This is a genomic window from Nocardia sp. NBC_00511, from assembly GCF_045161165.1.
Classification (GTDB): Bacteria; Actinomycetota; Actinomycetes; order Mycobacteriales; family Mycobacteriaceae; genus Nocardia.
This window is the reverse complement of record NZ_CP107849.1, coordinates 515,291-572,331: the sequence shown is the minus strand read 5'-3', so window position 1 is coordinate 572,331 and position 57,041 is coordinate 515,291. Positions and strand designations below refer to the sequence as shown.

Here is a 57,041-nt window from a genome sequence, read left to right as displayed (position 1 = left end):
CGGTGCGGAACTGGTGGCCGCCTGGTCGGCCGGGCGGCGCATGGTGAACCTGTACGGGCCCACCGAATTCAGTGTGTGGGCCACCGGGCCCGGCGAACTGCGCGCGGGCGAACCCATCACCATCGGCGCGCCCATTCGCGGGGCCGCGGCCATGGTGCTGGACGGATGGCTGCGGCCGGTGCCGGTCGGGATCGGGGGCGAGCTGTATCTGGCCGGACCCGCGCTGGCCCGGGGGTATTTCAACCGGCTCGGGCTGACCGCGACGCGATTCGTCGCCAACCCGTACGCGCCCGGCGGGGCCCGCATGTACCGGACCGGGGACATGGTGCGGTGGGTCGAGGTGAAGACCGGGGACGGGGCCCAGCTGGAGCTGGAATATTTGGGGCGCAGCGACTTCCAGGTCAAGATCCGCGGGCTGCGCATCGAGCTCGGGGAGATCGACGCGGTGCTCGGCGCGGACGAACAGATCGACTACGCGGCCACCATCGGCTGCCCGGGACCCGGCGGGCAGACCGTGCTGGTGTCCTATGTGGTGGCGGCGGCCGGGCAGCGGCTCGACACCGAACTGCTGCGCACCCGCATCGCGGCGGCGCTGCCGGGGTACATGGTGCCGAGCTATCTCATCGAGCTCGACGACGTGCCGCTCACGCCGGTCGGGAAACTCGACCGGAATGCCTTGCCCGCACCGGATTTCGACAGCCTCGACCAGCGGTACCTGGCTCCCCGGACCGCCGTCGAACGGGCCGTGGCCGATGTGTTCGCCGAGGTGCTCGGCAACGAGAAGATCAGCATCGACCGGTCGTTCTTCGAACTCGGCGGCAACTCGCTCAGCGCCACCAAGGTGGTGGCGCGGGTGAACGCGGCCATGGGCGCCACCGTGGCACTGCGCGATCTGTTCGACGCGCCCAGTGTGGCGCAGCTGGCCGCGCGGATCGTGCCCGGCGGGTACGGGGTCGCGGGACCGACGCTCGCGCCGCGCATTCGGCCCGACCGGATTCCGCTTTCGCCTGCGCAGCAACGGATGTGGGTGCTCAATCGGCTCGATCCGAGCTCGGCCGCCTACAACATCACGGCGGCGCTGCGGTTCACCGGGGAACTGGATGTCGACGCGTTGCGGGCGGCGATCGGGGATGTGGTCGCTCGGCACGAGACGCTGCGCACCATCTATCCCGCTGATGCCGAGGGGCCCCGGCAGGTGGTGCTCGGCGTGGAGGACGGTGCGCCCGGGATCGTCACGGCCGAGGTCGAGGAGGGGGTGCCGCTGCGGACTGCCATCGCGGAGTTCACCGGGAGCGGGTTCGATCTGACGCGCGAATCACCTTTGCGCGCAGCTATATTCACGGTGCCACCGGAGAGTGTGCAGGTGGTGACGCTCGTGGTGCACCACATCAGCGCGGACGGCGCGTCCATGGCCCCGCTCGCGGGTGATCTCATGGCCGCATACCTGGCGCGCACCGCCGGGGAGACGCCGCAGCAGCCCGCGCCGCGGGTGCAATACGCCGACTACTCGCTGTGGCAGCGGGAGCTGCTCGGTGAGGAGCAGGACGAGTATTCCGTTGCGGCCGAACAGCTCCGGTACTGGAGCGAGCGGCTCGCCCACACCCCCGACGTGCTCGAACTCCCCGTCGATCGGCCCCGGCCCGCCGTGCAGAGCATGCGCAGTCGCGATCTGGAATTCCGGCTCGACGACGAACTGCACTCCGCCCTGACAGATTTGGCGTCTGCGACCGACACCAGTCTGTTCATGGTGCTGCACGCGGCGCTGGCGGTACTGCTGTCCCGGTTGGCGGGCACACCCGACGTGCTCATCGGCACGGCCGTCGCGGGACGCGGTGAGGCGGCGCTGGACGAGCTCGTCGGCATGTTCGTCAACACCCTGGCCCTGCGCACCACCGTCGATCCGGCCGCGAGTTTCCGCGACCTGCTCGCCGCCGTGCGCTCCGACGACCTGGACGCCCTCGGACACGCCGAAGTGCCCTTCGAACGCCTGGTGCAGGTGCTCGATCCGCCGCGCTCGACCGCACAGCACCCGCTGTTCCAGGTGTCGCTGTCGCTACAGAACTTCACGCCGCCCGCCGTCGAACTGCCCGGACTGCGGGTGGAGGTGGAACCGCTCGACCGCGACAGCTCGCAGTTCGACCTCACCTTCGACCTGCGGCCACCGCTGCCCCGGGACGAATCCGGCTCGGACACTGGAGCATCCGAGCCCGGTGGGCTCGATGGGACGCTGACGTTCGCGACCGATCTGTTCGACGAGGCGACGGTTCGGCTGCTGCTGACGCGGTGGCGGCGGGTGCTGACCGCGGTCACCGGGGATCCGGGTGTGCGGGTTTCGGATATCGATCTGCTCGACGATGCCGAGCGGCGGGCGCTGGTGCCGGTGCGCGGAGCGCGGCCTGCCGGGACCGTGACACTCGATCGGATCTTCCGGGCCGTGGCCACCGAGCATCGGATGTGCCCGGCGGTCATCGCCGACGGGCGGGTGCTGTCGTATCGGGATCTGGATACCGCGTCGCAGCGGCTGGCCAGTCAGCTCTCGGGGGCGGGTGCGGGGCCGGAAACCATTGTGGCGCTGGCGCTTCCCCGCGGGGCGGAGCTGCTGACCGCGATTTGGGCGTGCGCCAAGGCGGGGGCGGCGTTCCTGCCGATCGATCCGAGGCATCCGCTCGATCGCATCGATCACATGGTGACGGATTCGCGGGCGGTGCTGGGGCTCACCACCACCGCGCACCGGGGTGTGCTGCCCGACAGCATCGGGTGGCTGGTGCTCGACGATCCGCAGGCCTCGACGGTGCGGGGAACGCTGGGGCGCGGGCCGTTCCGGCGCGGTGGGCCACACCCGGATCAGCCCGCCTGGCTGATCTACACCTCCGGGTCCACGGGGACGCCCAAGGGTGTGACGGTGTCGCATCGCGGGCTCGCCGATCTGGTGCAGGCGCAGCGTGAACTGCTGTCGCTGGGCGAGCACTGCCGGGTATTGCAGGTCGCGTCACCGAGTTTCGACGCCTCGGCGTTCGAGGCGCTGATGGCGTTCGGGTCCGCCGGGACCGCGATCGTCGCGCCGCCGGACGTCTTCGGTGGGGAGCCGCTCGCGGAACTCATTGCGACGCAGGGGGTCACGCATCTGGTGATCACGCCGTCGGCGCTGGCCACCATGGATCCGGCGGCGGTGTCGAGCGTGCGGGTGCTGGCGGTGGCCGGTGAGGCCATCAGCCCGGATCTGGTGGCTCGGTGGTCACCGGGGCGGACGCTGATCAACCTGTACGGGCCGACCGAATTCACCATCTGGGCAACGGCTTCCGAGGCGCTGGTGCCAGATCAGACAGTCACCATCGGCGGGCCGATTCGAGGGGCCGCCACGCTGGTCCTCGATGATCGGATGCGACCGGTGCCACTCGGGGTCGCCGGTGAGCTGTATCTCGCCGGACCGGCGCTGGCGCGCGGGTATCACGCGCGGCCGGGACTGAGTGCGGCCCGCTTCGTCGCCGACCCGTACGGGCGGCCCGGCGAACGCATGTACCGGACCGGCGATCTGGTGCGCTGGATCGGGGAGCTGGGCGCGCCACGGCTGGAATACCTGGGGCGCACCGACTTCCAGGTGAAGGTGCGCGGGCAGCGCATCGAACTCGGTGAGATCGATGCCGCGCTGACCGCTGCCGACGGCGTCGAATTCGCGGTCACCCTGGGCGTTTCCGGGCCCGGCGGGGCCACCGCGCTGGCCGCCTATCTGCTGCCGGAACCCGGTCGCGTCATCGATCTGCCCGCGGTGCGGGCGCACGCCGCCGACCGACTGCCCGGGTATATGGTGCCCGCGGCGTTCGTCGTGCTCGACGCCATTCCACTCAACGCCGTCGGCAAACTGGATCGGAAGGCGTTGCCGGAGCCGGTGTTCGAGGCCGAGACCGAGTACCGCGCGCCGTCCACCGGGACCGAGACCGCGCTGGCCGAGATCGTCGCCGAACTGCTCGGGCGCGACCTGGTGGGTGTGCACGACTCGTTCTTCGCGCTCGGCGGCGACAGTATTCTCGCGATTCAGCTGGTGTCGCGAGCGCGTAGCCACGGCATCGAGCTCACGCCGTTGCAGGTTTTCGAGCATCGGACGGTGGCGGCGCTCGCCGAGATCGCCGATGCGGGCGGTGCGGCCGTGGTGCTCGACGAGCTGCCCGGTGGCGGGGTCGGTGAGCTGCCGATCACGCCGATCGTGGGCTGGCTGCTCGAACGCGGTGGGGATCACCGGCGTTTCGCGCAGACCGCGGTGCTGGATCTGCCCGCCGGTATCACCCGCGAGCAGCTGGTCGCCACCGTCACCGCGGTGGTCGATCGGCACGCCATGCTGCGCGCACGGCTCGAAAACACCGGTGACGGTTGGGAATTGAGTACGCGGCCGCCCGGAAGCGTGGATGTGGACGCACTGCTGCACGGGATCGAATTCGATGCCGCCGATGCGGTGGAGTTGCGTGAATACGCTGTCACCGAACTGGATTCGGCGCTCGACCGGCTCGACCCTGCGACCGGGATCGTGCTGCAACTGGTGTGGCTGGCACCGGCACCCGACGGACCCGGCGACCGGCGCGGACGACTGATCCTGGTCGCGCACCACCTGGTGATCGACGGGGTGTCGTGGCGCATCCTGATCCCGGACCTGATCGCGGCGTGGGCGCAGATCAGCGGTGGGGCCGAACCCGTACTGCCCGATACCGGTACGTCGATGCGCACCTGGGCGCACGCCCTGCGCGCCGCCGCTCCAGCTCGCACGGGCGAGCTCGCGCACTGGCGTGAGGTGTGCGCGACAGCCGATCCGCTGCTGGGCGGGCGCGAACTCGATCCCGCCGTCGACCGGGCGCCCGCCGTGCGCGCGGTCGACATCGAACTCGATGCCGATACCACCGACGCGCTGCTCACCACGCTGCCCGCACTGTTCGACGGCACCGTCGAGGACGCGCTGCTGGCCGCGCTCGCACTGGCCGTGCTGCGGTGGCGTGAACAACCCGGCGACTCGGTGCTGCTGCGCATGGAAGGCCATGGGCGCCAACAGGAAGTCGTGCCCGGGGCGGACCTCTCGCGCACCATCGGCTGGTTCACCACGCTGTATCCGCTGCGCATCGACCTGCCCGGGATCGCGACCCGCGAGGCCGTCGCGGGCGGGCCAGCCATGGGGGCGGCCATCCGCGCGGTCAAACACCAGCTGCTGGCCGTGCCCGGCAAGGGCATCGGGTACGGCATGCTGCGCTACCTCGACGACGACACCGCGCGCGAACTTCCCGAACGGGTGCCCGGACGCATCGGATTCAACTACCTGGGGCGCTACGCCACCGCCGACATTCCGGCCGGGCTCGAAGGACTCGGCTGGCTGCCCACCGACGAATTCGGCGACCTGCGCACCAGCGAACACCCCGACGTGCCGGTCACCGCCGAGATCGAGATCAATGCCGTGGTGGTCGGGGATCGGTTGCAGGCCACCTTCACCTTCCCCGAAACCCTGCTGCCCCGCCACGAAGTCGCCATGCTCGCCCATCAGTGGGCCGACGTGCTCAGTGCCGCAGCGTATTTCGCCACCACCCCGGCAGCGCAGGACGCGGCGGCGGCCGAACGCGATTACCTGATCGAACTGCGGGCGCAGCGGGACGCGGCCGAAGTCGCTGCCGCCCAGAGTGACTCGACACCCGGACTCGGGCTCGACGTGGTGCTGCCGATCCGGCCCGACGGGGACGGCGCTCCCCTGTTCTGCATCCACCCGTCCTCCGGCATCGCCTGGACCTACCTCGGACTGGCCGACGCGCTGCGGCCCGGCCGCCCCATCTACGGGCTGCAGGCACCCGATCTGTCGGGCGAACCACATGCTCGCGGCATCGCCGACTTCGCCGCCCGCTACGTGACCGAAATCCGCCGACTCCAGCCGCGCGGCCCCTATCATCTGCTCGGATGGTCCTTCGGCGGCCTGATCGCACACGCCGTCGCCGCCCAGCTCGAGGCAACCGGAGACGAGGTCGGCACCCTGGCCCTGCTCGACGCGGACAGCACCGATATCGACGGTGACAGCATCGAAACGCTCACCGCCGGATCCTTCGTCGCCACCTTCGGCTCGGTCTTCGGCATCAGCGACATCCCCGCCGACGCCAGCGCCGAACAGGCCGCGGCGCTCATCCGCGACCGAATGGGCGGCGTCTCGATCATCGACGCCACCACCCTGGAACGCCTCGCCGCCTCCTACAACGCGTCGGCCCGCACCCGCACCGGCTATCAGCGACCCGTATTCCACGGCGACGCACAGTATTTCAGCGCCACCGTGCACACCTCCGACATCTTCGGGCCCACCGGCTGGCGGCCCTGGATCACCGGCGCCATCACCAACCACGACATCGACGTCAGCCACGACGACATGACCGCGCCGCACGCACTCGCGGCCATCGCCCGCATTCTCGACGAACACCTGGGAGGGACGCCGTGAACACTCGCAGTGGCACGACCGATACACCGATCATGAACCACAGCACCGGCACCGACGGCGTCGTCGTCGAAAACGTCGAGAAGTCCTTCGGGGCCGTGCAAGCCCTGCGCGGCGTCACCTTCAAGGCCGCGCCCGGCGAAGTCCTCGGCATCCTCGGACCCAACGGCGCGGGCAAGACCACCATGGTCAACATCCTGTCCACCCTCATCGCCCCCGACCACGGCCACGCCTGGGTCGCCGGGCACAACGTCGTCACCGACGCCGCCGCCGTCCGCCGCGGCATCATGCTCACCGGACAGTTCGCCGCCCTCGACGACGCGTTGAGCGGCTACGAGAACCTCGTCATGTTCGGGCGGCTGATGGGACTGCGCAAACGCGCCGCCCGCGCCCGCGCCACCGAACTCATCGCCGAATTCGACCTCGACGATGCCGCCGGACGCCGCGTCGGCACCTACTCCGGCGGCATGCGGCGACGCATCGACATCGCCTGCGGACTCGTGGTGCGACCCGAGGTGGTGTTCCTCGACGAACCCACCACCGGACTGGATCCGCGCAGCCGCCAAGGCGTCTGGGACCTCGTCGGCGGCTTTCGCAAACACGGCATCACCACCCTGCTCACCACGCAGTACCTCGAAGAAGCCGACGCGCTGTGCGACCGCATCATCGTCATCGACCACGGCGTCGTCATCGCCAGCGGCACCGCCGACGAACTCAAGGCCCGCACCGGCGGCAGCTACTGCGAGATCATGGCGCTGCGTGAAGAAGATCTGCCCGCCATCATCACCGCCCTCGGTGATCTGGTGCCCGCCGCCAATCTCGAAGCGCTGAAAGAAGATTCGGATCGGCTGGCCATCCCCGCGCCCGCCGGGGCCAAGACCCTGGCCGAAGCGCTGCGCCGCCTCGACGCCGCCGGACTCGAACTCGTCGACATCGCACTGCGACGGCCCTCGCTCGACGACGTGTTCCTGCAACTCACCGGACACCGCGCGGAACCCGAAGCGGAAGTCCAGGATTCGACGTCGTTCCGGCTGCGGACCGCCGACGGGCGCTTCACCACCGACGAACGGACCCGGGCATGACCGCCGTCGACGCGCCCGCGGGCTGGCTCACCAACGTCCGCGCCACCCCCGCCACCTTCGCGCAGTGGTGGGTGCTCACCATCCGGCTCATCGTGCCCTCGGTCAAGACCGGCGAGATCATCACCGCGATCCTCGCGCCGATCACCTTCACGGCCAGCTTCTACATCCCGCTCAACCGCGTAATGTCCTTCGCCGGACTGGGATTCAGCAGCTACGCGCAGTTCATGGCGCCCATCGTCATTTTGCAGGCGGCCGCGTTCACCGCGGTGTCGGCGGCCTTCCGCGCCGCCACCGACGCGGTGTCCGGACTCGACCGGCGCTTCGATGCCATGCCCATGCATCCGCTCATCCCGGCCGCGGCTCGTCTGGCCTCCAACATCTTCCGGCTCGCCATCGGCATGGTGTCCGCGGTGATCAGCGTGCACGTGATCGGCTTCCGATTCGTCGACGGCACCGCACACACCATCGGATTTCTGGCTCTGGGCATGCTGATCGGGATCGCGTTCTGCCTCGGCGCCGACGCCATCGGCACCTTCACCCGCAGCCCGGAGGCCACCACCCAGATGCTGGTGCTGCCACCGCTGATCCTCGGCATGCTCTCCACCGGACTCGCACCCGCACACCAATTCCCGCACTGGGTCCAGCTTTTCGTGCGCAACCAGCCCGTCTCGCAGTTCGCCGAAGGGCTGCGGGCACTCGGCGGCGACACCCTCGGACGCGCGCATCCGGTGACCTGGGGGCTGATGACACCGCCGCTGCTGTGGATCGCGGCCATCGTCGTGGTGTCCTGCTACTTCATCGCCCGGCAGAACCTGAAGAGGTCGTGACATGACCACACTCGAACGCACCGACCCCATCCCCGACCAGAGTCCGGCCGACATCATCACCGCCGCCGAAGCCTCGGTCCCGGCACTGTTGCGCCACACCTGGATTCAGACCCAGCGACTGCTGCTGCGCTGGGTGCGCGACCCGGTCACACTGCTGGAAACGCTGATCGTGCCCTGCCTGCTGCTGCTCATGCTCGACATCGTGGTCGGCAGCCAGATCCAGAAGTTCTCCGGGCACAGCGCCCTCTACGGATCGACGCCGATGGTGACGCTGGTCGGGGCGCTGTCGGGAACCGTGGCCAGCGGCATCATGCTCGGTCGCGAACGCGAGGCGGGGATCCTCGCCCGGTTCTGGGTGCTGCCCGTGCACCGCGCCTCCGGGCTCGCCGCCCGCATCCTCGCCGAGGGCTGCCGGATCTTCTGCGGAACCGTCGTGATCATCCTGTTCGGAATGGCGCTCGGCTTCCGCTTCCGCGAAGGACCACTGGCCGCGTTCGCGTTCCTGTGGATTCCGGTGCTGTTCGGGCTGGCCTTCGCGACCATGGTCACCGCCATCGCCGTCTTCACCGCCAAAGCCACCCTGGTCGAGGGGGTGGCACTGCTGTCGTCACTGCTCATGTTCTTCAGCACCGGGTTCGTGCCGATCGGGGCCTACCCCAACTGGATTCAGCCCGTCGTGCGCGGGCAGCCCATGTCGGTGGCGGTCGACACCATGCGCGCCCTCGCCGAGGGCGGGCCGCTGGCGGCTCCGCTGGTCAAGACGGTCGCCTGGTGCGTCGGGCTGATCGTGGTGTTCGCCCTCCCCGCCGGGTACGGCTACCGCCGCGCCAGCCGCCGCTGAATTCAGACCCCTTGCGACAAATACCGGACCGTCCGCGCGTCGACCGCCTGCCCAGCGGCGGCGCGCGCACTATGCTGGCCGCCGTGCTCGAACCCGAAACCCCCGTCGCGCCCCACCCGGACATCGCCCACCTCGCCCCGCTGCTGGGCACCTGGCGCGGCCGCGGCCAGGGCGAATATCCGACCATCGACACCTTCGAGTACCTCGAGGAAGTGCACTTCGGCCATGTCGGCCGTCCCTTCCTCACCTACCGGCAGCGCACCCGCGCCGCCGACGGCAGCCGGCCCATGCACAGCGAGACCGGATACCTGCGGGCCATCGCGCCCGATCGCATCGAACTGATCCTGGCGCACCCGACCGGCATCACCGAGATCTGCGAGGGCAGCCTGGTCGCCGACGACGGCGGGTTGCGGATGGAACTGGACTCCACCGCCATCGGCCTGAGCACCAGTGCCAAATCGGTGACCGCACTGGGCCGTACGATCACCCTCGCGGGCGACACCCTCAGCTACTCGCTGCGGATGGCCGCGGTGGAACGGCCGCTGCAGCATCATCTGGCCTCGACCATGCAGCGCGCGAACTGATCAGCAGCCCGAACCCGAGATGAACTTCCGGGTCCGACCCGTGCTGTGACCTGCGGCATATTGAAGCCCCAAGTGTGCTGGATCACATTTACGGGTTGCCTACCGATAAGTGACCGATTACCGTTTCTGGCATTGGCAAATAGTCAGCCAACCCTAATGAGCAGCGGACCCCCGTAACAGACCGTTCGGTTGTCCTCGCTCATCCCCAAACAAGGGAGAGGGATATGAAGCGCTCGGCCTTATTGCTGCTCACCACCGCCGGAATGATCCTCGCCGGCGCGGGCGTCACCGAAATGATCGGAGACGCCTCCGTCGCCGGACCACCGGGCAAAACCCTCGCCCAGCAACGCTATGTCACCGATTCCCTCGGCGGCCTGCACGCCGCCAGCTGCCTCAAACTCGACAGCGGCTACGACGGCAACTGAGCCGCGGACTCAATATCCCGACGGCAACGCGGTCAGCATGTCCCGCGTCACCGCCACCGCATTGTCCGAACTGCCACCGCGCACCAGCAGCGTCGCCCAGGCCAGATCGCCGCGGTAACCGATGAACCACGAGTGCGAACCACCGTCCACCTCGGCCTCACCGGTCTTGCCGTACACCTCGCCCTGATCGACGATCCGCTCGGCCGTACCCCCGAGCACCACCTTGCGCATCATCAGCCGCAGACCGTCGACCACCGGCTGTGACAACTGCGGTCGATCCCCGGACACCTGGGTGGGATGACCCGCGATCAGAAACGGCACCGGAGTCGACCCGTGCGCGACCGTGGCCGCCACCATGGCCATCCCGAACGGACTCGCCACCACCTTGCCCTGACCGATCCCGTCCTCGGCCCGCTGCACCTGATCATCGTCGCGCGGCACCGAACCCGACGCGGTCGGCAGACCGGCCACCGTGTAGTCCACGCCCAGACCCAGCGCGGCCGCCGCCTTCGGCAGCTCCTCGCCGCCCAGCTCCGAGGCGATCTTGGCGAACGCGGTATTGCAGGACCGCTCGTAGGCGGTGGCCATCGAGACGTCACCGAGGGAGAACAGGTCGTAGTTCGGAATCGTGCGCTCCCCCACCGTGATCCGGCTCGGGCACGGCACCGTGGTGTCCGGGTTGGCCTGTCCGTCGGTCATGGCCGCGGCCGCCGTCACCGTCTTGAAGGTCGAACCCGGCGGATACAGGCCGGAGGCGGCGACCGGGCCGTCCGCGTCGGCGGCCTCGTTCTGCGCGATCGCCAGGATCGCACCCGACGACGGCTGCAACACCACCATCATGGTCTGCTCGGTGCGCGCGTCCACCGCGCGCTGCGCGGCATTCTGCACATTGCGGTCCACGCTCAGCGAGAACGACGGGGAGCCTTCGGGATCGACCTCTTTGAGCACATCGGTGTCGCCGCCGTTGGAGTTGACGGTCACCACACTCCAGCCCGCTTTGCCGTCGACCTCGTCGATCACCGTCTTGCGCACCTGGGTCATCAGGTCCGGCGCGAAACGGCGGTCGGTGGGCACCAGGTCGAACTCCTTGCCGAAGGTCACCCCCGGCAGACCCAGCACCTGCGAATTCACCTCGCCGAACTCCCATTCCGAGAGCATCGCGGCGGTGTACGCGCCATCGGCCTTGCGGGCCGCGCTCAGCAACGAGGCGGGCGTGATGTGCTCGTCGAAACGGCTGAGCGCGTTCGCCAAACTGGTTGCGGCAGCGGTCGGATCGGTGCCCGCGACCGGTTTGAACAACACCCGGTACAGCGCGCCCGGCACCATCACATCGGTGCCCGAGCGCTCGTTCACCCGGGCGCGCGGCGCGGGATTCGAACGCAGCTGCAGGGTTTGGGTGTCGCCGAGCTGCGGGTGGATGTCGGCGGAGGACCAGCGCACCTGCCAGCGGCCCTCACTGCGACCCATCTGCAACTGACCCTTGTAGGTCCAGACGCGATCCTTGGGCATGTGCCACTCGTAGGTGTAGTCGACGATGGCGGTGTCACCGGTGACGCGGGCGTCGCCGGTGCTGGCGACCAGCTTCTCGGCCTGTAGGTGCTCCCACGCCGAAGCCAGTGCGGCACCGGCCTTTTCGGGCTGACTGGTGAACCCGGCGGCAGCCTGCGCGTCATGATCGGCGAAGGCGCTGACGAACGCCTCGGCGGCCTGCGCGGGACCCTGCGGACCCGAGGAGCAACCGGCCGCGGCAACCGCTACGACAGCCGCGATCAACATGGTGAAGACCCGTGTGGACATCGGGACAGATGCTAGAGCCAACTACCGGCAAACCAGCGCGACACACAGCACCGGAACGGTTTTCACGAGCAGATCACAGAATCGTGGTCGCGGCGCGGGGAATTCAGTCCAGGAGGATTGTCGCGAATGTCGCGATCTGCCGGAATCCGACCTTCGCGTAGGCGCTGCGTGCGACCTCGTTGTAGCAGTTCACGTACAGGCTCGCGGTCCGACCCGACGCCACGATCACGTTCGCCACCGCCGCGGTACCCGTGGTCCCGAAACCGCGACCCCGCCGATCCGGATGCACCCAGACACCCTGAATCTGACCGGTCCGCCGCGACAACGCGCCCACCTCGGCCTTGAAAACCACTTCGCCGTCCTCGAAACGCGCCCAGGCCCGGCCGGATTCGATCAGACCCGACACCCGGCGGCGATAACTGCGGCCACCGTCCCCGGCGCGCGGATCGACCCCGATCTCCTCGGTGAACATGGCGACCGCGGCCACCATGTAGCGGTCGATCTCCTCGGGACGCACCCGGCGCACCCGTAGATCAGGGGCGATCCCGGCGGTGCGCTCCAGGGCCAGCAGCGGCTGATCCTCACGTAGCTCGCGCGGCGGACCCCAGTGGTCGATCAGGTATTCCCAGAGCGGCAGCGCCAATTCGCGACGGCCCACCACCGAGGAACACACCCGCGCGCCCTTGACCGCACGTTCGGCGAAGGCGCGCATATCGTCACGGCCACCGCGCAGCGGCACCAGATTCGCGCCGGAGAAGCACAGCGACTCGCTCGGACCGCCGCGAGTCCACAACTCGCCGTACACACCTCGCGAGTCCAGACCGAACTCCTGCAGCCGCGCGGCCACCATGCAGCTCGCCACCGGGTCGGTGTCGAGCACTCGAAGAACTCGGGCCAGGTCGCGGTTCGCGAGCTGACGGGCCCCGGACGTCCGGGACCGGAGACTCGGCTCCAGCACACTCCGCACGTTCACAGCCTGCCAGAACTTGTGAGACCGTGCCGCACTATTGACCGGTGCCGCCCACCGACCTGGGAAAACAGGCGGTGGGCGGACACGGTTTCAGCCCGCGGTGACGACGGGGGCACCGCTACCGGCGTCCTCGCCCATCTCCTCGGCCAAGCGCATGGCCTCCTCGATGAGGGTTTCCACGATCAGATGCTCGGGCACGGTCTTGATGACCTCACCCTTGACGAAGATCTGACCCTTGCCGTTGCCGGACGCCACACCCAGGTCGGCCTCACGGGCCTCACCGGGACCGTTGACGACACAGCCCATGACGGCGACGCGCAGCGGCACCTCCATGCCCTCGAGACCGGCGGTGACCTCGTTGGCCAGGGTGTAGACGTCGACCTGAGCACGACCGCACGACGGGCAGGACACGATCTCCAGCTTGCGCGGACGTAGGTTGAGCGACTGCAGGATCTGCGAACCCACCTTGATCTCCTCGGCCGGCGGGGCCGAGAGCGAGACGCGGATGGTGTCGCCGATGCCCTCGCTGAGCAGCGCGCCGAAGGCGACCGCCGACTTGATGGTGCCCTGGAAGGCCGGACCGGCCTCCGTGACACCGAGGTGCAGCGGGTAATCGGACTTGGCGGCGAGCTGGCGGTACGCCTCCACCATGACCACCGGATCGTTGTGCTTGACCGAGATCTTGATGTCGCCGAACCCGTGCTCCTCGAACAGGCCCGCCTCCCACAGCGCCGACTCCACGAGGGCCTCGGGGGTGGCCTTGCCGTACTTCTCGAGCATCCGCTTGTCGAGCGAACCGGCGTTGACGCCGATGCGGATCGGGATGCCCGCCGCGGCGGCCGCCTTCGCGACCTCCTTCACGCGGCCGTCGAACTCCTTGATATTGCCCGGGTTCACCCGCACCGCGGCGCACCCGGCGTCGATGGCGGCGAAGATGTAGCGCGGCTGGAAGTGGATGTCGGCGATCACCGGAATGCCGGACTTCTTGGCGATGGTCGAAAGGGCGTCCGCGTCTTCCTGACGCGGGCAGGCCACGCGCACGATGTCGCAGCCGGACGCGGTCAGTTCCGCGATCTGCTGCAGCGTGGCGTTGATGTCATGGGTCTTGGTGGTGGTCATGGACTGGACCGAGACTGGGAATTCGCTGCCCACTCCGACATTGCCCACCATCAACTGGCGGGTCTTCCGCCGCGGCGCGAGAACCGCCGCTGGCGCGGCCGGCATCCCCAAAGCGATGGCACTGCTCACGATCGGCTGCCTACTTTCGATTAAGTCCTCACCCTTACCGGCTCCGAGCTTACCGAGACTCGGGAACCGGTCGCCCTGTGACGGCGGCGACAAGGGTACCCGCGCCGGGTGCAGGACGCGGAACCGGGCCGGGCCCTACAGTTCTTATTCGTTGCAGGTGTCGCGAAGGTTTACGGTTCGAAATGTGAAGGTAGCGAATCCCGATCGATGGCCGCGAACATCCGAAGAGGCAGCAGCCGAACAAGATCGACTGCGATCGGCGGTGATCGCGGAAAACCCCCGGCCACCTCGATTCCGGACGATAGCGGGGCTTGACTCGGCCTACGACGACGACGGCAATGTGGTGGCCGCGGTCGTGGTGCTGGACGCGGAGACCCTCGAGACCGTCGAAACCGTGACCGCGCGCGGCACCACCGATTTCCCCTACGTACCGGGCCTGCTCGCCTTCCGCGAGCTGCCCACCACCCTGACCGCGCTCGAAAAGCTCTCCGTCACACCGGATCTGCTGATCTGCGACAGCCAGGGCCTGGCCCATCCGCGCCGCTTCGGCCTGGCCTGCCACGTCGGACTGCTGACCGGGATCCCGACCTTCGGCGTCGCCAAGAACGTCTGGGGCGACTACGAGCAGCCGGATCCGCGGCGCGGTTCCTCGAGCGTCGTCACCATCGACGGCGACCCGGTGGGCTGCGCCCTGCGCACCCGCACCGAGGTCAAACCCGTCTTCGTCTCCGTCGGCCACCTCATCGACCTGGAAACGGCCTGCGCCCAGGTGCTTACGTTGACTCCCGAATTCCGCCAGCCCGAAACCACCCGCCGCGCCGATCGCCTGTGCCGCGACATGCTGCACGAAATCGCCGCTACGGGAACAACTTCACCGGATTGACGATGTCGGCGACCAGGGTGAGGATCATGTACGCGCCACCCAGCACCACGACCACGTAGGTCGCTGGCAACAGCTTCAGATAGTCGACGGGGGCGCCGTCGGGCAGGCCCTTGCGGTTGCGGAACATGTTGCGCAGCTTCTCGTAGAGCACGACGGCCATGTGGCCGCCGTCCAGGGGCAGCAGCGGCAGAATGTTGAACGCGCCCAGGAAGAAGTTCAGGCTGGCGAGGGTCAGCACGAAGATGGGCCAGGCGCCGTGCTCGGCGGTCTCACCACCGATCTTGCTGGCGCCGTACACACTGACCGGGGTCTCCGGGTCACGGGTGCCGCCGGTGACCGCGTGCCACAGGTCGACCACCTTGGCGGGCATCTGCGCCAGCGACTGCACGGTACGCACCGCGATCTGACCGGTGAACGCGCCGGACGCGGGGATCGCCGAGAGGATGTTGTGCTGGACCGGGCCGTAATAGTCCTGTCCCACACCGACCTTCGCGACGGTCTTGGGAGTGCCGTTCTTGTCGGTGTAGACCGTGGCCAGCTGCGGGGTGACCGGAACCGTGAGGGTCTGGCCGTCACGGTCGACGGTGTAGGTGAAGGTGCCGGTCTGCTTCTCGGTCTCGGCGCGGAACTGCTTCCACGTCGTGATCTTGGTGCCGTTCACCGCGGTCACCTTGTCACCGCGCTGCAGGCCCGCCAGCTGCGCGGGTCCCTGGCCGGTGCACGGCGCGGCCGTCAGATCCGGCTTCATGTCGGCGACACAGCTCATCGAACCCAGCTGGGTCTCCGGCGGCTGATCGAAACGCGGCAGCCCCCAGGCCACCGCGAGCAGCACGATCAGCAGGTAGCCGATCAGGAAGTTCATCAGGATGCCACCGGACATGACGAGCATGCGCTTCCAGGTGGCCTGCCGGTACATGGCTCGGTCGAGGTCCTCGGGTTCCAGCTCGTCGAGGGCCGTCATGCCCGCGATATCGCAGAAACCGCCCAGCGGCAACGCTTTCAGACCGTATTCGGTCTCACCACGGCGCCACGAGAAGATCTTCGGGCCGAAGCCGATGAAATAGCGGCGCACCTTCATGCCCGTCGCCTGCGCTGTCCACATGTGACCGCATTCGTGCAGGGCTACCGAGGCCGTGATCCCGAGGGCGAACAGTGCGAAGCCGATCGCATAGACCATGCGGTTACGAACCCTCCTGCTGTCAGCTGCGCACGAGCGCGCGTGCGGTGTCTCGCGCCCACGTGTCCGCCGCGAGCACCTCGTCCAAGCTACCGGGTTCGGCGGCCCACCGGTCGGCGGACTCCACGACTCGGGCCACCGTGCGCACGATGTCGGGGAATCGGATGTGCCCGTCGAGGAACGCCTGCACCGCGATTTCGTTGGCGGCGTTGTAGACCGCGGTCACGCAACCGCCCGCCTCGCCCGCACGCCGGGCCAGCTCCACCGCCGGGAACACGGTGTTGTCGACGGGTTCGAAGGTCCAGGTGGAGGCGGTCGACCAGTCACAGGCCGCGGCCGCGCCGGGCACCCGATCCGGCCAGCCCAGGGCCAGCGCGATGGGCAGCTTCATATCGGGCGGGCTGGCCTGCGCGAGGGTGGAGCCGTCGGTGAAGGTGACCATGGAGTGCACGATCGACTGCGGGTGCACCGTCACGTCGATGCGGTCGTAGGGGACGCCGAACAGCAGATGCGTCTCGATCAGCTCCAGGCCCTTGTTGACCAGCGACGCCGAGTTCAGGGTGTTCATCGGACCCATCGACCAGGTCGGATGAGTCTTGGCCTCGGCCGGATTCACCGATTCCAGCATCTCGGTGGTCCAGCCGCGGAACGGTCCACCCGAGGCGGTCAGCACCAGTCGCGCCACCTCCTCGGCGCGCCCGCCGCGCAGGCACTGCGCCAGCGCCGAGTGCTCGGAGTCCACCGGCACGATCTGCCCGGGCTTGGCCGCGCGGGTCACCAGCGAGCCGCCCGCGACCAGAGATTCCTTGTTGGCCAGCGCGAGTCGCCGACCCGATTCCAGGGTGGCCAGGGTGGGTCCCAGTCCGAGCGAACCGACCAGCGCGTTGAGCACCACATCGGCGTCGGTGCGGCGCACCAGTTCGGTGGCGGCGTCCGGACCCGCCAGTGCGACACCGAGTTTCGCGGCCGCGGCCGCGTCGGCGACGGCCACGTTGCGGGTTCCGGTCGCCGCGATCTGCGCGGCCAGCAGCTCGGTGTTGCCGCCGCGCGCCGCGAGCCCGACCACTTCGAAGCGCTCGGGGTTGGCGGCGATCACCTCCAACGCCTGCGTACCAATGGAACCCGTGCTGCCCAGCAGCAGAACCTTCACGACGTCGGACACGCGCCTATTGTCTCCTGTCCGAATCTCCCGGCCGCCGCGCCCCGGCGACAGCCCCTGCTGGCTACGACACATGGTCGTATGTCACGATATTGGCCAGCAATCGATTCGAGCCGTAAAGGAGCCAAAGTGGCCGCCACGGAACTGGAGAACCTGCACCCCGCAGACGTCGTCACCAAGGTCGACACCGCCGAGGTTCCGTCCGCCGCGTGGGGCTGGAGCGGCGAGTCGCGCCGGACCGCCCGCATCGCCGGCTGGGTCGTCGTGGTGATCCTGCTGGGCATGCTGTTCGAGAACCAGCAGGGCAGCTCCGCGGGATCGGGCAACACCGGTTACATCTTCCTGATCGTCTTCGCGGTCGGCCTCGCGGGCATCCTGATCCGCGACTCCCTCTTGCAGCGCAAGCCGCGCTAGTACGCGATACACCTGGAAATGCCCCGCGGACGCGTTCCGCGGGGCATTTCCGTATTCCGTTGGGGCTTCGGTGGTCTCAGCCCCGCCGGTCCGCGATCAGGAGGCCGGGGTGGTGTCCGGCGCGTTGATGCGGTTGAACAGGCCGATGCCGACGGCCACGGCCGCGATGCCACCGGTCAGCACCAGACCGGCCGCGGCGCCCAGCGGGATGCCGATGCCGGCGCCCATGATGCAGCCGCCGACCCAGCCCGGCAGCAGCACCGGGGTGCCCAGGAAGGCGCCCAGGGCGCAGCCGCCGATACCGCCGACCAGGGTGCCGATCAGGGTGCCCAGGCCGGTCGCGATGCCGAACTGCGAGGACGCCGAGGACCACGCGGCGTCCTGATCGGCCTGGCTGGAGACGTCGTGCAGCACCAGCGCGGGGGCCGGAGCGGCGGCGGCCGGATCCATGTTCGGGGTGAGAGTGGCGCTGTTGCCGTCGATCTGGGCGGCGATCGGGTGAGCGAGGCCGTCCATCTGGAAGGACAGCGGCACCGAGGTGACCAGGCCGCCGGTGCTGTCACGCACCTCGAACTTGCCGTCCTGGGTGTCGAGCGAGCCCAGGTCGGTCTTCAGGACGACCGACGCGCCTTCGATCTTGGCGTCCCAGTGGATGGCGGACGCGGTCGGCGCCGGGGACGCGGCGGCCGGGTCGGCGTAGGCGGTGCCGGCGCTGATGCCGAGGGCCGCGATGGCCAGGGCCGAGGTGGCGGCGAACTTCTTGAAACGCATTGGATCGATCGCTTTCTTCATCGGGCGCTTCCCTCCAGGGAGCGAGGTCCTCATCGAGCACCCGAGACAACTTAAGCCAGCAAATGTTGCCTTATTGTTGCCAAAACGTAGCGAAATCAGTATTCAGCGTATGTTCCGCGTAAAGATCGTGTTCCTCGAGTCTGTTTGGTCGCTGCGAAGCAATCTTCTGGTGCACGAAAATGGCCCGCTTTCACCGGTTCGGTGAAGCGGGCCACATTCTCGCGAATACCCGGCTACTGGTTGGCGGGGTCGTTGATCCGGTTCACGAATCCGATGCCGATGATGATGGCCGCGGGGATGCCGGTCAGGATCAGACCGGCGGCCGCGCCCAGCGGGATGCCGATCCCGGCACCGGCCAGGCAGCCGAGCACGGGGCCGAATCCGGCCGCCTCCAGGATCGGCAGGCTCAGCGTCGCGCCGCCGATGATGCCGATCACACAGCCGAGGCCCGCACCGATGATGGTGCCGACCAGGGTGCCGACCGCGGTGGCCAGCCCGAACTGGGTGGCGGCGGCCGACAGCGCGTCGTCGAACGCCTTCTGGTTGGTGGCCTGGTGCAGCAGCGGCGACGGATGTGCCACCGCCGCAGCGGTATTCGGGGTCAGGACCGCGCGCAACCCTTCGACGCTGGCGTCGATCGGGTACTCGAGGTCGTTGAGGGTGTAGGCCAGCGGGACACCGGCGACCACGGTGCCGTGGTCGTCGCGGACCTGCAGCTGCCCGTCGTCGGTGGTCATGGATCCGGCGTCGGTGGTGACGACCACGGAGTCGCCGTCGCGAGCCACATTCCAGTGGATTCCGGGCAGTACCTGGTCGACGCCCTGATTGATGCCGTCGAGCAGCGAGGGCAGCACGGGCGACGGTGCCGGTGCGGGAGCGGGGTCGGCGTGGGCGGTTCCGGCGGCGATGCCGAGGGCCGCGGTGATCATGACCGCGGTGGCGGCGAATTTGCTGAACTGCATGACGGAGTACTTTCCTGCGATCCGGACTTCCAGCAGTGACTGCTCGGGGATAGGAAGTGAGCGCCCGTTTTCAAGCGTTCGGGTCAAGTGTCCAGAAATAGGAAGCTGAGCGGTAGCTAAGAATCCGTATTGATAGCCGGAATCACTAACCGGCCACCGCAGTGAGCCTGGTCATGATCGCCGGAGGATCGCGCGGTCAGCGCCGGAAACGTTCCCGCAGCTGAGGGTCGTTCTCCCACCACAGGCCCGAGGACACCGGCTCGTCGTCGACGACCGCGGCCGCGGTTCGCGTCGCACCGGCCTCGGTCCGGGCGGTCTTGCGCCGCACCCGGCGGGTCTCGGCGGCATCGAGTTCGGCGTCCACCTCGGCGGCCTTGCGGCGCTCGTCGGCGGCGAAGGACCGCATCACGACCAGCGAGTAGATCAGGCCGAGCAGGTCGCCCAGCAGCCACAGGATGCCCGCGCCGACGGTCTGATCCATCCGCGCGCTCGGTCCCCAGGCGCGGCCGACCCCGGCGTAGTAGCCGGTGGCGACCAGCGGACCCAGCCACAGCACGATGCCGAGGATGCCGTCGGCCATCGACTCCACGATGGTGATCAGCAGCGAGAGTCCCTGCGTGAAGTGCTTGGGCACCGGGTCGATCTGCAGGCGCGAATAGAAGTACAGGAAACCGATGGCCACCACCAGGATCCGGGTCAGCGCGTCGACGGTGCCGTTGCGCAGCACCGACTCGTACCAGGGTGAGAAGAACAGCACCCAGGGCAGCAGCAGGATCAGCGCGGCCGCGGTGGCCGGATGGGTGAGCACCCGGGCCGCACCACCGGAGAGCATGGCGTCCAAGCGTTTCCGGCCCGCCGGGCCCAGCGCGGCCCGCAGCACGGTGAACGGCGCGCCCGCGGCCAGCGCGAACGGGACCAGGTACAGCAGCACCAGGATCTGCAGGGCGCGCACCCAGAACAAGGTTCCGGAGTAGACCCCGACCATGCCGATGCCCGACAACAGCCAGATGCCCAGTCCGGCGACCACGAAAGTGACCGCGCGTCCGGTGGAGAGCTGCTCGCCGTTGCGGCGACCGCGGAACCAGCAGTACAGGTACGCGCCGCCCAGCAGTGCGGTGACCAGCACTGTCGAGGTGTCCCACCGCCATGAGCTCACCAAACTGCTCATCTGCAAGGGTGTTTCGATCCCAACCACGCGCCCCAGTATGCGCCGCGCCGTCGCGGCGGCCGACGCGCCTACCGCGAAACCGTCCGACGGTAGGTGACCTTGTCGAATTCGCGCCCGAATTCATCGACGGCGGTCACGTCCGTCTCACTGGCGGTTGTGGCTGGTCAGCCGGTCGGGCGGCGACGCCACAGCAGCCACAGGGCGAAGGCGCTGGCGCAGGCCGTCGCGGTGGCCATCCAGCCCGGGGCGTAGGAGGTGAAATCGGTGTAGTCGCAGGGTTTTCCGTGTTCGGCGAGCAGGCAGTGGCCGCGGTTGACGTAGTCGCGCAGCGCCAGCACCGGGGACGGCACGTAGATCAGGGAGATGCCGAGCACCCGGGTCGATCCGTAGCGCGGGGTGACCGAGGCGAAGCTGTATCCGGCCACCAGCGACAGTCCGGCGTGCCCGGCCCCCGCCGACCAGGTGCTGTGCCCGGCCGCGACCTCGAGCACCGCGTACGCCGACAGTCCGATCACGGCGACGACCGCGACCCGGGGCGAGGGCCAGCGACTGCCCGCCAGCAGGCCGACCAGGACCAGGCCGATCATGAGCGGAATCGTCCAGGAGGGAACCTGATTGGTGAGGACCGCGCTGCCCGCGCCCGCCAGGCCGACCGCGAGCAGCACCATGGTGCCCTCCCGGTCGGGCAGCAGCAGGGCGGCCAGCAGCGCCGCGGCCACGGTGACCACCACGGTCGCCGCGACGGCCGGCAGGCTGTCGCCGTGGCGGGCCAGCCATTCCGAGCCGAACAGGCTCATGCCGATCACCAGGGTGCCCGCGATGATCGGAAGGATCGGCAGGCTCAGGGAACTCGTCTCGGCGGGTTGTTCGGCGGGTTCGCGGTAGGCGCCGATGGCGATGAACACCAGGGCCAGCACGATCAGCCACATGGGTGGCGCGTCGATGGCGGGCCAGTTCTGCGGGAAGTGCTGTTCGACGGTGCGCGGGTGGGTTTCGGGCAGGATGGCCTCGATGACGACGCCGCAGATGGCGCCGAGCAGCCAGGCTATCGCCGATCGCCCGCGGGCGAGTACGGCCGCGCCGGAGCCGCCCAGAATGAGGCCGCCCGCAATGGAATCCAGGAAGTTCAGGGTTGCCAGCGAGGTGCCGAGGACGGCATTGCGGCCGAGCAGATGGTTGACGAACAGCAGCGTCACCCCGCCCAGCGCCCACCCCCAGCGCATGAGCTGACCGCCCAGCGCGTTGGACAGGACGGCCGCGACGACGGCGACCAGCGCGCCGGCGGCAATGGCCCGGGGCAGGCTGACGACCAGCAGGTCGACCCGTACGGCCGAGGTGGTCGAGGTCCAGGCGAAGTCGATCGGCACCATGAGCGAGAGCCCGGCGACGAGTGCGGCGAGGAAGGCGGTGGCCGTGTCGAGGGCCCCGCGGTGCCACCGGATCGTCATCGGGCCTCGGGGGACCGTAGCCCGGTTAGCCGGTGACCAGCGCACATGACCTCACACTAGCAACTATTCAGCTATCTTCCGGGAGGTGGCGGCCACCCCGAGAATCGTTGCGGTGGTTGACCACTGCCGCACCCTCGGTGGCGGTCGTCACCAGCCGAAAGAGGGTCGCGCGATCCTGCGCGCCCAGCACCCCGAGCGTCTCGGCGCCGTTCACGAGTGAGGCGCATCGCGGTCGATCAGGTCGGGTGCGCGGCGATCATGACGATCGTCGCGACACCGACCACCGCCACCGCAGTCGTCACCGCGATCAACAGCGGGGCGACGCCGCGATGAGAACCGTTGCGCAACTTACGACTTCGCAGTAGAGCGGTCGCCGCGACGACCACCATGACCGCGGCGGCGCACAGCGGCAGCACCACGACCGGCCGCCAGCCGAACCCGCCCTCGATCGCCGCCTTCCCGAACAGCACGGCGGTGGCCATGGCGGCGATGGCCGTGCGCCGCCAGGCCAGCGCGGTCCGCTCGGTGGCCAGGCCGGTGTCGGATACCGCGGCGGTCACAGACTCAGGACGCCGATGACGGCCAGGGCGGACACGAGGGTGACGCCGAGGGCGAGGACCGGGATGAGGATATTGCCGGGCAGCCGCTCCCCCGCCCGCATGGCGCGTTCGACCTTGCGCCACTGCAGGTACGCGCCGATCGCGAGGATCACCGCCAGCGCGATCGCGACCGTGGCGATGGCGGATCGGACGCCGGGCAACCGGAAGTGCGCGACAAGGGTGTGCACGGCGACGCCGCCCGCGAGGAGTCCGAGGGAGGTGCGGATCCAGGCGAGGAAGGTGCGTTCGTTGGCCAGGGTGAATCGGTAGTCGAGGTCGGGGGGCGGATCGGACTTCACCCCTCCACATTATTGCGTTGAAACTGCAATAACATCGGGGTGTGAGCAAGTCGAGCCGTTCAGGGCTCGCCGTGCACCAGGCGGCCGCCGATCACCGTGTGGGTCGGTTCGAGGTCGCGCAGCCGCGACAGGTCCGCGGTGAGCGGGTCGAGGTCCCAGACGGTGAGGTCGGCCAGGCGGCCGGGGGTGAGCATGCCCCGGGTCTCGGATTCCCCCAGTAGCGCAACGGCATTCGTGGAGTGCAGGGCGATCGCCTCGGCCACCGTGATGGCGTGTTCGGGGCCGCGCACCCCGGTCACGGTGTCGCGGGTCGCCATGCCCCACACCGAGCGCATCGCGCCGTACGCGCCCACCGGATAGTCCGAGCCGCCGGTCACCAGTGCGCCCGCGTCGATCCAGCCGCGCGCCGGGAAGAGCCGGTCCACCCGTTCGGGACCCCAGTAGGTGTCCTCGATGCGGGCGACATCGTGCAGCAGCGGCTGCTGGATGGTGACCGGAATGCCCATGCGGACGGCGCGGGCGCGCAGGTCGGCGTCGGCGAGGCCGCCGTGCTCCATGACCAGTCGCCCGGCGGGCAGGCCGGGGTGGCGGGCCTGTAGTTCGGCGTAGACGTCGAGGAGTTTCTCCACGGCCCGGTCACCATAGGCGTGGGTGCCGATGCGCCAGCCGCGGCGCAGCACCCGGTCCATGGCCTCGATCAGGACCTCGGGGTCCCAGGTGAGGTAGCCGTGGAAGGCGTGGTCGCAGGCGTAGGGTTCCCGGGTCGCGCCCGCTTCGATGCCGCCGTCGAGCCCGAACTTCACACCCCACACGGTCAGCTGCGGTCCCGGCAGATAGCGCCATTCCTCGAGCCGGTCGAGCAGTTCTTCGACGGCGGCGACGGTGGTGAAACCCAAGGCGGAGGCCATGACTCGCACGCGCACCCGCAGGGCATCGGCGTCGAGGGCGGCGCGCAGCACCGGCAGGTCGGCGACGGGGACCATGGCGTCGCGTACGGTGCCGATGCCCTTGGCCGCGTAATCGATTGTGGCCGTGCGGAATCCGTCGATGCGCTGCGCCAGGGTGGCCGGTGGCAGCAGCCGGGTCACCAGGGGGATGGCATTGTCCTGGAGCAGTCCGGTGAGCCCGTCACCATCCCGGCCGAGGTGCCCGCCCGCCGGATCGGCGGTCTCGGCGGTGATCGCGGCCAATTCCAGTGCGAGGCTGTTGACCACGATGTTGTGGCCGCCGCGCATTACCAGCACGGGATGCTTGTCGGTGGCCGAATCCAGTTCTCGCGCGGTCGGGAACCGGCGTTCGGGCAGGTTGATCTCCTGCCAGTTGGCGGTGGTGCGGATCCATTCGCCGGGCGGGGTGCGCTGGGCGCGTTCGCGAATCAGCTCCACTAGTTGAGGTAGGTCGCGCGCGGTGTGCACCGGGACGTCGTGGGCGCTGTTGGCCGCGATCATCAGATGGGTGTGGGTGTCGTCGAACGCGGGCAGGACGGTGCCGTCGGGCCGGTCGAGCACCGTGGTGGCCGGGCCGATCCAACCGTCCAGTCCCCCAGCGTCCGGGGACAGCGCCACGATGCGATCACCGCGAATCGCGATCGCACGCTGGCAATCCCACCCCGGTGCCAGCGTGCGGATCGCGCCCGCCCGCACCAGCAGATCCGCCGTACCGTCGGTCATGTCACCACTCCTCGTCCGCATCCGCACCCACGGTAATCACGGAATCCGGTGCGCGGCAGCGATGGTTCGGTCAGCGGAACCGCGGCCTATTCGTCGGAGATGCGGTCGAGCCACTCCCGCAGCAGCGATCGTTCGCTGGCGCTGAGGGATTCGATGCCGGGCAGGGCGGCGCGCAGCGTGATCGCCGCTCCGGCGGGCCCGGGCACGCTGCTCACCGGTTCCTCGGTGCTGATCGCGGTGATCACCGCCTCGCGGGTGGTGTGCGAGAGGGTGAGGTCGCGGCGTTCGGGTGCGGTGGCGATCAGACTCAGGGTGACGCCGCTGCCGGCCGCGTGCAGCATGGCGGCGGCCCGGGATTCGGGGACCCGCAGTCGCCCGACCTCCGCGATCCGGCGCACGTGCGCGGCGAGCACCTCGAAGGAGGCGACGGCGGCCGGGGAGGGCGCGCCGGGCCGCGGATGCCCGTACATGAGCGTGTAGAGGGCCGGATTGCTCAGTCCGAATTCGACATTGAGATCCCAGCTGGCGCGCAGGTTCTCGACCGGGTCGCGGCTGGAGCGCAACTGGGTCTTGCGTAGCAGGTGGGTGGTGAAGCCGTGGGCGGCAACCTCTTCCAGCAGGCCCTGCTTGTCTCCGAAGAGCCGGTAGATGGTCGGCGGCTGCACTCCGGCCGCGGCACTGACCGCACGGGTCGAGACGCCGTCGGTTCCACCCTCGGTGAGCAGGCGGGTGGCGGCGGCCACGATGCGTTCACGATTGCCATCTCCGGCGACATCACTGTCTTCCACAGGTTCCGACGATAACAGCAGTCCGTTATCGTCGTTAGTTACCGCTGCTAGCAGGACCGGGTTAGCACCGAAAACACCGGGTGGGCATGGGTTTTCCGCGACCGAAGATCAACGGACGTCCGGATCAGCACCGTCGTTCCCGGATTCCTCTACGGGAAAGAGGATGGGGCTCAGCAGGTATCGGCCCCGATCGGATGCCGGTCGATTGTTCAGGACGGGTGCGATGACGTCGCGCAGGCCGGTGATGAGCCCCTCGAGCTCGTCGCGGCTGAGCCAGACGGCGTGCTGCCGGAACCCGACGAGATCGCCTGCGGGGTCGGCATTGTCGCGTTCGAGATAGGCGTCGAATTCCGCGATGAGCACGGCCATGGCCACCGAGAAGACCGACCGGTAGGCGTCCGATCCCACCGCGGCCACCTCCGCCCCGGCGACAACCGCCCGGTCCGCCCGCAGCCGATATCCCCGTTCCACCGCGCCCCGCACCCGACGCTCCTGGGCCACCTCGAGAATTCCGGCGGCGGTGAGCGCCTCCACGTGCCGGTACACCGTCGCCTTCGAGGCGTCGGGCAGGCGCGCGCACAGCTCCGCGGTGGTGAGCACCCGGTCGCCGCGCAGGGCGTGCACGATGCGCAGCCGCGCCGGGTGCGACAGCAGTTCGAAGGTTTCCACTTCCGTACTTTCTCATATCCTGCTACCTTTCTCAATCATGAGAACGTTTGCAGCTTGCGAGAAAGGTTGGAGCGCATGGCTGTCGAAATCGAAGCGGTGACCGTGGCGGCAACCGTCGTCGAGATGATGCGGGCCGGGCAGTTCGAGGCGCTCGCGGACCTGTTCGCGCCCCCGATGGCAGCCGTGGTCTCGGCGGCGACGGTCCGGGACGGGTGGAACGGTGAGATCGCCAAGATCGGTGAGATCCGGGAAGTCGGCTCTCCCGCACTCGAACCCGTCGATGCCGACCGCACCCGCGTCGTGGTGCCGGTGACGGGCACGGCGGGCGCGATGACCGTGCGGATCGTGGTGGACACGGCGGGCAGGCTGCACGGCTTGCGGCTCGCCGCACCGGCCGAATCCGACTGGACGCCACCGGGTTACGCCGGGCGGCGGCGATTCACCGAGCAGGAGGTCACCCTCGGTTCCGGACCGCTGGCGGTGCCCGGCACCCTGACCCTGCCGCGCGGCGGGCATCGGCATCCGGCGGTGGTGCTGGTCGCCTCCGGTCCGGCCGACCGGGACGCTACCGTCGGGCCGAACCGGCCGTTCAAGGATCTCGCCTGGGGACTGGCCGCGCGCGGGATCGCGGTGCTGCGCTTCGACAAGATCGGGTTCACGCACGGCGGGGCCGAGAGCGCCGACGGCTTCACCATGGTCGACGAGTATGTGCCGCATGCGGTTTCGGCGGTGCGGCTGCTGCTCGCGCGCTCCGATATCGACCCGTACCGGGTGTTCCTGGCCGGGCACAGCGGCGGCGGGAAGGCGGTGCCGCGCATCGCGGCCGCCGAACCCCGGGTCGCCGGGATCGCCATCCTGGCCGGGGACACGGTGCCGCTGCCGCGCGCTGCGCTACGGGTTTTCGATCATGTGGCGGCGGTGACGCCCGACCAGGACATGGGTGCGACGCTGGCACAGACCACCCGCCGGGCCGCCGCCACCGTCGCGGTGACACCCGAAACGCCCACGGCCGACCTGCTTTTCGGCTGGCCCGCCTCTTATTGGCTGGATCTGCGCGACTACGACCAGGTCGCCACGGCGGCCGCGCTCGACAAGCCGATTCTGCTCGTGCAGGGTGGGCGCGATTACCAGGTGACGGCCGAAGACGATCTCCCGCAGTGGGAGTCGGGGCTGGGCGGGCGGGCGACGATCCGCGTCCACGAGTCGCTCGATCACATGCTCTTCGCGGGCGCGGGGCCCTCGACACCCGCGGACTATCTGCGTCCCGGCCTGCACGTCGATGCCGCGGTGATCGATGATCTCGCGACCTGGATCGCGCCCGACACGCAGCGGGGCCCGTTGCGCCGATTGTTCGCACGCTTCGCAGGATGAGCGATCGGGTCGCGGAATTGGTTGCGCGCGAGCGGCGCTCGAGCAAGCATCAGCGGATGAAATTAGCACAGGTTGCAGTTTTGTCGGTGGCGCTGGCGGCGGCCGCCGACCTCGGGACCGGGATCGCCGCGGCGACACCGAATCCCGGCGATTCCCCCAAGGTGGCGATCGCGCGCGCCTACATCGACGCGCTGCTCACCCACGATGCCTCGAATGTGCCGTTCGCTCCCGGCGCGACCCGTATCGAGGCCGGGATGCAGACCGGGACCTCCGGACCGCAGCTCACCCAGGATCTCGATCACGGCGTGCAGTACTCGGTCATCCAGAACATCCACGACATTCGGATGTCCGAGGATGGCGATGTGGTGACCTCGCGCTATCTGCTGGATTCCGGAGTGGCGGGGGTGAAGCTGGTGACCGTCGACATCACCGAGACCTTCGTGATCCACGACGGTCAGATCCAGTCCATCGTCGCCACCATCGTGCCGACATCCTGAGCGTCAGGACCGGGCGGGCAACCGGACCAGCCGCAGCGGGCGGTTGGTCGTCACCGACCAGTATTCGAAACCGTTGAGGCCGACCAGGATCGCCAGCACCAGCGCCATCGTCACGATCGGAGGCAGTAGCGGTGACAGTGCGGTGAGCGCGGCCAGCACCAGCGTCATCGCCGTCCGGCCCGCGGTGGGCGCACCGAACATCCGCCAGCGCGTGAACACGAACGCCCCGACGAACAGCGTGGCTCCCAGCGGCACCAGATAACCGTCGACGCCGTGCACGATCTCGACCGGGTGCGCGACCACCGCGCGCGCACCCACCGCCACCAGTACGAGGCCGACCACCAGCAGCATGTGCCCGTAGCTCAGCACCTCTCGCACCACCGCGCCACGGACCTGGTTGGTGCGCAGCGAATGTTCCACGGCGGAGAAGCCGTAGGCGAAGTACAGCCACCACAGTCCGCAGCCGAGCAGGAAGGTGAGCACGACGGCGAGCCAGGACACCGCGCCCAGGTGTCCGTCGGCGGCCTGCGAGCCGACCGAGGCCACCATCTCGCCGAGCGCGATGATGATGAAGGTGGCGAAGCGTTCGGGCAGATGCGTGGCGCCGAACTGCACGGTCCGCATCCGCCGGGCCAGCAGCGTCGGGCCGCCGAACGCCAATGCGACAGCGGCCAGCCACAATCCGATGCGGACCCCGCCCTCCGGGACCAGCGCCGCGATCACCAGCAGTACCGCGCTGACCGTGGTCACCGCGAACGGGTTGAGCGCCGTGGCGAAGGCGCCCGCGTTCGAGAACGCGCGCTTGCTCCACATCTGACGCCACAGCAGCAGCCGCAGCGCCAGGTGCGCGAGTGCGAAGATCAGCGGCTGCTGATGCCCGGTGAAGGCGTAGGTCGCGGTGATCGCCATGGCGAACATGCACAGTCCGCACGCGAACAGGAAGATTCGCTGCGTGTTGGAGTCCTCGACCCCGTGCACCGAGAGCGTGGTGCCCACCCACGACCACCACATGATGCCCAGCAGCAGCACCGTTTCCCCGACCGCGCCCCAGCCCGGATGCGATACCGGCAGGTGGGCGGCCTGTGTCACCGCGAAGACGAGTACCAGGTCGAAGAAGAGCTCGGCCCAGCTGGCCCGCTCATGCGCCTCGTGTTGAGGTTCGGTCACGCTCGTAAATCCCTGTCCACCCGATCAGTTGAAGCGCGACCACTCTAAACCGAACGGTCAGTCCTGCTCGTGGGCCGCCTCGTAATCGGCCTCCAGCTTGCGTTCCCCCCGCGACTCCCGCACCTTCCACACGATCAATCCGAGCACCACGAGCACGGCCACCCCGATCGCCAGATCTCGCCCCACCGTCTTGGCCACCACCTCGTACGAGTTGCCCGCCACGAACCCCAGCACCACGAACGTTGTCCCCCACACGATCCCGCCCGCCGCGTTGAACGCCAGGAACCGCCGATACGGCATCCGCGAGGTCCCCGCCAGCGCGGGCATCACCGCCCGGAAGAACGCCGTGAACCGCCCCAGGAAAACCGCCCACCCGCCCCGCCGCGCCAAATACCCCTGCGCCTTGTCCAACCGCCCCCGATGCCGATCCAGCAGCGAAATCCCCAGCAGCCGAGGCCCCACCTGCTTGCCCACCTCGTACCCCACGCTGTCCCCCACGATCGCCGCCACCACCACCAGCACGATCATCACCGCCAACTCCACATGCCCCTGACTGGCCGCCACCCCACCCAGCACCGCCGCCGTCTCCCCCGGCACCACGAACCCCACGAAGATCGCGTCCTCGACGAACACCAGCAGTCCGACAACGAGATACACCCAGACCGGCGAGATATCCAGGATCCGGTGCAACAGCGAGTTCATAGCGGACACGCTACCGAGCGATCGCGCGTCTCAGCGGCCCCGGCCCGAAACCGGGAGGACGAGAGGCGAATCGACGAACCGGTCGGTCGCCGATGCCGCGGGCCGAGCCGGTCTGCCAGCTGTAATATCCTATGCGAATAAACAATTCGAAAACCGACCGATACTTATCGTCGAGTAATTCCCGCAATTCGCGCCATCGGGCCCGGCCGTCATCTTAAAGTGACAACAACAAGGGTCGTGGGAGTGGTTTCGTTCGGGAGGGGTCGTGCTCGACGCACGAAATCATCAGGGGAAATTCGGCGCGGATTACGTTCGGGTGCTGGCCTCCGCCGCCGGACTGATCTGGTCGCAGGACGATGTGGATCTCGATGGCGTCGACCTGTGTCTGAAACTCCCGGGACGCACCCGCAACGGCTTCTCTCCACGCATCGAGGTGCAGGTCAAGACGGTATCCAGGCTGCAAGACCGGCGTGGGCTCATCGACTTCGACAATCTCGACCAGGTGCAATTCAACAAACTGGCGGGTCCGGGTTTCACCGTTCCCCGCTACTTGTTCGTCGTTCACGTGCCCACCAGCGCAGCCCAATACGCGGATCTGCACACCTCGGGCCTGCTGCTTCGACACATCGGCTACTACCTGTCTCTCGAAAGTCGTGATCCACTACCCGAGCCCAGTAGTAAACGGCACGTACGCGTGAAGATACCGGTGAGCAATGTGCTGACGGCGGCCAGCATTCGGGCACTTGTCACCGAAAACGCCGCGCTACCCACGGGATAGCGGTCCGCATGCCTGGCACACCCGTACTCACCGATGTCATCGGATACCTGCGGTCGCGCGGCTGGACGCGGACCGGCAGCTGGCGGGCCGCGAGCGTCTGGACCTGGCGGGATTTCGATGTCCTGGTCCCGCGGGAGAACGCGGGTGCGGACATTCGGATGCGGCTGATCGAACTGGCCCGCTGTGTCGCCGAGGCGGAAACACGCTCACCCGAGGCGGTCTGGCGGGATCTGATCGCACCGGCGGTGGACACGCTGACCTTTCACACGCACGCGGATGCCACCGCCAGCCTGGCCGCGGGCGCACACACGGTACTGGCGGTGCGGGAGCTCATGACGGTGTGCGCCCGGCAGGTCCGCACCGACCCCGCGGGCGCGGTCGCCGAGACCGATCCCGCCGCCATCGACAACCTGCTACGCCGTTCACTGCTGGAAGTGGACGAAAGCTCACGCGCCCTGCGGGTTTCGGTACCGGTCGAGCACGGCGATCCGGAATCGCTCGCCCGTAGAACGACGGCACGCGTGCTGCACAGCTCGAACGCGATTCGCGCGGCCATCGACCTGCCGATACCCGAAGCCCGTGAGATCCTCGAGCACCATCGAGTCTCGGACATCGAGCACCGTGCGCTGGCGAAGCTGTCCGGCCCGGAACACACGCTGCCCTTCGAGATCGGGTTCCACTGGTCGTGGGTGTTGCCGCTACCCGACCAGACGGTGCGGTATCCGGAATCCGCGGGCGTGCGGATCGCGGCACTGAGCGCCGAATCCGCACGGCCGACCGAGGTTTCCGGTCGGGGCGGCATCCGAGGGTCGGTGGTCGGACTGTCGAACGACCCGAACGGCGCGCGGTGGCAGCTCCGGGTGCGCGGAACGCTCGAGGTCGAGGACTCGGTGATCGACGGACCACGCACCGCCACCGTGTCGCTCGGCAATCAGCGGGACTACGAGGCCGCGCTCGGCGCACACCGCGACGGCCTGCCGGTGCGCGCGACCGGAGCCGTGACCAGAAACGGACGCAAGACCGAAATCCACACCGGTACCGGCACATTCGTCGTCGGCGACCACGACAAGTCCTGAATTCGACCGAAAGGCAAAGGAATCCACATGTCCGACGTCCGGCTGACGCTGAACGAACGCTGCATACTCTTCGTGCTGATGGCCGAGGCCCGCGAGGTCACCAACGCCGAACTGCTCGCCGTCTCGGGGCTGAAGCTCGACGGCAGCAACCGCAGGCACCTCAATGATCTGGGCCTCGTCGCCAGCACCAAGGTGAACCGGGCATTCGTGCACGAACTCACCGACAGCGGCGCGGTCTGGTGCTCCGAGGAGTTGTCCGCCGAACGTCCCGAGCGTTCCGGCAGCACCGGCGGCGCGCTGTACTGCGTGCTCGCCGGATTGCGCCGGCACCTCGACGACACCGATCAGGCGCTCGCCGACATCTTCCACCCGGATGTGGCCAGGCAGGTCGAGGCGGCCTACGCGGAGATGACCCGCGGACAGGGCGCCGCGCTGCGATTGGCCCTGCTGCGCGAGCGCTTGAGCGAATTCCCCAGGGGCGAACTGGATCACGCCCTCGAACTGCTGGCGCGCCGTGAGGGCGTCCATATTCGGGCCGAATCGGATCAGAAGACCCTCACCGAGGCGGACCGCGAGGCCGCGCTCGTGCTGGGCGGTACGCCACGACATCTGCTGCTGATCGAGGCGCGGTCGTGAACGAGGCGGAGTACCACGCGCTGGCGGCGGTGCAGTTCAGCAGCGTGCTCGGACCGGATCAGATCTGGAGTCCGATGCGGTATCACGTGGAGGGGCTGCACTCCAGCGCGGTCGGCGTGGTCACCCGCGCCGTCGACGCGGCCAAGGCCAGACCCGGAAGCACACCGACCGGGTTCGTGCTCAGCGGCGTCGCCGGCGTCGGCAAGACGCACATGCTCGGCTGGCTGCGCAACTACGTCCAGGCTCAGGGCGGGTTCTTCTTCATGCCCAAATTGCTGGACGGCCGCTCCTTCTGGACCGGCGCCGTCCATGGTGTCGTCACCCATCTGATGGATGCCGACGGTGGCCAGCTCGGCCGGATGCTCGATGTCCTCGTCGAGCGCACCGGTTGCGATGCCGAGCTGCGAATGCGGTTGCGCGGCAATATTCTATTGAGCCGCGAGCATCTCGACGACTTCGTCACCCGGGTCACCACGCTGGACCCCTGGGCCTTCGAATGCCAGGACACCCTGCGCGCGCTCGTGCTGTTCCACGCGAATCGGCACGAACAGCGCGAGGTCGGGCAGTGCTTCCTCACCCTCGACGACGGGATCGACGACGAGGATCGCCTCACGTGGGGTTTCCGCGCCCGCACCCGCGACGCACAGTTGATCTTCAACGACATGTCCCGGCTCTTCGCGCTCGCCGGGCCGATCGTGCTGGCCGTCGACCAGATCGACAGTGTCATAGCGCGATCCGGGACGCACGACGAGGACAGCCTCGCCAATCGACTCGCCGACGGATTGATGCGGATGCGTGAGGAGACGACCCGCGCGCTGATCGTCGCGGCCTGCATCCCCGAATCCTGGGAGCTCATCGCCACCCGCGCCGTCAATTCCACGGTCGACCGTTTCCAGCGGCTCGAGCTGGTGACCTCCATGCCTTCCGCCGCGGTGGCCACCGCCATCGTCGAACGCCATCTGGCGAGCCTCTACGCGGAATCCGGTTTCGAACCGCCGTACCCGACCTGGCCCGTGCTGCCCAAGGCTTTCGACGATCGCAGTGTCGACGCCTACACGCCGCGGCGGCTGCTCCAGCTCGTCGAGGAACACGTCCGCCGCTGCCTGATCGCGAACACCGTCACCGAACTCGCGCGTTTCGGCGACACCGGCCCGGATCCGGTACGCCCGCCGGCGCCGCCGACCGCGATCGAATTGACCGGATGGGACCGGCGATTCGAGGCGCTGCGATCCGACGCGGACGTGGTGGGTCCACTCGACCCCAAGCAGGAGGACGAGCGGATGCTCACTCTCCTCGACGCCGCATTGCGTTGCTACGCAATGGAACAGGCATCCGACGGACACGATCTGATCGTCGATCCGCGCTCCAAGGTGCAGCCCGCCCTGCACGGTCGCCTACGCAGAACGCTCGACGAGGCGACCGAGGACGAAGAGCACTGGAGCTTCCGCGCGATCGCGCACAGCCACCCCCGGGCCGTGCTCACCCGGCTGCGCACCGCCTGTCTCGAAGCGGAGATCCAACCGGGCAGTGCCAAGCGACATCTGGTGGTGCTGCGCAATACGGCGTACTCGACGGGACCGAAGACCAAGGAGGCAGTCGCCGAAATGGCTGCCGCACAGGGGATATCGGTGCCGATCTCATCAGAGGATCTGCGCTCGTTCACCGCCCTGGCCGGGATGCTCGCCGAAGCTCAGACCACACCGGGGTTCAGCAGCTGGCTCGACGCCCGGCGGCCGGCGGGCCGGTCACAGCTGCTCACGCAGGTCCTCGAGCTACCCGAGATCACACCGGAGACCACGGCGGTCACCACGCGAATCGAGACCGACCCGGTCGAACCGGCCGACGACACCCCGATCACCGATCCGGTCGTCACCCCGCCCCCGCCGCCCACGGAGTCCGCCGAGCCGTTCATCGTGCTGGGCCGCAATATCGAGACCGGCGCCGCCTTCCAGGTGCCGCTGCTGCAGCTGCGCAAGCACACGGTGGTCTTCGCGGGCAGTGGCTCGGGCAAGACCGTGCTGCTCCGTCGCCTGGTGGAAGAGGCAGCGCTGCAAGGTGTCTCGTCGATCCTCATCGACACCAACAACGATCTCGCCCGGCTCGGCGACCCGTGGCCGACACCGCCGGGCACCTGGGGCCCGCGCGACGAGCAGCGGTCCGAGGAATACCTGTCGGAGACCGAGGTCGTCGTTTGGACGCCGCGCCGCGAAGCCGGACGCCCCCTCGCACTGAACCCGCTGCCGGACTTCACCGGGGTGCTCGACAATGCCGATGAATTCCGCACCTCCATCGACGCCTCCATCTCGAGCCTGCTGCCGCGCACCGGCTTGTCCGGCCGCAAGTTGCAAACCGGCACCGCGGTCCTGACCGAGGCGCTCAGGTATTTCGCGCGCCGGGGCGGCACCGAACTGAGCGATTTCGTCGCGCTGCTCGCCGATCTGCCCGAGGGGATCAGCACGGTCCGCAACGCCAGCCGCCTCGCGCAGGAGGCGGCCGACCTGTTGCACGCCGCGATGATCAACGATCCCGTCTTCGGCGGGTCGGGTGAAAGACTCGATCCCGGAATGCTGCTCACGCCCAGCGCGGGTAAGCGCGCCCGGATCTCGGTGATCAGCTGCATCGGATTGGCCACCACCGATCAGCGCCGGACCTTCGTCAGCCAGCTGCAACTCGCCCTGTTCGCCTGGATCAAACGCAATCCCGCCGGAGACCGGCCGATCGGTGGACTGCTGGTGCTGGACGAGGCGCAGACGTTCGCGCCGTCCAGGGAGGTCACGGCATCCACCGCCAGCACCCTCACCCTCGCCACCCAGGCTCGCAAATACGGGCTGGGACTCATCTATGCGACCCAGGCGCCGAAAGCCCTGCACAGCATGGTCTCCGGCAATGCCGCCACCCAGTTCATCGGGCTGCCCAACGCACCCGTGCACATTCAGGCCGCGCAGGAGCTCGCACGATCGAAAGGCGGACGGGTCGACGACATCTCACGACTGCCGCAGGGACGTTTCTACGGTGCGACCGAAGGCGTCGCGTTCGGCAAGCTCAACATTCCGATGTGCCTGAGCCATCATCCTTCCAGCGCCCTCACCGAGGAGGAGGTCATCGACCGGGCACAACGCGTCGACGGCCGAGTCCTGGCTGCGGGGGCATAGTTGAAGGCAGTACCGACAAGGAGGGCGCGGCATGCCTGCAAGCACCGGGGATCCCGATCCGGTCGGAACACTGCGGCGCTGGGAGGGTAGCGGCGGGGTGTGGCGGGTGCTGGGGCGGCGGCCGGGGAAGGTGACGGTGGGGCTGTTTCAGTGCACCGGCGGTGAGGAGGTCGATCGGCTGACGTCCGAGGATCCGGCGTTGCTTCGGTTTCTCGGAAATCGGTTCAGCAGCGAGGACTGAGCCGGGCGGGAGTTCGTGGGTTCGGTGGGCTTGCGGCGAGCGGGTAGGCCCAGAGCCGACAGGGCGCCGAGGAGAGCCAGTGCGGCGCCGAAGGCGATGGCGGGGCGGAAGCCTGCGGTGAAGGTTTCCGGGGTGGTGTAGGCGCCGGTGGCGGTGAATATTGTTGCGGCGAGGGCGGTTCCGAAGACGCCGCCGAATTCTCGCATGGTGCTGTTGGCGCCGGCGGCCTTGCCGATCAGGTCGGGGTGGACGGCGGCGAGGGTGGCGGACTGGGTGGCGGGGACGACCAGGGCGGTGCCGATGCCGGAGATGATCAGGGGAATTATCAAGGGGGCGTACGACATTGCGGGGTGGGCGACGGCGGCGATGCGGAACATGCCGATTGCCATGAAGGTCAGGCCGGTGGTGGCGACGGGGCGGGGGCCGATGCGGTCGGTGAGCTGGCCCGCGAAGGGGGCGCAGCAGACGAGGGTGAGGGTCCAGGGCAGCAGCAGTACGCCGGTTCGGACTGGGGAGAGGCCCAGGACCGATTGCAGGAGTTGGGGATAGAAGAAGACCGCGGCGAACAGGGCCGCAAAGGCCAGGAACACCGCCGTGTTGCCGGCGGTGAATCCGCGGGCGCGGAACAGGGACATCGGAAGCATGGGGGCGGGGGTGCGCAGTTCCCAGCGGACGAAGGCAGCGAGCAGGATCAAAGCGGTGGCCGCACTCACGAATACGGCCGAGGTGGTCCAGCCGGTGCTCGCGCCGCGCATCAGGGCGTAGAGCAGGGCGAAGGCGCCGGTGGTGACCAGGGTGAGGCCGGGTAGGTCGAGGGCGTCGTCGGGTCCACGACTGTCGGGAATCTTGCTGAGCGCCAACGGGATCGCGATCAACCCGATCGGCACGTTGACCCAGAATATCCACTGCCAGGCCAGACCCTGGGCGATCGCGCCGCCGAGCAGTGGACCGCAGGCGGTGGCGAGTCCGGTCGCGCCCTGAATACCGCCCAGGACCGCGCCGCGACGTTCGGCGGGGAACACCGCGCCGACGAGGGCGAGGGCCAGGCTCAGTACGAGCGCCGCCCCGACGCCCTGGATGGCGCGGGCGACGATCAGCTCTTGCGCCGAGCGAGCGAAACCGCAAGCGGCGGAGGCGATCACGAAGATCGTCAGGCCGAGCGCGAACATGCGGGCGCGGCCGTAGCGGTCACCGAGGGCGGCGTCGGTCATGAGCAGGGCGGCGAAGCTCAGATTGTAGGCGTTGACCGTCCATTCCAGGGTGTCGAGGCTCGCGTGCAGGTCGCGCTGAATGGTGGTGAGCGCGGTCGCGACGACGAGGGTGTCGAGGGCCGCCATGATCGAGGCCACGGCGGCCAGCACCACCACCCGGCGCCGCACCGGCGCGGAAGTCATTGCTGCAGTTCGGGAATGGCCTGTTCCTCGAGGACGAGGATCTCGCAGTCCTCGGCCCAGTGCAGGTGGTGGTGGTCGTCGACCAGCGCCAGGGCCGCGTCCATGGATTCGGCCCGCAGGATCGACATGCCGATGATGCCGCTGTCGGTTTCGGAGATCCCGGCCGGTGTCACGCGGCGGGCATTGCCGAGCGGTTTGCCCGGATCGACGAGCGCGCCGCCGATGCGGCCGCCCCATTCCGCCCACAGCTGCATGCCTTTGGCGGCTTCGGCCGGAGTGGCCTGGGCGAATCGCTCGGCGACGGAGAGGGGCGCGAGGTAGAGCACGATGTATCGCTTCATGATCCGAACGATAGGTGACCAAATAGTCACATGTCAACGGTCAGGTGACCGATCGGTCTCGTATACAGTGAGGGCGTGGACGAGGACGCGGTGTTCAAGGCGCTGGCCGATCCCACCCGGCGGCACCTGCTCGACGCCCTGTTCCTGCGCGACGGCCAGACCCTGACCGAGCTGGAATCCGGGCAGCAGATGACCCGCTTCGGCATCAGCAAGCACCTGCGGCTGCTCGAGGACGCGGGCCTGGTGGTGACCGCGCGCAGCGGTCGCAAGAAGCTGCACTATCTGAACCCGGTGCCGATCCGGCTGATTCACGACCGCTGGATCGACAAGTTCACCGAACAGCGGATCACCGCCCTGGCCGACCTGAAGAAGGACCTGGAATCGTGAGCCTCGACGACGTCCTGTCCCGCGCCCGCCCCGAGCGGACACAGATCCACCGCGTCGTCATCGCCGCCCCCGCCACCCGCATCTGGCAGGCGATCACCGACCCCGAATGGACGGTCCGCTACGGATTCGGCGGCCGCAGCGTCATCGAACCCCGCGTCGGCGGCGACTTCACCGTCTACGCACCGTCGGGCCCCTACTCCCTCGACACCGGCGCGCCCGACGTCCTGATTCGCGGCATCGTCACCGACTACGACCCACCGACCCGGTGGGCGGCCCGCATCCGGTTCTTCGGCAACGAACACCTCGCCACCCAGCCGGAAACCCACCTGCACTACGAGATTCGCGACCGCGGCGACGGCACCTGCGCCCTCACCGTCATCCACGACGTCACCGACGCCCCCCTCATCTCGATCATCGTCTCCGGCGACCTGGAACCCGAAGGCTTCGGCCCCGGTTACCCGTTCATGCTCAGCGACCTGAAATCCCTGCTGGAGACCGGGAATTCACTGCCGGTCAGCCGCCCCACCTATCAGGAGCCAGCCGAACCCGGTCCGTCCTGACGGCTACCGGTCACCGTCTCGATCCGGGCGAAATCCAAGCTCGGGATCGGCAGCGCGGCAGAAGATTTCAGCCGCTCCGCGAATGCCCGCGGCTATTCGAGGTAGCCCTGCAGGGACTGTGAACGCGACGGGTGCCGGAGTTTCGACATCGTCTTGGATTCGATCTGGCGGATGCGTTCGCGGGTGACGCCGTAGACCTTTCCGATGTCGTCGAGGGTTCGGGACTGGCCGTCGCCGAGGCCGTAGCGCAGGCGCATGACGCCGGCTTCGCGCTCGGTGAGGGTTTCCAGGACCGACTGCAACTGCCGCTGCAGCAGCGTGAAGGCCACCGCCTCGACCGCGATGACGGCGCCCGAGTCTTCGATGAAGTCGCCGAGTTGGCTGTCGCCTTCGTCGCCGATCGTCTGATCCAGGGAGATCGGCTCCCGGGCGTACTGCCGGATCTCGACGACCTTCTCCGGGCTGATGTCCAGGACCTCGGCGAGCTCCTCCGGGGTGGCCTCACGACCGAGCTCCTGCAGCAGTTCGCGCTGGACCCGGCCGAGCTTGTTGACGATCTCCACCACGTGCACGGGCAGGCGGATCGTGCGGGCCTGGTCGGCCATGGCGCGCGTGATCGCCTGGCGGATCCACCAGGTGGCGTAGGTGGAGAACTTGAATCCCTTGCTGTAGTCGAACTTCTCGACCGCGCGCACCAGACCCAGGTTGCCCTCCTGGATCAGGTCGAGGAAGGCCATGCCGCGTCCGGTGTAGCGCTTGGCGATCGACACCACCAGTCGCAGATTCGCCTCGAGCAGATGATCTTTGGCCTGGATTCCGTCGCGGACGATCCAGGTCAGATCCCGGCGACGGGCCGTCGTGATGCCCCCGGGCGACTCCGATTCCAGGCGCAGCTTCTCCGCCGCGTAGAGCCCCACCTCGATCCGCACCGCCAGGTCCACCTCCTGGTCCGCGGACAGCAGCGGCACCCGGCCGATCTGCTTCAGATACGCGCGGGTCGAATCGCCACCGGCGGTGAGCTCGGCTTCCTTGCGAGCCCGGCGCAGCGCCGGGGACTCGACGTCCTCTTCGACGTCGGCATCATTGGCCTCGACGTCATTGTTCTCGGCGTCTCCGCCCAGGTCGGCGGGTTCGCTGTCGATCGGTTCACCGGCGGTTGGCGCCACATTCGCCTCATCCTGAGATTCGGGCGGCATCGCGATGCGAAAACACGACCGCAGAGAGGCCTCGAGCAGCCCGGCGATCACCGAAGCTACTGTGCAGCCTACTCGTAAACCGGGCAACGCCCGCGCGGCACGGGCCGACCGGACTGTCCTTTTGGCGCGACCCGCCGTCGAACCCGGTTCTTCGCCCCCGCCAGCACACCGGAGCCCCACTCGTCAATCCGCGTACAGGCTTCGGGGCTTATCACTGCTATCGCACCGATAAGATCGGTCAGATGCCCGAACAACTCGCCTCATCGGCCCTATCATTGCCATGGCAGCGTTAAGCTAGGCAGAATTGCTCCAAAGCTCACTGGCGGCCACTAACACCGCGATAGCGACGATAGGAGGGTGGATGACGCGCCCCAAGCCTCGAAGACGAGCAAGGAGCGAGACCGGTCCCCTTGTGTCATTCGGGGCGTTCCTCGCGCAGCGGCGACAGACCCTCGGGCTCACTCAACTGGATCTCGCCGACCTCGCCGACGTCGGCGTCACCTCGGTGCGCACCTTGGAAGCAGGACAGCTCTCCCCCACCCTCGCCATCACCTTGCGTGTCCTGGACGCTCTCGGATTGACGCTGGCCGCGATGCCGCGCGCGGATGCCGAGAGCTTGGGCAGCGATGTCGCGACCCTGCACACAACGGAAGTCGGCTACCGGTGACCGAACCGAACAGCCTCCCCCGGCTTCGAACCATCGATGATGCCGATGTGTACAAGTCCGGTCGCCTCGCCGGGCACCTGCGCCGCCAACAGGACGACGTCGAATTCAGCTACACCGAAACATATCTCGACGACCCGACAGCACCTGGTGTCGCATTCACCCTGCCGAAGCGAGCCGGGCGTTTCCGAGCGACCGGCGGATCGGTCCCGGCGTTCTTCGCGGGCCTACTGCCCGAGGGCCTGCGCCTGTCCGCCATCACGACAGCCGCGCGCACGAGCGAGGACGATCACCTCACGATCCTGCTCGCCGTCGGTGCCGACACCATCGGCGATGTCCAAATCCTGCCCGCCGGAACACTTCCCAGCGACCCCGCGCCGATGTTCGATGAAACCGCCACTTCAGGAATCGATTTCACGACGCTGTTCTCTCGCGCGACCTCCACCGATATCGCCGACGTGGATCGCACCGCGCTGCCCGGCATCCAGGTCAAGGTTTCCGCGCAGATGATCTCGACACCGGTTTCGTCGAACCGCGGCCCGGCGATCCTCAAGCTCAATCCTCCCGACTACCCCTTGCTGGTCGAGAACGAGAACTTCTTTCTCGACATGGCCGATGCCTGCGGCATCCAGGTTCCCGCCCACCACCTCGCCCGCGATGCCAACGGCCATGCGGCGCTGTTCATCGACCGGTTCGACCGGGTCGCCGAACACGGCCGCACTCGACGCCTCGCACAGGAGGACGCCTGCCAGGTTCTCGGCCGCTACCCGGCAGCCAAATACCGAATCACCTTGCAGGAAGCCATCAAAGCGCTCGCGGAAGCGGTCACCACCGGTCGGGGATCACCGTCGCTCGCCACGTTGCGCATGCTCGAAATCGCCGCGTTCAGCTACCTCATCGGCAACGGTGACCTGCACGGCAAGAATCTCTCCGTCCGGCAGAATCCAGGCGGCATCTGGGAGGTCACCCCGGCCTACGACCTGCTGAGCACACAGCCGTACCTGAGCTGGAACGATCCCATGGCGCTGCCCCTGTACGGACGTGACGGCAAACTGTCCTACCGCTGGTGGGCGGAAGCCGCGATCCGACTCGGAATCACGAAGCGAGCCATCGACCGCAGCCTGACCCGCATCCTCGATGCCTCCGAATCCTGGAGCGACCGAGTCGACACGATCGGGTTCAACGAGAAGACCACCCACCATCTGACCGCACTGATGACGGAACGGCGCAGGGAACTCCGACCCGGGCCGTGAGTTTCCCCCTGTGTCGCAAATAACGCCGACTATTCCCCCTGTCGAAATGTAATCCCGGTCTCTCGAAATGGTGGCTGCTTCGTAGGATTCACCGAACGCGACCCGAGCAGCGGCCCGCACCTCGGTCGAATTACACGAAAGACCCGCTCCCGCGCGGTATTCCGCACCTGCCAAGGCAGCCCTCGGCCGGATCGGACGCTCGCTCACGCCCAGGTCGCAGGGTAGATTCATGGCGAGAACACACGCGGAACCCGGTACGGGAAACACCCGTTCACGCGAGCCGCGCTCGAATGGAGAATCATGAACAACCAAATTCAGTTCGCCGACCGTAATTTCGGATATTTCACCGTCCCGCAGCCGCAGCGCATCAACTACCGGATCGCGACCGCATTCATCGCCGCGATGCTGACCCTCGGCTTCGCCGGGCACCTGCTGCTGCCCGAGGCACAGCACGGAATCAGCGAGCCGACTCCGGCCTCGGTGTCGGTCCTGCGCTGACCGCGGTGCCCGGCGGAAGCCACTTTCTCACGTCGTCGCGGAAGTCAGCAGCGCCTGCCTCGTCATCGCTGTAGTAGTTCACGATCCGGACGGAGGAAATCGCAAGTGCACCAAGACCTTCCGAGACATCGATCCAACCGGGTTGACGATCGCCGACACACTGCACTCCGGGTCCCCCGTGGCGATTCACTCTGAACCGAGTCGCTCACGACGAACGGACCGTGAGCCACTTCAGTCCTGCCAGTTGAACAGCAGACTGCGCACCGGCATCGGTTTACGTTCGCCGAAATCGTAGACGGACAGGTTGTCGACGATGATGTTCCCGAGGGCGTTGTCGATGTGGCGGAATTCGCGCAGGGCCTCGCGTATCTCGTCCACGTCCGCGCTCCCGTGGGTCCGGAAGAACCGGCCGAGAGTGCTCACCAGGACGGTGCCTGCCGCAGTCTCGATGGCGTAGTAGGTTCCTTCCCCCTGCCGGTACTCCTCAGCGGCTGAGATCGGTTGTTGCGGATCCAATCCGGCGTCCCCGAGCGCCGCGACCGCACGAGCGATCAGGTCCGATTCCTCGAGGTCGTCGAGCGGCGGCAGCAGGGCAGCCTCGAGCAGCCAGCGTGGATCGGTGTCGCGGGTTCCCGGGGCATACCGGCGCACGATCGCGGTGCGCACGTCGGCCGGTACACCGGGGAGCTCGACGAGGGGCGAGCCGAGCGCTTCCCAGAGGGGACGAATCTCGACGGGATGGTGCCGTGCGAGCACGGCGAGTGCCCATAGTTGCGCCGGTCCTGGCGTTTCCGCCGCCACCATGAGCGATTCGAGTCGGGCGGCGGGTCCGCGCGCGACGATGAGCCGGTCATAGGCGGCACGAGCGACGGCCACTGACGGATCACCCAGTGCGGGCAGGATATTCGCGCCGGTCTCGTACGAAAGCCCCACTCCGACAAGACGTGCCGCTTCGGTCGCTCCGGATGCCATCAGGGCCGACAAGGATTCCACACCGAATGTCCGGGACACGCCATGGATAGTGAGTAGCGCGCGCAGAGCCTCGACTGCCGGCATGTTCCGATGCGGCCACACGTCCGCCGCCTGCTCGACCAGGAGATCCACGGCACCGAGATCACCGAGCCGCCCGCGGGCGACCACGACGGCCTCGTTCAGGCCGTACCGGCGGCCTTCGTCGAGCGCCTGACCGCGCAGCCACTCCAGCAGCATCCCCCGATGCGGTCCTGGTGCCGCGACCAGGATTTCGAGTACCGCTTGCCGGACCTCGGACTCCTGTTCGCCGGAACGTACGACATCGAGAAGTTCCAGCGTTCGCTGTGCGGGGACTCGACCGTGCAGAGTCCGGGCGGAGTAACGGCGATGGTGCCAGGCGTTGGTTTTCTCGAGCAGGAACTCGATCAGATCATCGACGGGGACACCGGCCAGCCGCCGCGCGACTTCGAGGCCGGAAACCCGGTCCGCCGTGGATCCGAACAGATCGGAGTCCAGCGCGCTCAGCCTTCGGCGGCGAGTTGGCCGCAGGCGGCGGCGATTTCCTGGCCGCGGGTGTCGCGGACGGTGCAGGTGACGCCCTGGGCTTGGACGCGGCGGACGAATTCGTCCTGGGCGGGCTTGGGGCTGGCGTCCCATTTGCTGCCGGGGGTGGGGTTGAGGGGGATCAGGTTGACGTGGACCAGGGGGCCGAGGGCCTTGTGGAGTTTCTTGCCGAGTAGGTCGGCGCGCCAGGGCTGGTCGTTGATGTCGCGGATCAGGGCGTACTCGATGGAGACGCGGCGGCCGGACTTGTCGGCGTAATAGCGTGCGGCGTCGAGGACTTCGGCGACCGGCCAGCGATTGTTGACCGGTACCAGGGTGTCTCGGAGTTCGTCGTCCGGAGTGTGCAGGGAGACAGCGAGTCTCACCGTCATGTCCTCGTCGGCGAGCTTGCGGATGGCGGGGGCCAGGCCGACGGTGGAGACCGTCACCGAGCGCTGCGAGATGCCGAAACCCTCCGGCGACGGAGAAGTGATGCGGCGCACCGCGTTCACCACCCGCTTGTAGTTCGCCAGCGGCTCACCCATGCCCATGAAGACGATGTTGGACAGGCGGCCGGGGCCACCGGCGACCTCGCCGTCGCGCAGGGCGGCAGCGGCGGCGCGCACCTGGTCGACGATCTCGGCGGTGGACAGGTTGCGGTTGAGCCCGCCCTGACCGGTGGCACAGAACGGGCAGGCCATACCGCAACCGGCCTGGCTCGAGATGCACAGGGTGTTGCGGTCGGGGTAGCGCATGAGCACCGACTCGAGCAGGGTGCCGTCATTGGCGCGCCACAGGGACTTTCGCGTCGTCCCGTCATCGCATTCGATGTGCCGGATCTCGGTGAGCAGCGTCGGGAACAGCGCCTCGGCGACCTTGGCGCGCATGCCCTCGGGCAGATCGGTCATCTGCGCGGGGTCGGCGACCAGGCGGCCGTAGTACTGGCGGGCGATCTGGTCGGCCCGGAACTTCGGCAGGCCGAGTTCCTCGACCACCTGCTTGCGCTCCTGCGAATCGAGGTCGGCGAGATGCCGCGGCGGCATGCCACGACGGGGGGCGTCGAAAACGAGGGGCAAGGGGGTAGTCATAACCCTTCCAGTGTTCCATCCGGAACCGTCGCTCGGGCCCGCGGGGTGCGATGCGCTCGTCACATTCGCCAGCAAATCGCAGACGGAAGCGACATATAGCAGATAAGAGGCGATATGCGAGCCACGGCCATAGCCATCGGCAATGATTCAGCTATGACAACCGCCGTACCAGCCCCCGGGGCGGAACCGACCCCCGGCAAGGACAACACCAAAACCAAGGGCCAAGGCGTGCTCAAGACCCGCGCCGGTTATGCGTGGGTCGGCCTGGTCATCGCCGCCGTGCTCGGCATCATGGTGCTGATCTTCATCCTGCAGAACCTCGAGCAGGTCAGCATGAACGTCTTCACCTGGCAGTGGAACCTGCCCAAGGGGATTCTCGTGCTGCTGTCGGTGATCGCGGGCGCACTGTTCACCGCGCTCATCGGCGGCTACCGCATCCTGCAGCTGCGCCGGGTCGCCAAGAAAGCCAAGTAGCCGGGGGGTTCGGGGGCGCACGGCCCCCGACACTCCCCCGGCTCAGAGCAGCGCGGTCAGCACCAGCCAGGCCACGAAGGCCGACGGCAGCATCGAGTCGAGGCGGTCCATGATGCCGCCGTGACCGGGCAGCAGCGTGCCCATGTCCTTGATGCCCAACTCCCGCTTGATCTGCGACTCGATCAGATCACCGCTGGTGGCCACCAGCACCAGACCCGCACCCAGCAGCACGCCGATCATCGAATTCGCCTGCAGCAGCAGGGTCACCGTGAGCAGCCCGCCGATCACGGTGAACACCAGTGAACCGCCGAAGCCCTCCCAGGACTTCTTCGGGCTGATGTGCGGCACCATCGGATGCTTGCCGAACAACACCCCCGCCACATAGCCGCCGACATCCGAGCAGACCACCAGGATCATGAAGGTCAGCACCCGCAGATTGCCGTCGTTCTCCGACAGCATCAGCACCGCGAACGACGCCAGCAGCGGGATCCAGGCCATGGTGAAGATCGCGATCGCGGTGTCGCGCAGGTAGTTTCGCGGCGTCGCGCGCAGGCCGTGATCGAACAGCCGCCACACCATCAGGGTCAGCGCCGTCGCACCGAACGCGCCCAGCACGCCGGAGGTGCCCACCGGCCAGGCCAGCCAGATGATCGCCTGCCCGCCCACCAGCAGCGGGATCCGCGGCACCTTCACATCGGCCTCACGCAGCCGCTTGGTCACCTCCCAGGTGGCCACCGCGACCGCCACCGCGATCACGCCGACCAGCACCTTGGGCGCCCACAGCAGGATCGCGATCAGCGACAGACCCAGCCCGAGCCCGACGGCCAGCGCCGCCGGAAGATTGCGGCCCGCCTTGGAGGCGGGCGCCTTCGGCTGCGCGGCAGCGGGCGCGACCGAATTCGTCACCGCCGCTACCGAACCGGCGTCCCCCGGTGTCGCGGCACCGGTGGTGCCGGTGTCGGCACCGATCGCGGCAGTGTCGGCACTGCCGGTGGTGGCGATTTCTTCGGCCACGATTGTCCCGTCGCTCACTTGTCGTCCGTTCGTCCCTACCCCCGGCCGGCGCCGCAGGCCGTCTAGACCTCGAGCAGTTCGGCTTCCTTGTGCTTCACCAGCTCGTCGACCTGTGCCACGTACTTCGCCGTGGTCTTGTCGAGTTCCTTCTCGGCGCGACCGACCTCGTCCTCGCCCGCCTCGCCGTCCTTCTGGATGCGGTTGAGCTCGTCCATGGACTTGCGGCGGACATTGCGAATGGAGATCTTCGCGTCCTCGCCCTTGGACTTGGCGACCTTCACCAGCTCCCGGCGACGCTCCTCGGTGAGCTGCGGGATGGAGATCCGAATGATGTCACCGTTGTTGGTGGGGTTCACCCCGAGATCCGAATTGCGGATCGCGGTCTCGATCGGCTGCATCTGCGCCTGCTCGTAAGGCTTGATCACGACCATGCGCGGCTCGGGCACCGAGATCGAGGAGATCTGGGTGATCGGGGTCATCGAGCCGTAGTACTCCACCACGATCCGCGCGAACATGCCCGGATTGGCCCGACCGGTCCGAATAGAAGCCAGATCGTCCTTCACGACCGAAACGGCCTTCTCGAACTTTTCCTCGGCATCGAAGAGCGCTTCATCAATCACGGCGTTGCCTCCACTGCGTCATGGTTCTTGTCGTCGGTCACGACCGGACCAGGGTGCCGATCTTCTCACCGGCGACTGCACGGGCGATATTTCCCTTGGTCAACAGATTGAACACCAGCATCGGCATCTGGTTGTCCATACACAGGCTGAAGGCGGTGGCATCGGCGACCTTGAGGCCGCGCTCCAGCACCTCCTTGTGGGTGACCTCGGTGTACATGGTGGCGTCCGGGTCCTCGCGGGGGTCCGCGGTGAAGACGCCGTCGACGGCCTTGGCCATCAGGACTACCTCGGCACCGATCTCCAGGGCGCGCTGCGCCGCGGTGGTGTCGGTGGAGAAGTAGGGCATGCCCATCCCCGCGCCGAAGATGACGACGCGGCCCTTCTCCAGATGCCGCTTGGCACGCAGCGGCAGATACGGTTCGGCGACCTGCCCCATGGTGATGGCGGTCTGCACCCGGGTGTCGATGCCCTGCTTCTGCAGGAAGTCCTGCAGCGCAAGGGAATTCATCACGGTGCCGAGCATGCCCATGTAGTCGGAGCGGGCGCGTTCCATACCGCGCTCCTCGAGTTCGGCGCCGCGGAAGAAGTTCCCACCGCCGATCACGACGGCCACCTGGACACCGTCCTCGACGACCTCGGCGATCTGTTCGGCGACCGTCTGCACCACATCGGGATCGAGACCCACCCGGCCACCGCCGAACATCTCGCCACCCAGCTTGAGGAGTACTCGGCGATAGCCCTTGCGGTCGGGGGCGGTATCCGGGTCCGTCATCGGTCTCCTTGTCTCGGCAGGCGAGCGCGCACAGGCACATGAAAAGACCATCCCGGCCAAGCAATTGCACGGGACGGCGTCAAAGCTCCGTCCATCCTGCCTCACGCACGGTCACGACGGTGACCCGACCCTCGATACGGCCTACCTATTCGTGACTTTTCGGGCACCGAGTCCACGGTTCCGCGATACGGATTTCCCGCCGCCAGCACCCTGATGATCCGATCGGCGGCCTCCGGCGTGGCGGGGACCTGCACCACCATCAGCAAACCGAGCCACCGGATATTCCGACCACCAGCGGTCGAATTCCGGACTCTCGGCGGTCAATCCGGCCACCAATTCGGTCAGGCGCGGATCCCCCGGGCGCCGACCCATGGCATCCCGCAACTGACCCAGCACCGCCCGCGCGGCCGATTCCCACTGCGGCATGCGCATCCGATCATCGGAGCAACCGGACGGCAAGGCAGCGCGACCGCCGCCGCCCTCCTCGAAAAAGGCCGGGCGGTGCGAGCTTTCGTGCGCGATCCGAACTCGCCCGCGGCGCTGCGCCTGCGGGAGGCCGGGGCACAACTCGCCGTCGGCGACCTCGACGACGAGGACTCGCTGCCCGCCGCCTTCGACGGGGCCCACGGCGTGTTCCTCATGCTGACCATGATGGAGGGCGTCCACATCACCAGGGACGCCATCGCGGCCGAGGAACGCCGCGCGATATGTCGATGCCACTCATCGCCATTCACGACATCGGGCGCTTCGCCGCCCTCGCCTTCGAGCAGCCCGCGCAGTTCCTGGGCCGCTCCCCGGTGCTGGCGGGAGACACTCCGACGCCCACCGAGATCGCCGAAACCCTCGCTCGCAGAGCCGGACTCACCCCGCGCACCATGCAGGGCCTGGTGGAGCAGATCCGGGCCTTCGACGAGCAGGTGGGAAAGATGTTCGCCTTCTTCAACTCCCGGCCCGCCCCGGCCATCGACGTCGCCGCCCTGCGCGCCGAACTTCCCGGCCTGCTCGACCTCGACGACTGGGCCGCGGCGACCGGGTGGCAACTCTGAAGAGCCCCGCAGCCCGCCGAAACTCCCCAACGAGAAAGCCCCCGGTATCGGAATCCGATACCGGGGGCTTTGTTCGCTTGCGCGACAGGCGATTACGCCTGGCCGACCTCGAAGCGGGCGAAGCGGGTGATGGTGACACCGGCCTCGTCCAGCTGCGCCTTGACGGTCTTCTTGGAATCGGTAACCGACGCCTGCTCCAGCAGGACGACGTCCTTGTAGAAGCCGTTGACGCGACCCTCGGTGATCTTCGCGAGCGCGGCCTCGGGCTTGCCCTCTTCGCGGGCCGTGGCCTCGGCGATGGAGCGCTCCTTCTCGACCAGGTCGGCCGGAACGTCCTCGCGGGTCAGGTACTTGGCCTTGAGGGCCGCGACCTGCATGCCGGCGGCGCGAGCGGCGTCGACATCGGAGCCGACGAACTCGACCAGCACACCCACGGCGGGGGGCAGGTCGGTGGCGCGCTTGTGCAGGTAGACGGCGGTGTTGCCGTCGAAGGACGCGACGCGACGCAGCTCGAGCTTCTCGCCGATCTTGGCGGCCAGCTCCTGCAGCGCCTGGTCGGCGGTCTTGCCGTTGTCGAGCGCGACGGCCTTGAGGCCATCCAGGTCGGCCGGGCGCGCCTTGGCGGCGGCCGCGACGATGCTGGCGGCCAGCTCCTGGAACTCGGCGTTCTTGGCGACGAAGTCGGTCTCGGAGTTGATCTCGATGAGCACGCCGTCCTGCGCGGCGACCAGGCCCTCGGCAGTGGAGCGCTCAGCGCGCTTGCCGACATCCTTGGCGCCCTTGATGCGCAGGAACTCGACGGCCTTCTCGAAGTCGCCGTCGTTCTCCTCGAGCGCCTTCTTGCAGTCCATCATGCCGGAGCCGGTGAGCTCGCGGAGCCGCTTCACATCGGCGGCGGTGTAGTTCGCCATCTCGGGCGAGCCTCCCTTTGTGAGTGAAAGTCTGTGGGGGTCACACCTTGCCGACCGTCATCGAACGACAACGATCGGCAAGGTGAACAAACGCCTCTCGGCGGGAAAATCAGAAGTCGGCCGGGGTCTTGGTGGCCGGGTCTTCCTTCAGCTCCGCCTCGGCAGCGGTCTCCACGGGGGCCTCGGCCGGAGCCTCAGCAGCAGCCTCGGCCGGAGCCTCGGCGGCCGGGGTGGCCGACGAGAGCAGTTCCTGCTCCCACTCGGCGAGGGGCTCGCCCGCGCCGGCTTCCGGCTTGGAGTCGCCACCGGCGCGCGAGGCACGAGCCTGCACACCCTCGGCGACGGCGGAGGCGACGACCTTGGTCAGCAGCGCGGCCGAACGGATCGCGTCGTCGTTACCCGGGATCGGGTAGTCGACCAGGTCGGGATCGCAGTTGGTGTCCAGGATCGCGATGACCGGGATGTTCAGCTTGCGAGCCTCACCGACGGCGATGTGCTCCTTGTTGGTGTCGACAACCCAGATGGCCGAGGGAACCTTGGCCATGTCCCGGATGCCGCCCAGGGTGCGCTCGAGCTTGTTCTTCTCACGCGTCAGCATGAGGATTTCCTTCTTGGTGCGACCTTCGAAACCGCCGGTCTGCTCCATCGACTCGAGTTCCTTCAGGCGCTGCAGGCGCTTGTGGACGGTCGAGAAGTTGGTGAGCATGCCGCCCAGCCAGCGCTGGTTCACGTAGGGCATGCCGACGCGGGTGGCCTCGGAAGCGATCGACTCCTGAGCCTGCTTCTTGGTGCCGACGAAGAGGACGGTGCCGCCGTGGGCAACGGTCTCCTTGACGAACTCGTAGGCCTTGTCGATGTAGGTCAGCGTCTGCTGCAGATCGATGATGTAGATGCCGTTGCGGTCGGTGAAGATGAAACGCTTCATCTTCGGGTTCCACCGACGGGTCTGATGACCGAAGTGCGCGCCGCTGTCAAGCAGCTGCTTCATTGTTACGACAGCCATGGCTCCGTAACTCCTTCTATCGATTCTGGTTGACACAGGAATCGGCGATCCCTGCCCTGGCGCCCACGGCCACCGGAACCTCCGAGCGATGATGCTTGGGGACCAGCCGGCAACCCTCGATGTGGGCGCGCGAAGTCGGTCGGCGATAAACGCAAACCGCTGGCCCAGTCTACGCAGCCGGGCCCCCAGACCGAAATCGGGTCCGGGAACGCAGGAAAAGCGCAGGCCGAAGCCACGTTCGACACCCTACGGTAGGGAAATGCTCACCACCGCGCGGATGCTGCTCACCCCACTGTGCGCTGATGACCGCAGCCGATTGCTGGCATTGTGGCGCACGCCCGCGGTCCGCGAATTTCTCTTCGACGGGCAAACACTGTCGGAAACTCAGGTCGCCGAGATCATCACCGGGTCCGAAGAAGATTTCGCGACCGCGCAATTCGGAATGTGGGCACTGCGTGACGCCACCGATCCCGAATCCCTGTTCGGCACAGCCGGATTACGACGGCTCGACGACGGGCCCGAACTGGAAGTCGTCTACAGCCTCGCGCCGCAGCACTGGGGGCGGGGGCTGGCGTCGGAGGCCGCGCAGGCAGTGGTGGCCTATGCCTTCGGCACACTGCACGCGGATCGGGTCCTGGCGGAGGTGGACGAGGGGAATTTCGCGTCCGCGGCGGTTGCCCGGCGGCTCGGTATGCGGCCGATCGGTACCGTGCCGGGCGTGCTCGGGCCGATGCACCACTATGCGATCGACAATCCAGGGTGTTCACCCTTCGAGTGACGTTCGCGTTGTTCACAATCGGTCGCGTTATCCACACTCGCCGGTCACGCGGGTCCGGGCAGGCGTCGCGAGGCGCAGGCTGAGGGGCATGCGCACACTGTCGAGCATCACCTGGCTGCTCCTGCTGCTCACCACGCTCGCCGCACCCGCGGCGGCCGCGCCCGGCCCGGAATTCGGCTGGCCGCTACAGCCGAGACCGGCGGTGGTGCGCGCATTCGACAAACCCGAACACGACTGGCTGCCCGGCCATCGCGGCGTGGACCTGGCCGGTACCCGCGGGCAGGCGGTGCTCGCGGCCGGGGACGGCATCGTGGCCTTCGCGGGGACCGTCGCCGCCAAGCCGGTGCTGTCGATCGACCACGTGGGCGGCCTGCGCACCACCTACGAGCCGGTGACCGCCTCGGTTCCGCTGGGCCGCAGGGTCACTCGCGGCTCGCCCATCGGCACCCTGGACGCGGGCCACGCGGGCTGCCCCGTACCAGCCTGCCTGCACTGGGGCCTGCGCCGCGGCCGCGAATACCTGAACCCGCTGGCACTGATCCATCGAATGCCATTGCGGCTGAAGCCCATCACCGCGGCAGCGGGTCCGACTCGCACCTCCCATCACCCGACCGAATCCACCCCCGGCACTACCGAGCCGCCGCGCACCCCGATCGCCCGATCCGCCCACAACCGGACAAGGATGTCGATATGACGCAGGAACGCCCCTTCACCTACCCGGATGTCGGCGCCACCCGGGGCGAATTCCCGCCCGGCTACCACCACTTCCGCATCCGCCGCCGAATCGGTTCCGGGCGAGCGGTTTTCGAACAGGCAGCCACCCGGATCCTGGCCTACGCCATGCAGCGCGAGACCGGCATCTACGCGCACGCCACCACCCCCACCGCCGAACCGGGCACCGAACTGACCGTCCGCCTGGGCCTCGGCCCGATCGGCGTGAACGCCCCCTGCCGCGTGGTCTACGTCCTGACCGAACCCAACCTGCGCGGCTTCGCCTACGGCACCCTCCCCGGCCACCCCGAGAGCGGCGAGGAACTCTTCGCCGTCGAATACGACCCGTCCGACGAATCCGTCTACGGCATCGTCGCCGCCTTCTCCCGCCCCGGCGCCTGGTACGTCCGCCTCGGCGGCCCGGTCGTTCGACTCATCCAGCACTGGTTCGCCGGGCGCTACGTCGCCGCCATCCGTCCAAACTGAGTCGCAACCCGGTTCCGACATCAACCGCGCGGGCACCTCGAAATCATGAGAAACGTCGACCGAGCCTTAGCGCCAACCCAATCCACTGGCCGAGGCTCGGATAGGCGATCTCCACTCGGACAAGGGTCGATCGCACAGCCCGCGTCGTGCTGTCGCCGATCACCCGATGTGCGGTGGAATGCCGGGCCCGTCAGGCGCACAGGTGGGTGGTGAGGGCGGCGGCTTCGGCGCGAAGAGTGGCGGCGCGGTCGGATCCGCCGGTGAGGGTGTCATATTCCTTTGCGGCGGTGAGGCGGTCGTCGATTTCGGCGCGGACGATGGCCTCGATATCGGATTCGGTGAGGTGGCGGCGGGCGCGTTCGGCGGTGCCCAGGCCGACGGCGCTGGTCTCGATCGCGCCCGCGTGCACGTCAGAGGCGTCGACGGCCTCGGCATTGTCGATGGCGCCCAGGGTCGATCGCAGAGCCGAGACAGCCTCGCGGTCACGGGCCTTCATGGCGAGCGGGAGGGCGGCGCGGAGGCGGTCGCGCAGCGGCGGGGTTGCGGTGGGCTGATCGGCGGTCATGATCGCGAGGCTACGGCGGGGAACCGCTCGCGTCGAACACCTTTCGCGGTCACCTCCGACGCTAAACGCCCGCGGGAGTGGCCTTCTCCGCCTCGGCGAGTTCGGACTTCCAGCTGCGGAAACCCTCCTCGGTGCGGCCGCGACGCCAGTAGCCGGAGAGCGACGCCCACTCGGCGGGCACGGCGTGCTCCTTGCGCACGTACGGGCGCAGGTCGTGCATGACGGCCTGGGCCTCACCGTGAATGAAGACCTGTGCTTGTCCGTCGCGCCACTGACCGGCACGAACCGCGGCGGCCAGCTGCTCGCCGGGCTCCGCGTCACCGCGGTGCACCCAGGTCAGCTCGACACCCTCGGGGTGCACGAAGGCGAGTTGGTCGGCGGGTCCGGCGACCTCGACGTAGATCTGTCCGACCGCGTCCGAGGGCAGCGCGGCGGCGGCCGCGGCGATGGCGGGCAGTGCGGATTCGTCACCGGCCAGCAGATGCCAGTCGGCGTCGGCGCGCGGGGCGTACGCGCCGCCGGGGCCGAACATGTCGATGCTGTCGCCGGGTTCGGCGGTCGCGGCCCACGGGCCCGCGATGCCCTCGTCACCGTGGTAGACGAAGTCGATGGCGATCTCCTCGGCCGCGCGATCGACCTCGCGGACGGTGTAGGTGCGCATGATCTCCCCGTCCGGGCCGGGGAACACCAGCTTGACGTAGGAATCGGTGAATTCGCTCGGCCGGAAGGTCGCGAAACCGGGTCCGCCCAGGCGGACGCGAATCAGGTGATCGGTGAGCCGAATCGTGTTCTGGACGACGAGCGTCGTACGTACGCGTGCCAAGGGGACACCTCCAATATTAGGATAACCTAAGTGACCCTAACATGATTTCCGATAGCTCGTCGATACTCACTTGACTGTGAATCGATAGGCGGTGCGCGCCGACCACCCGGGCGCACTACGAAATCGCCGTGACGAGCTGAGCCAACGCCTCGGCCACCCGCGTCATTCCCGGCCCCGGCGGGCCGCCGGGCTCGGACATGTACACGTCCCGCCGGATCTCGAGCATCAGAGCAGTGATCCGAGGATCACGGCGGTAGTGGTCGAGCGGTACGTAGACGCCCGCGAAGGGACTGTCCAGGCCGGTGCCGCCGAACCCCGCGAAACATTCGACCGCGGTGGCGATCAGCTCGGCAGGAGTGTGAAAACCGTCGGTGCCCAGGCAGATCGGTGGCCGTGGGCCGTCACCATGCAGTTCGTAGGGCAAACGACGCGTCGGGTAGGAGTGCACGTCGAGGATGACAACACGATCGGTCACCGTCAGCCGCTCGGCGACCAGGTCCCGCATGGCCGCCGCATAGGGCCGGAAGTAGCGCTCCAGCAGTGGATCCGGGTCGAACCCCTTCTCACGCAACGGCATTCGGCCGGTGGTCGCGGTGTAGACCGCGCCCATGCCGACCGCCGCCATCTCCTCACGCGCGTCGGGAAACCGCTCCGGGTCGACGACCAGGCGGGAGAGCCGATTCACGAATTGCCAAGGCGGCGTGGCGGAAAGCCCGGTGGCAGCGGCGGCGATCAGGGCGGTGTGGGCGTCGGTGATGGCGTCGAGTTCGCGGCGCAGGTCCGCGTCGTCCAGCAGCAACTCCCGGCGCACCGACGGCGGGATCTCGCGCGCGGAGTGCGGCACGTGCAGGATCACCGGCGACGCGTCCGCTCCGGGGATCAGGTCGACGGAGTCGGGAACTCGCATCAGGCGCGCGGGTGGGCTTGGTCGTGCACCTTCTTGAGCCGTTCGATGGAGACGTGGGTGTAGAGCTGGGTGGTGGCCATGCTGGCGTGCCCCAGGATCTCCTGCACCACCCGCAGATCCGCGCCGCCCTCGAGCAGGTGGGTGGCGGCGGAATGCCGGAAGCCGTGCGGGCCGATGTCGGGTGCGCCCGGAATCGCGGAAACCACCTCGTGCACAACGGTTCTGGCCTGCCGCGGATCCAGGCGACGCCCCTTGCGGCCGAGCAGCAGTGCCCGCCCCGACTCGGGAACCGCGAAGGCGGACCGGCCGTGCCGCAGCCAGGCATCGAGGGCCTGATCGGCGGGGACACCGAAGGGAACCGCACGCTCCTTGTTGCCCTTGCCCAGCACCCGCACCAGCCGGCGCTCCCGGTCCACGTCCTCGATATCCAGGCCGCACAGCTCACTCACCCGAATTCCGGTGGCGTAGAGCATCTCCACGATCAGCCGATCCCGTATAGCCATCGGATCCTGCTGCGCCGCACCGGATTCCGCCGCGTCCATGGCCGCCCTGGCCTGCTCCTTCCCGAGTACCGCCGGAAGCACCCGATGCGCCCGCGCCGACCCCAGCCGCGGCCCCGGATCCACCGCCAGCCGTCCGGTATGCGTCAGCCACCCGGTGAACGTCCGTGCCGAGGACGACCGCCGCGCCAGCGTGGTGCGCGCCGCACCCCCCGCCGCCTGCTGCGCCAGCCACGACCGCAGCAACGCCAGATCCAGCTCCCCCACCCCAGAATCCACCGCCCGCCCGATCAAATGCTCCAGCAGCCCCCGCGCATCCCCCACGTACGCCCGCACCGTGTGCTCCGACCGATTCCGCCCCAACCGCAAATGCCGCCCGTACTCCACCAGCAACGCTTCCAAATCCTCAGGCAGCCCACTCATCCCCCCACGCTGACCCCAATCCCCGCCCATGGCAAGCACCCCCGTCCGCGCGCCCACAGATCATTCCGCCACATCACCCGGCCTGCCGTGCGCGCGAGGATTCGTGTGCGCGATGCCAGCCCACCGGACCGTATCGCCGTCAGTGCGGTTGTCGCGATGGGCGGGACGTGACGGACCCGCTGAAGTCGACAACGCGGGGGCCTTCCGCCGAGTGACACATTTTTGAATGCGCATATTTTCATTGCCACGTTTTCACATCTGCGGAACCGGCCGCTGAGGGCCACAGCGACTAGCGATGTTGATCGTGTGCCGCCGTGATCGCCTCGGTCGAGGTGGCGGGAGGGCTCGCGGTGCGCGACCACCCGTTGGCGTCACAGGCGACCAGGCCCGCGATTTCCAAGGCGGACAAGGTCGCTCGCACTCCGGGCATGGGTAGACCGGTGTCGGCGGCGAGGGCGCGCGGCAGGCGGCATCCGATGGTCGGGAGTGCCGCGTAGATCAACGCCTCATCGCCGGAGAGGTTGTCCTCCGGGTTCGACGGGACCGCGCCGGGCAGGGACAGTCGCAACGGCCCTGCCTCGTCGAGGATGTCGTCGGCGCGAGTGACGATGAACGCCTCGCCCTCTCGAATCATGCGGTGGCAGCCAACCGATGCCGCGGAGGTGATCGGCCCCGGAACGGCCATCGCCGGACGCCCGAGGCGGCGCGACCATTTCACGGTATTGCGTGCCCCGCTGCGAATCCCGGCCTCCACCACCACGACTCCGTCCGCCAAGGCGGCAATGAGGCGGTTGCGCGCCAAGAAGTGATGCTTGTGCGGCGAAGTGCCGGGCGGGTATTCGGTGACCACCAAGCCAGTTTCGGCGATCTCGGCCAGCAGGCGATCGTGCTGCACCGGGTAGGGCCGGTCCGGCCCACAGGCCAGCACCGCGATGGTGACCCCACCCACCGCCAACGCCGCTCGATGCGCCATGCCATCGATTCCAAAGGCCGCCCCCGACACCACAGTCCATCCCCGCGCGGCCAACTCCCCCGCGATCTCCCCGGTCGCGTGATTCCCGTATCCGGTACTGCACCTGGCCCCGACCACCGCAACCGCCCGCTCGGTGGACTCCAGCAGCGACCGCCGCCCCCGCACCCACAGCACCAGCGGAACCGCCCCCGCCTCATCATGAGCCGGATCCAGCTGCCCCAACCCCAGCAGCCGCCACGCCGGCCACTCCGCATCATCCGGCGTGAGCACCC

The 57,041-nt window shown here is 68.2% G+C and carries 57 protein-coding genes and 1 pseudogene (2 of these 58 running past the window's edge); 25 read left to right on the top strand and 33 right to left on the bottom strand.

Annotated features, from left to right (window positions below):
* From OG300_RS02735 to OG300_RS02710, 6 genes are all read left to right on the top strand, one after another.
* On the top strand, positions 1-6,448 hold the end of the coding sequence (locus OG300_RS02735) for an amino acid adenylation domain-containing protein (RefSeq protein ID WP_405491772.1). The gene continues 6,740 nt to the left of window position 1, outside the view; 6,448 of the gene's 13,188 nt are visible here — the last part of the coding sequence; the start codon falls outside the window, past its left edge; its stop codon occupies positions 6,446-6,448.
* 32 nt (positions 6,449-6,480) lie between these two features.
* The gene (locus OG300_RS02730; RefSeq protein WP_405491770.1) at positions 6,481-7,527 is read left to right on the top strand and encodes an ATP-binding cassette domain-containing protein; all 1,047 of its coding nucleotides are present in this window, start codon (positions 6,481-6,483) and stop codon (positions 7,525-7,527) included.
* Positions 7,524-8,354, top strand: a complete 831-nt coding sequence (locus OG300_RS02725) for an antibiotic transporter (protein ID WP_405491768.1) — start codon at positions 7,524-7,526, stop codon at positions 8,352-8,354. The genes OG300_RS02730 and OG300_RS02725 overlap by 4 nt, the downstream gene beginning before the upstream one ends.
* Position 8,355: 1 nt before the next feature.
* Entirely contained in the window at positions 8,356-9,195 is an 840-nt protein-coding gene (locus tag OG300_RS02720; RefSeq protein ID WP_405491766.1) for an ABC transporter permease, read from the top strand.
* A gap of 71 nt (positions 9,196-9,266) precedes the next feature.
* Complete coding sequence (locus OG300_RS02715; RefSeq protein WP_405498448.1) at positions 9,267-9,779, top strand: peroxynitrite isomerase; 513 nt, start codon at positions 9,267-9,269, stop codon at positions 9,777-9,779.
* 224 nt (positions 9,780-10,003) lie between these two features.
* On the top strand, positions 10,004-10,204 hold the full coding sequence (locus tag OG300_RS02710; protein ID WP_405491764.1) for a hypothetical protein: 201 nt from the start codon (positions 10,004-10,006) through the stop codon (positions 10,202-10,204).
* A 9-nt stretch (positions 10,205-10,213) separates the two neighbouring features.
* Here OG300_RS02710 and OG300_RS02705 read toward each other — a convergent pair whose 3' ends face one another.
* The 3 genes from OG300_RS02705 to ispG form a co-directional block, all read right to left on the bottom strand.
* Positions 10,214-12,001 carry a penicillin-binding transpeptidase domain-containing protein gene (locus OG300_RS02705; protein ID WP_405491762.1) on the bottom strand — a complete coding sequence of 596 codons (1,788 nt, stop codon included), beginning with the start codon at positions 11,999-12,001 and terminating at the stop codon, positions 10,214-10,216.
* 103 nt (positions 12,002-12,104) lie between these two features.
* Positions 12,105-12,968 (bottom strand): GNAT family N-acetyltransferase, encoded by an 864-nt coding sequence (locus OG300_RS02700; RefSeq protein ID WP_405491760.1) that lies wholly within the window; start codon positions 12,966-12,968, stop codon positions 12,105-12,107.
* A 93-nt stretch (positions 12,969-13,061) separates the two neighbouring features.
* Complete coding sequence (ispG, locus tag OG300_RS02695; protein WP_405498447.1) at positions 13,062-14,195, bottom strand: flavodoxin-dependent (E)-4-hydroxy-3-methylbut-2-enyl-diphosphate synthase; 1,134 nt, start codon at positions 14,193-14,195, stop codon at positions 13,062-13,064.
* A gap of 181 nt (positions 14,196-14,376) precedes the next feature.
* Here ispG and OG300_RS02690 point away from each other — a divergent pair, with 181 nt between their 5' ends.
* The gene (locus OG300_RS02690; protein ID WP_405491758.1) at positions 14,377-15,102 is read left to right on the top strand and encodes an endonuclease V; all 726 of its coding nucleotides are present in this window, start codon (positions 14,377-14,379) and stop codon (positions 15,100-15,102) included.
* Here the strand turns inward: OG300_RS02690 and OG300_RS02685 are convergent.
* Positions 15,077-16,279 (bottom strand): M50 family metallopeptidase, encoded by a 1,203-nt coding sequence (locus OG300_RS02685; protein ID WP_405491756.1) that lies wholly within the window; start codon positions 16,277-16,279, stop codon positions 15,077-15,079. The genes OG300_RS02690 and OG300_RS02685 overlap by 26 nt on opposite strands.
* 22 nt (positions 16,280-16,301) lie before the next feature.
* Positions 16,302-17,441, bottom strand: a complete 1,140-nt coding sequence (dxr, locus tag OG300_RS02680; RefSeq protein ID WP_405491754.1) for a 1-deoxy-D-xylulose-5-phosphate reductoisomerase — start codon at positions 17,439-17,441, stop codon at positions 16,302-16,304.
* Between the two features lie 126 nt (positions 17,442-17,567).
* Between dxr and OG300_RS02675 the strand changes: the two genes are divergently transcribed.
* On the top strand, positions 17,568-17,852 hold the full coding sequence (locus OG300_RS02675; protein ID WP_405491752.1) for a DUF2631 domain-containing protein: 285 nt from the start codon (positions 17,568-17,570) through the stop codon (positions 17,850-17,852).
* Between the two features lie 96 nt (positions 17,853-17,948).
* On the opposite strand, the gene OG300_RS02670 is transcribed toward OG300_RS02675, so the two are convergent.
* The 10 genes from OG300_RS02670 to OG300_RS02625 all read right to left on the bottom strand — a co-directional run bounded on the left by OG300_RS02670 (position 17,949) and on the right by OG300_RS02625 (position 26,247).
* Complete coding sequence (locus tag OG300_RS02670; protein ID WP_405491750.1) at positions 17,949-18,644, bottom strand: hypothetical protein; 696 nt, start codon at positions 18,642-18,644, stop codon at positions 17,949-17,951.
* Between the two features lie 233 nt (positions 18,645-18,877).
* On the bottom strand, positions 18,878-19,606 hold the full coding sequence (locus OG300_RS02665; RefSeq protein WP_405491748.1) for a hypothetical protein: 729 nt from the start codon (positions 19,604-19,606) through the stop codon (positions 18,878-18,880).
* Between the two features lie 196 nt (positions 19,607-19,802).
* Positions 19,803-20,774: a cytochrome c oxidase assembly protein gene (locus tag OG300_RS02660; RefSeq protein ID WP_405491746.1), complete on the bottom strand. Its 972-nt coding sequence runs from the start codon at positions 20,772-20,774 to the stop codon at positions 19,803-19,805.
* Positions 20,775-20,938: 164 nt separating this feature from the next.
* Entirely contained in the window at positions 20,939-22,222 is a 1,284-nt protein-coding gene (locus OG300_RS02655; protein ID WP_405491744.1) for a hypothetical protein, read from the bottom strand.
* A 67-nt stretch (positions 22,223-22,289) separates the two neighbouring features.
* Positions 22,290-22,436 carry a hypothetical protein gene (locus tag OG300_RS02650; RefSeq protein WP_405491742.1) on the bottom strand — a complete coding sequence of 49 codons (147 nt, stop codon included), beginning with the start codon at positions 22,434-22,436 and terminating at the stop codon, positions 22,290-22,292.
* A 22-nt stretch (positions 22,437-22,458) separates the two neighbouring features.
* Positions 22,459-22,782, bottom strand: coding sequence for a DUF202 domain-containing protein (locus OG300_RS02645; protein WP_405491740.1), 324 nt, complete (start codon positions 22,780-22,782; stop codon positions 22,459-22,461).
* On the bottom strand, positions 22,779-23,120 hold the full coding sequence (locus tag OG300_RS02640) for a YidH family protein (protein WP_405491738.1): 342 nt from the start codon (positions 23,118-23,120) through the stop codon (positions 22,779-22,781). The genes OG300_RS02645 and OG300_RS02640 overlap by 4 nt, the downstream gene beginning before the upstream one ends.
* A gap of 59 nt (positions 23,121-23,179) precedes the next feature.
* Complete coding sequence (locus tag OG300_RS02635; protein WP_405491736.1) at positions 23,180-24,790, bottom strand: amidohydrolase; 1,611 nt, start codon at positions 24,788-24,790, stop codon at positions 23,180-23,182.
* Positions 24,791-24,876: 86 nt separating this feature from the next.
* Positions 24,877-25,578 (bottom strand): TetR/AcrR family transcriptional regulator, encoded by a 702-nt coding sequence (locus tag OG300_RS02630; RefSeq protein WP_405491734.1) that lies wholly within the window; start codon positions 25,576-25,578, stop codon positions 24,877-24,879.
* A gap of 108 nt (positions 25,579-25,686) precedes the next feature.
* Entirely contained in the window at positions 25,687-26,247 is a 561-nt protein-coding gene (locus OG300_RS02625; protein WP_405491732.1) for a helix-turn-helix domain-containing protein, read from the bottom strand.
* A 75-nt stretch (positions 26,248-26,322) separates the two neighbouring features.
* Here OG300_RS02625 and OG300_RS02620 point away from each other — a divergent pair, with 75 nt between their 5' ends.
* Together OG300_RS02620 and OG300_RS02615 are read left to right on the top strand one after the other, a co-directional pair.
* Positions 26,323-27,618, top strand: coding sequence for a serine aminopeptidase domain-containing protein (locus tag OG300_RS02620; RefSeq protein ID WP_405491730.1), 1,296 nt, complete (start codon positions 26,323-26,325; stop codon positions 27,616-27,618).
* Entirely contained in the window at positions 27,615-28,115 is a 501-nt protein-coding gene (locus tag OG300_RS02615; protein ID WP_405491728.1) for a hypothetical protein, read from the top strand. Before OG300_RS02620 ends, OG300_RS02615 begins: the two co-directional genes overlap by 4 nt.
* Positions 28,116-28,118: 3 nt before the next feature.
* Here OG300_RS02615 and OG300_RS02610 read toward each other — a convergent pair whose 3' ends face one another.
* Both OG300_RS02610 and OG300_RS02605 read right to left on the bottom strand, forming a co-directional pair.
* Positions 28,119-29,282 (bottom strand): low temperature requirement protein A, encoded by a 1,164-nt coding sequence (locus OG300_RS02610; RefSeq protein WP_405491726.1) that lies wholly within the window; start codon positions 29,280-29,282, stop codon positions 28,119-28,121.
* 57 nt (positions 29,283-29,339) lie between these two features.
* A complete protein-coding gene (locus OG300_RS02605) occupies positions 29,340-29,984 on the bottom strand; it encodes a DedA family protein (RefSeq protein ID WP_405491724.1) in 645 nt (214 codons plus the stop codon).
* A gap of 265 nt (positions 29,985-30,249) precedes the next feature.
* On the opposite strand from OG300_RS02605, the gene OG300_RS02600 reads away from it, so the two are divergent.
* From OG300_RS02600 to OG300_RS02585, 4 genes are read left to right on the top strand one after another with little or no spacing between them, the layout of a single operon-like run.
* Complete coding sequence (locus OG300_RS02600; protein WP_405491722.1) at positions 30,250-30,762, top strand: DUF4365 domain-containing protein; 513 nt, start codon at positions 30,250-30,252, stop codon at positions 30,760-30,762.
* A gap of 8 nt (positions 30,763-30,770) precedes the next feature.
* Positions 30,771-31,838 (top strand): hypothetical protein, encoded by a 1,068-nt coding sequence (locus OG300_RS02595; protein WP_405491720.1) that lies wholly within the window; start codon positions 30,771-30,773, stop codon positions 31,836-31,838.
* A 27-nt stretch (positions 31,839-31,865) separates the two neighbouring features.
* Positions 31,866-32,474 carry a hypothetical protein gene (locus tag OG300_RS02590; RefSeq protein WP_405491718.1) on the top strand — a complete coding sequence of 203 codons (609 nt, stop codon included), beginning with the start codon at positions 31,866-31,868 and terminating at the stop codon, positions 32,472-32,474.
* Positions 32,471-35,626: an ATP-binding protein gene (locus OG300_RS02585; protein WP_405491716.1), complete on the top strand. Its 3,156-nt coding sequence runs from the start codon at positions 32,471-32,473 to the stop codon at positions 35,624-35,626. The genes OG300_RS02590 and OG300_RS02585 overlap by 4 nt, the downstream gene beginning before the upstream one ends.
* A gap of 147 nt (positions 35,627-35,773) precedes the next feature.
* On the opposite strand, the gene OG300_RS02580 is transcribed toward OG300_RS02585, so the two are convergent.
* Together OG300_RS02580 and OG300_RS02575 are read right to left on the bottom strand one after the other, a co-directional pair.
* Positions 35,774-37,261, bottom strand: coding sequence for an MFS transporter (locus tag OG300_RS02580; RefSeq protein ID WP_405491714.1), 1,488 nt, complete (start codon positions 37,259-37,261; stop codon positions 35,774-35,776).
* Positions 37,258-37,602, bottom strand: coding sequence for a hypothetical protein (locus OG300_RS02575; protein ID WP_405491712.1), 345 nt, complete (start codon positions 37,600-37,602; stop codon positions 37,258-37,260). The genes OG300_RS02580 and OG300_RS02575 overlap by 4 nt, the downstream gene beginning before the upstream one ends.
* 75 nt (positions 37,603-37,677) lie before the next feature.
* Here OG300_RS02575 and OG300_RS02570 point away from each other — a divergent pair, with 75 nt between their 5' ends.
* On the top strand, positions 37,678-37,989 hold the full coding sequence (locus tag OG300_RS02570) for an ArsR/SmtB family transcription factor (protein ID WP_405491710.1): 312 nt from the start codon (positions 37,678-37,680) through the stop codon (positions 37,987-37,989).
* On the top strand, positions 37,986-38,549 hold the full coding sequence (locus OG300_RS02565; RefSeq protein WP_405491708.1) for an SRPBCC domain-containing protein: 564 nt from the start codon (positions 37,986-37,988) through the stop codon (positions 38,547-38,549). Before OG300_RS02570 ends, OG300_RS02565 begins: the two co-directional genes overlap by 4 nt.
* A 92-nt stretch (positions 38,550-38,641) precedes the next feature.
* Here the strand turns inward: OG300_RS02565 and OG300_RS02560 are convergent, their stop codons facing one another.
* A complete protein-coding gene (locus OG300_RS02560) occupies positions 38,642-39,925 on the bottom strand; it encodes an RNA polymerase sigma factor (RefSeq protein ID WP_405491706.1) in 1,284 nt (427 codons plus the stop codon).
* A 232-nt stretch (positions 39,926-40,157) separates the two neighbouring features.
* On the opposite strand from OG300_RS02560, the gene OG300_RS02555 reads away from it, so the two are divergent.
* The 3 genes from OG300_RS02555 (at position 40,158) to OG300_RS02545 (ending at position 42,160) form a co-directional block, all read left to right on the top strand.
* Positions 40,158-40,412 carry a helix-turn-helix domain-containing protein gene (locus OG300_RS02555; protein ID WP_405491704.1) on the top strand — a complete coding sequence of 85 codons (255 nt, stop codon included), beginning with the start codon at positions 40,158-40,160 and terminating at the stop codon, positions 40,410-40,412.
* Positions 40,409-41,662, top strand: a complete 1,254-nt coding sequence (locus OG300_RS02550; protein WP_405491702.1) for a type II toxin-antitoxin system HipA family toxin — start codon at positions 40,409-40,411, stop codon at positions 41,660-41,662. Before OG300_RS02555 ends, OG300_RS02550 begins: the two co-directional genes overlap by 4 nt.
* Positions 41,663-41,962: 300 nt before the next feature.
* Positions 41,963-42,160, top strand: coding sequence for a hypothetical protein (locus tag OG300_RS02545; protein ID WP_405491700.1), 198 nt, complete (start codon positions 41,963-41,965; stop codon positions 42,158-42,160).
* Between the two features lie 231 nt (positions 42,161-42,391).
* On the opposite strand, the gene OG300_RS02540 is transcribed toward OG300_RS02545, so the two are convergent.
* Together OG300_RS02540 and rlmN are read right to left on the bottom strand one after the other, a co-directional pair.
* On the bottom strand, positions 42,392-43,369 hold the full coding sequence (locus OG300_RS02540) for a hypothetical protein (RefSeq protein WP_405491698.1): 978 nt from the start codon (positions 43,367-43,369) through the stop codon (positions 42,392-42,394).
* 284 nt (positions 43,370-43,653) lie between these two features.
* Positions 43,654-44,763, bottom strand: a complete 1,110-nt coding sequence (gene rlmN / locus OG300_RS02535; protein WP_405491696.1) for a 23S rRNA (adenine(2503)-C(2))-methyltransferase RlmN — start codon at positions 44,761-44,763, stop codon at positions 43,654-43,656.
* A gap of 153 nt (positions 44,764-44,916) precedes the next feature.
* Here rlmN and OG300_RS02530 point away from each other — a divergent pair, with 153 nt between their 5' ends.
* Positions 44,917-45,237 carry a lipopolysaccharide assembly LapA domain-containing protein gene (locus OG300_RS02530; RefSeq protein ID WP_405491694.1) on the top strand — a complete coding sequence of 107 codons (321 nt, stop codon included), beginning with the start codon at positions 44,917-44,919 and terminating at the stop codon, positions 45,235-45,237.
* A gap of 42 nt (positions 45,238-45,279) precedes the next feature.
* On the opposite strand, the gene OG300_RS02525 is transcribed toward OG300_RS02530, so the two are convergent.
* The 4 genes from OG300_RS02525 to OG300_RS02510 all read right to left on the bottom strand — a co-directional run bounded on the left by OG300_RS02525 (position 45,280) and on the right by OG300_RS02510 (position 48,069).
* A complete protein-coding gene (locus tag OG300_RS02525) occupies positions 45,280-46,143 on the bottom strand; it encodes a phosphatidate cytidylyltransferase (protein WP_405498446.1) in 864 nt (287 codons plus the stop codon).
* A gap of 170 nt (positions 46,144-46,313) precedes the next feature.
* Positions 46,314-46,871, bottom strand: a complete 558-nt coding sequence (gene frr, locus OG300_RS02520) for a ribosome recycling factor (protein WP_405491692.1) — start codon at positions 46,869-46,871, stop codon at positions 46,314-46,316.
* Between the two features lie 37 nt (positions 46,872-46,908).
* Positions 46,909-47,643: a UMP kinase gene (gene pyrH, locus OG300_RS02515; protein WP_405491690.1), complete on the bottom strand. Its 735-nt coding sequence runs from the start codon at positions 47,641-47,643 to the stop codon at positions 46,909-46,911.
* Between the two features lie 141 nt (positions 47,644-47,784).
* Positions 47,785-48,069, bottom strand: coding sequence for a hypothetical protein (locus OG300_RS02510; RefSeq protein WP_405498445.1), 285 nt, complete (start codon positions 48,067-48,069; stop codon positions 47,785-47,787).
* On the opposite strand from OG300_RS02510, the pseudogene OG300_RS02505 reads away from it, so the two are divergent.
* Both OG300_RS02505 and OG300_RS02500 read left to right on the top strand, forming a co-directional pair.
* Positions 47,995-48,273 (top strand): annotated as a pseudogene (locus tag OG300_RS02505) (NmrA family NAD(P)-binding protein); the annotation flags it as partial. The gene OG300_RS02510 and the pseudogene OG300_RS02505 sit on opposite strands and share 75 nt — an antisense overlap.
* Before the next feature lie 77 nt (positions 48,274-48,350).
* Positions 48,351-48,689, top strand: a complete 339-nt coding sequence (locus OG300_RS02500; protein WP_405491688.1) for a hypothetical protein — start codon at positions 48,351-48,353, stop codon at positions 48,687-48,689.
* Between the two features lie 92 nt (positions 48,690-48,781).
* Here OG300_RS02500 and tsf read toward each other — a convergent pair whose 3' ends face one another.
* Both tsf and rpsB read right to left on the bottom strand, forming a co-directional pair.
* A complete protein-coding gene (gene tsf, locus OG300_RS02495) occupies positions 48,782-49,600 on the bottom strand; it encodes a translation elongation factor Ts (RefSeq protein WP_405491686.1) in 819 nt (272 codons plus the stop codon).
* 109 nt (positions 49,601-49,709) lie between these two features.
* The gene (gene rpsB / locus OG300_RS02490; protein ID WP_405491684.1) at positions 49,710-50,603 is read right to left on the bottom strand and encodes a 30S ribosomal protein S2; all 894 of its coding nucleotides are present in this window, start codon (positions 50,601-50,603) and stop codon (positions 49,710-49,712) included.
* Positions 50,604-50,862: 259 nt separating this feature from the next.
* Between rpsB and OG300_RS02485 the strand changes: the two genes are divergently transcribed.
* From OG300_RS02485 to OG300_RS02475, 3 genes are all read left to right on the top strand, one after another.
* The gene (locus OG300_RS02485) at positions 50,863-51,381 is read left to right on the top strand and encodes a GNAT family N-acetyltransferase (protein ID WP_405491682.1); all 519 of its coding nucleotides are present in this window, start codon (positions 50,863-50,865) and stop codon (positions 51,379-51,381) included.
* Between the two features lie 88 nt (positions 51,382-51,469).
* On the top strand, positions 51,470-52,075 hold the full coding sequence (locus OG300_RS02480) for a M23 family metallopeptidase (protein WP_405491680.1): 606 nt from the start codon (positions 51,470-51,472) through the stop codon (positions 52,073-52,075).
* A complete protein-coding gene (locus OG300_RS02475) occupies positions 52,072-52,578 on the top strand; it encodes a DUF1990 family protein (RefSeq protein WP_405491678.1) in 507 nt (168 codons plus the stop codon). Before OG300_RS02480 ends, OG300_RS02475 begins: the two co-directional genes overlap by 4 nt.
* 190 nt (positions 52,579-52,768) lie before the next feature.
* On the opposite strand, the gene OG300_RS02470 is transcribed toward OG300_RS02475, so the two are convergent.
* The 5 genes from OG300_RS02470 to dprA all read right to left on the bottom strand — a co-directional run.
* Positions 52,769-53,143: a hypothetical protein gene (locus OG300_RS02470; protein ID WP_405491676.1), complete on the bottom strand. Its 375-nt coding sequence runs from the start codon at positions 53,141-53,143 to the stop codon at positions 52,769-52,771.
* Between the two features lie 61 nt (positions 53,144-53,204).
* Positions 53,205-53,966, bottom strand: a complete 762-nt coding sequence (locus tag OG300_RS02465; RefSeq protein ID WP_405491674.1) for a siderophore-interacting protein — start codon at positions 53,964-53,966, stop codon at positions 53,205-53,207.
* Positions 53,967-54,081: 115 nt separating this feature from the next.
* Positions 54,082-54,873 carry an N-formylglutamate amidohydrolase gene (locus OG300_RS02460; RefSeq protein WP_405491672.1) on the bottom strand — a complete coding sequence of 264 codons (792 nt, stop codon included), beginning with the start codon at positions 54,871-54,873 and terminating at the stop codon, positions 54,082-54,084.
* Positions 54,873-55,796: a tyrosine recombinase XerC gene (locus OG300_RS02455; RefSeq protein ID WP_405491670.1), complete on the bottom strand. Its 924-nt coding sequence runs from the start codon at positions 55,794-55,796 to the stop codon at positions 54,873-54,875. Before OG300_RS02455 ends, OG300_RS02460 begins: the two co-directional genes overlap by 1 nt.
* 289 nt (positions 55,797-56,085) lie before the next feature.
* On the bottom strand, positions 56,086-57,041 hold the 3' portion of the coding sequence (gene dprA, locus OG300_RS02450; RefSeq protein ID WP_405491668.1) for a DNA-processing protein DprA. The gene runs 202 nt beyond the window's last position; only the last 956 of its 1,158 coding nucleotides appear in the window; its start codon lies beyond the right edge, outside the window — the gene reads right to left on this strand; it ends in the stop codon at positions 56,086-56,088.

Bases quoted from the DNA above. Each gene is read 5' to 3' on its own strand.
- OG300_RS02730 (WP_405491770.1), top strand. From the start codon at position 6,481: ATGAACCACAGCACCGGCACCGACGGCGTCGTCGTCGAAAACGTCGAG.
- OG300_RS02725 (WP_405491768.1), top strand. From the start codon at position 7,524: ATGACCGCCGTCGACGCGCCCGCGGGCTGGCTCACCAACGTCCGCGCC.
- OG300_RS02720 (WP_405491766.1), top strand. From the start codon at position 8,356: ATGACCACACTCGAACGCACCGACCCCATCCCCGACCAGAGTCCGGCC.
- OG300_RS02715 (WP_405498448.1), top strand. From the start codon at position 9,267: ATGCTGGCCGCCGTGCTCGAACCCGAAACCCCCGTCGCGCCCCACCCG.
- OG300_RS02710 (WP_405491764.1), top strand. From the start codon at position 10,004: ATGAAGCGCTCGGCCTTATTGCTGCTCACCACCGCCGGAATGATCCTC.
- OG300_RS02705 (WP_405491762.1), bottom strand. From the start codon at position 12,001: ATGTCCACACGGGTCTTCACCATGTTGATCGCGGCTGTCGTAGCGGTT.
- ispG (WP_405498447.1), bottom strand. From the start codon at position 14,195: ATGCCGGCCGCGCCAGCGGCGGTTCTCGCGCCGCGGCGGAAGACCCGC.
- OG300_RS02685 (WP_405491756.1), bottom strand. From the start codon at position 16,279: ATGGTCTATGCGATCGGCTTCGCACTGTTCGCCCTCGGGATCACGGCC.
- OG300_RS02670 (WP_405491750.1), bottom strand. From the start codon at position 18,644: ATGAAGAAAGCGATCGATCCAATGCGTTTCAAGAAGTTCGCCGCCACC.
- OG300_RS02665 (WP_405491748.1), bottom strand. From the start codon at position 19,606: ATGCAGTTCAGCAAATTCGCCGCCACCGCGGTCATGATCACCGCGGCC.
- OG300_RS02660 (WP_405491746.1), bottom strand. From the start codon at position 20,774: ATGAGCAGTTTGGTGAGCTCATGGCGGTGGGACACCTCGACAGTGCTG.
- OG300_RS02655 (WP_405491744.1), bottom strand. From the start codon at position 22,222: ATGACGATCCGGTGGCACCGCGGGGCCCTCGACACGGCCACCGCCTTC.
- OG300_RS02635 (WP_405491736.1), bottom strand. From the start codon at position 24,790: ATGACCGACGGTACGGCGGATCTGCTGGTGCGGGCGGGCGCGATCCGC.
- OG300_RS02620 (WP_405491730.1), top strand. From the start codon at position 26,323: ATGGCTGTCGAAATCGAAGCGGTGACCGTGGCGGCAACCGTCGTCGAG.
- OG300_RS02615 (WP_405491728.1), top strand. From the start codon at position 27,615: ATGAGCGATCGGGTCGCGGAATTGGTTGCGCGCGAGCGGCGCTCGAGC.
- OG300_RS02605 (WP_405491724.1), bottom strand. From the start codon at position 29,984: ATGAACTCGCTGTTGCACCGGATCCTGGATATCTCGCCGGTCTGGGTG.
- OG300_RS02595 (WP_405491720.1), top strand. From the start codon at position 30,771: ATGCCTGGCACACCCGTACTCACCGATGTCATCGGATACCTGCGGTCG.
- OG300_RS02590 (WP_405491718.1), top strand. From the start codon at position 31,866: ATGTCCGACGTCCGGCTGACGCTGAACGAACGCTGCATACTCTTCGTG.
- OG300_RS02580 (WP_405491714.1), bottom strand. From the start codon at position 37,261: ATGACTTCCGCGCCGGTGCGGCGCCGGGTGGTGGTGCTGGCCGCCGTG.
- OG300_RS02575 (WP_405491712.1), bottom strand. From the start codon at position 37,602: ATGAAGCGATACATCGTGCTCTACCTCGCGCCCCTCTCCGTCGCCGAG.
- OG300_RS02545 (WP_405491700.1), top strand. From the start codon at position 41,963: ATGAACAACCAAATTCAGTTCGCCGACCGTAATTTCGGATATTTCACC.
- OG300_RS02540 (WP_405491698.1), bottom strand. From the start codon at position 43,369: ATGCTGCTGGAGTGGCTGCGCGGTCAGGCGCTCGACGAAGGCCGCCGG.
- rlmN (WP_405491696.1), bottom strand. From the start codon at position 44,763: ATGACTACCCCCTTGCCCCTCGTTTTCGACGCCCCCCGTCGTGGCATG.
- OG300_RS02530 (WP_405491694.1), top strand. From the start codon at position 44,917: ATGACAACCGCCGTACCAGCCCCCGGGGCGGAACCGACCCCCGGCAAG.
- pyrH (WP_405491690.1), bottom strand. From the start codon at position 47,643: ATGACGGACCCGGATACCGCCCCCGACCGCAAGGGCTATCGCCGAGTA.
- OG300_RS02510 (WP_405498445.1), bottom strand. From the start codon at position 48,069: ATGCCGCAGTGGGAATCGGCCGCGCGGGCGGTGCTGGGTCAGTTGCGG.
- OG300_RS02500 (WP_405491688.1), top strand. From the start codon at position 48,351: ATGTCGATGCCACTCATCGCCATTCACGACATCGGGCGCTTCGCCGCC.
- tsf (WP_405491686.1), bottom strand. From the start codon at position 49,600: ATGGCGAACTACACCGCCGCCGATGTGAAGCGGCTCCGCGAGCTCACC.
- rpsB (WP_405491684.1), bottom strand. From the start codon at position 50,603: ATGGCTGTCGTAACAATGAAGCAGCTGCTTGACAGCGGCGCGCACTTC.
- OG300_RS02485 (WP_405491682.1), top strand. From the start codon at position 50,863: ATGCTCACCACCGCGCGGATGCTGCTCACCCCACTGTGCGCTGATGAC.
- OG300_RS02480 (WP_405491680.1), top strand. From the start codon at position 51,470: ATGCGCACACTGTCGAGCATCACCTGGCTGCTCCTGCTGCTCACCACG.
- OG300_RS02475 (WP_405491678.1), top strand. From the start codon at position 52,072: ATGACGCAGGAACGCCCCTTCACCTACCCGGATGTCGGCGCCACCCGG.
- OG300_RS02470 (WP_405491676.1), bottom strand. From the start codon at position 53,143: ATGACCGCCGATCAGCCCACCGCAACCCCGCCGCTGCGCGACCGCCTC.
- OG300_RS02460 (WP_405491672.1), bottom strand. From the start codon at position 54,873: ATGCGAGTTCCCGACTCCGTCGACCTGATCCCCGGAGCGGACGCGTCG.
- OG300_RS02455 (WP_405491670.1), bottom strand. From the start codon at position 55,796: ATGAGTGGGCTGCCTGAGGATTTGGAAGCGTTGCTGGTGGAGTACGGG.